Here is a 41,113-nt window from a genome sequence, read left to right as displayed (position 1 = left end):
CTGTCCTTCTTTGAAGAAACACTGTGTGACCCGCAATGGACAGGCAACGTGTTGAACCGCCAACTGTCCCGCGAGCACGGTATGTGCCGCCAACAACAAGGGGTCTCACATACCCGCGAATGAATCGCGCTGTGAACTGATGGCAGCCCGGCTCTGCAAAGTGCTGCTCACGGAGTCAGCGTCAACGCCAAGTCCGTCTTGGTGACCTCAACGGCCGGGGGCAGGAGGACGTCCACCAAGTGAAAACGGTCTACAACCACCAGGTATGGCCAAGGCCCGGATCAACGGACAGCTTTGTGGCGTGGTGACCAAGTACCTACCGTATTGTCTGGCACGGGTACGCATTTAGGCGTGGGGGGTATAAGCGGCATCAAGCTCGACCACCTTTATCATCCCAGGGTTCGCCCACCCGTTCATCACCCCATAACGCAACCAGCACCACGGCCTTTCAAGTGCTGCCGGCCGGCAGCGAGCAAGCCCTGCACTTCGTCGTGTGGCGAGGAAATCACCTGCAACCCGTCCCCTCAGCATGACCTGGAAACGGCCAGGATGCGTCCGCGTGCCTCACGCAATCGAGTTGACATCAACGAACTTGAACTTCTCCAGACCGTCTTCCCTAGAAAAACGGGCACGGTAGAGGGCAAGCAGCATCAAGTTCGTTGGTGCCGTCTCAATAATGGAGCGTTCGGCCGAAGACCGAAATCACACCAAAGCCCAGATCGTTTGCAGCTAAAACTAAGTGCTGCGAAGCGCACGCAATGAGGAGGGCCACCTGCAGACCAATACCACCGCACTGCACTAGGCGGCAACCTTGGTTGCTTCGATCAACAAAAGATTTGTGCTTTGCATGGATGCAAATTAATCCGCAACATCGTCAAGACTTTAAAAACATTCGAGGGACGGTGGCGACGTACGTGTTAATCGGTTCAATATCTTCCATGCTGGAAGTCAGAAGCTCGATGAATGACTGAACTTTTTTCGCCCTCTGACGTTGCCGCTGATAGACACAAAAAATTCGCTTTCGTTCTGGCTTCCATTCCGGCAATACAGACACTAGGGTGCCAAGTTTCACCTCTGGCTTGGCGAAGAAATCGGGCAGCAAGGCGATTCCCAGTCCATCGACGCAGAACGTCTTCATCACCCAGTAGTCGTTGGTCGCGACAACCGACCGAGACACGAATGGATGCGACGACCGATCAGAATGCAGCATTGTCACACCTGAAAATTCAGGCTTTCGTAGCACTATGGAGGTATGAGCAGTTAGCGACTTTGGCCGTACCGGCGCACTGTTCCTTGCGATATATGAAGGGCTCGCATACAGGCCGTAGGTCAATTTCCCAACCAGCTTCGCTACAACGTCTGGCGCATCTGGCGGTTCCGAACAGACATAGCAGTCTACATCTTCAATGCGAGGTGAATCTTCTCGCCCAGCGGCGTCGAGCTCACAGTGAATATTCGGATACCTCTCTAGAAACAGCCTTGAGACATGGCATACGAACGTTGTCGTGAAGTGGTTCTCAGCTAAAATCCGCAGCCGTCCTTTGCTGCCATTGGCCATCTCTTGGACCTCATGACGCGCGGCCTCCCACCGACCCGTGACGTCAGACAACAACGCCTCACAATGGGCATGGAGCGCCAAGCCTGCCTCGGTAGGCGTTATTTTTCGGGAGGACCGAGCCAGCAACTGCACGCCCAGCTCTTCTTCAAGCTTGCCAAGTAAGCGACTCAACGTTGCTTTGGAAACGCCAGTCTGCGCTTCTGCTTTAGTAAGGCTGCCGGCACGCATGATCAGTGCGAATGCTTCAATCAGCTTAAGCTCAGTCTGCATAGGTCTTTTTTCCCAAACGCTGTTTCAAAAATGAAACGCAACGTCTCGGAGTCTACCTTTTCGACTTGCCCCGTGGCGTTTAAATTCAACACAACTGAAGAACTTTTCTCGTCTGCTGAAAGTTGCGCCACGCAAACGGAGTGTGAAGGAACTTGCCCTTACGCTGCTCCACTTGCTTCAGCCCCTTGCTGCCGGCGTTAGGAGCGGCTAGACAACCAGTCCGAGTTGGTTTTCCTGCTTTCGGCCGGAAAGCTCTGGCGACTAAAACCACGGGCACGACTTTGGGCAAGAGGGGCTCGAAAGAAATCCGGAAGATGAAATGTTCGGGAATCGCGTTCGGTGACTCTCAAATCCGCGGTACGCGCAGCCCTTGAAGAGCTGTGGTGACCGTCATCTCAGAAGCCGATTCCTAAATCTGCTTGTTAAGTGGAGGAAAGGGTTGACACAATGATGCACTACTCGAACGTACAAGCCGGCGTGCTGCTGCAGACAGGTGAAGCATCGCCACCGTCTTTCCCGCCTCGACGTGCATAGATGCGTAAGAGACAAGGCGCAACTTGTCCGGTCACGTCCATGATTACAGCAACCACTATTCCAAGGATAACGAACAATTCTCTGGAGTTCCTTGACGTAAAAAAAGGCGTTTAGCAAGGCCTCGTCGCGACTGCGCCATTTTTCATCCTGAATCAGGAGATGCAAGTTGCGTCATTAACCCATAGGCCAGCTCACCAAGACATTCACGGGCCCATTCTTGCGATGTGAATAAACCAGGTGCGCATCGGCACAAGCAGGCACGGGCGATAGCTGCGCAACGATGTGAAGGAGAACTGCCTCAGCGTTTACAGAAGACATACCACTGTCGCTTATCAGAGCGCTTCTGACATTACTCACCTATCGAAGAATTTCTGCCAATCATGGCAGATAGCAAGGACCACCAATGACGCCGTTGTTCAATGTTTTTTGTCGCAACATAGACAGACAATTCGACTTTTATCAGGGCATTCTAGGTTGGACTGAGATCAAGGAAGCCTCTTCACCCATCTACCGAGTCATTACAGGCGAAGGTATCCAGCTTGGGCTTAACGGATGGAAAGCGTATGACCTGCTGGACTTGGGGAACAGGAAAAGAGCAGATGAGGAAAATTTCGGAATTTCAACCATGTTGAGCTTTGTAGTAGAACAACCCAGCTTAGTTGACGAAATAGCAGGACGAGTGGGTTCTCTGGGCGGACGTATCGTCAAGGCTCCGTTTGCTACGTACTATGGGCACTGGCAGGTGGTGTTTTGCGACCCCGAAGGCAATGTAGGTCGGATCACATCACCCAGGTTACCTCATGGAATCGAACCGGCTCAGGTTGACATCTGACCTGACCGGAATCCAACTACGGTGAGCGGCGATTCGAAAATGCGTGAATTCATATCAAAGGAGTTGCGCTTTTTCTTATTCAATGCTGTGCTCTGAATTTCTTCCTGCAGCGCGGGTGAACGACGCAAGTGCTGCCGCGCCGGGATTGCGATCCCGGCGCAGCTTCGCCTCCAATGTCGACGAAAGGAACTCCAGCACTACCAGAGCCACTTGCATTGGCTTCCTCGCTCACGAATTTGGTGAACGCATCCTGCTGCTTGGATGCGTCCCAGAGCGGCGATGCAGGATGACAGGTTCAGGACGTACCAACGCTGCGGTCATTTCCTGCATATCGAAACCATTTCAATACATCCCCTAGGACGCGGATAAAGAATTGGCCGAGACTAAAGAATAGTGCAGGCGATAGATAAAACTCGCACCTGTCACCTGAACAACTGTGGATTATTTAGTCGGGCCTGCGAAATTCGTTTTGGTGCAGTAGTGCAATAGTTCGGCACCAGGGCGGACGATGCTCACGAGCCCGACCAGGTCGGCGCCACAGCGGCAGACGGTTTGGGGTCGGTGGCGCGCCGTCCAGCGAATATGGCGGCCAGGAATTGCAGGGAAAAAAACTGCTGCGATACCTAGACGAGCGATGGCGCGCAGCAGCCAGCGCAGGTTGTAGCCCGCGGCGCACAGCACCGTGTGTAGCGCATCCCCCTCGGCGCCCTTGAGCCAGCAGCGCTGCAATCCGTAGTCGTGCTTGGCGTGGCCGATGGCCGGCTCGATGGCTTGGCGCCGGCGCAGCCAGCGCCGCTGCAGTTTGGTCAGGCGCTTGATCTTGCCGCGGTGGATGAGCTGCACGGGGGGGCCACGGCGGCGTCCACGCCGCGGTAGCCCAGGTGTTGGCGGCGGTCTAAAAACGCGGTTTTCTGGCGGTCACGGCGTGCTTTTTGATCGCCATCGACACCGGCTGGCCAACGCATGGCGGTGCACGCCAGCACGTGGTCAGCGAGGTAGACGTCTCCAACGGCCGGCGTCTGGGCTCAGGAAGGGCGATCGCGGCCTCGTGGACGGCGCAGGAATCCCAGGCGCACGTAGGGCGTGAGCGGCTGCCGGCAGCAGCTGCAACGCCACCGGAGGGGCGTCGCAACGGCCGGCACCGCCGTGGCGGAGGCTGGCCCGTCAACCTGGGCTGCCAAGCCACCCTGGTGCGTCACGGCGCCGGCGTCTTCGTCCAGGACGGCTTCGGTGATGGGCGACGCCGTAGCCTGCTGGCGCGCGCGCCAGCGCCGCGAGCGCTCGGCGTGAAGCTGCCGTCCGCGCGGGCTGCCCTGGTATCGCTGGGCCGCCTCGCGGCGGCGGTCGCGTCGAGCTTGACCGGAGCACTCGCGGCCGCAGTACTGCTGCCCACGGTCGCACTGCCGGCACACCAGAACCTGCGCTTGGCAGCGGGCGCAGAGGAAGAACCGGGCGGAGTCGGACGTGGGCGGCATGGCAGCGTTCGTAGCGGGCCGCAGGTCTCGCGCGCTGTCAACGCCCACGGGCTGCACGACCCCAGCTTGAACGCCTGGTTCCGCCACCCATGCCGCCCTGCAGGGCGGCAAGGGTGGCGGGCTACTTCAAAGGTCGTCGCCGAAAAGCGCGCCCTCACCGCCAGAAAACCGCGCTTTTAGACCGCCATCAACAACTGCTCCACGCCGGCCTCGCCCAGCACGCGGCGGAAGCGCCCGATCTGCGTGGCGTCGCACGGCAGCCGCGGCTCGTAGTACTGCATGCCGCTGAAGAATTGCCAGACGACGTTCTCGCTCCAGCGCTCCACGATCGATTCGTCGCTCTCGTTGTAGGTGCGCTTGAGGTACAGCAGCGGGACCATGAGCCGGATGGGCAACCGCGGCCGCCCGGCATGGCTCACGCCCGCGCCGGCCACGGCCAGCGTCGGGCCGAAAAGGTCTGCGCCTTCGATGCTGTGGCCCGCGCGGTCCTTGTGCGCGAGCACCGGCGCCAACGCAGCTTCGATCTCCTTCCACGGCATGCGCGTGGCCAGCACGGCCAGCGGGTGCCGCATGTCGATCATGGTCTCCAACCGGGCACGGAAGAAGTCGTCGGTGCTCATCAAGCGGCCTCCAAAAACTCCCAAGAATCGAATACCGATAAGACGAATTCTGGCAGCTCCAATTACTGCCGCACACCCTAAAAATTCAATGGCAGCACGAACTTACAGCGTTTTGCAGGCACAACTATTTATCCTTTAGGATGTTGGAAAAAGAAGGTCAGGCTTTTTGATAGCCCTTCAATAGCAACAGCCCGCTCGGTGTGTGCAGTCCAGACCACTACTTATGCCGCACCAACTTCCGCCAAGCGGCCTCCAGCTCCAGATTCAAGGTGCCACTATGCAGACATCCCACCATCCCTGCTCAGCACAAAGTCGGATCACTGGATTCCATGGCCATTTTCAAGCGGCCTACTCAACGCCATTGATTCACCACACAGAGGATAACTGTTGATCCACGCGATCAGAGCCGCATCCAGATTGTCGGCATGCTCCGGAAACCACGCAAAGAGGCAAGAGGCAAATTCGTGCACCAAATCCACACCAACTTGCCCACTCGTGATCTGTCTGCGCAGCTGCTGCACAGAACTCAGCACAGCCGTGTGTTCCTCGATATGGTGCTTTTGATGTGGGAAGCCCGTGTCGAGCATCCAGCCATTTTCCCGCTCAAATTTCTTACGAGCATACGTGTCAAAGGCGTCTAGTGCCACCAGCATATCATACCCATTGCAGGTCAACAGCGTGAAGGCCACGGCGTAGAACTCTTCAAAACTCTCTTCCATAGGTTCAGCGTCCTTGAGACGTATTCGACTACATCAGCGCAACTGCGTCGACCGAGCGTTGGTGGATTGCTCCTAGGAAAAATCGGTATCACAGTGCCAGAACAATTTATTCCACACCGGCCTGCACAGATGAAGAGCACACTTTAGTGCGTTCGATGCCGCGAAGATTCAATGTGAGACACATCGCCTTTGTCGCGCGCCCCCGCAAACTACACTTTTCAACCTTAAAACTGTGGCTGGCACATTTAGAAGTACCAACCATGAATGAGATCTTCACTCTGCCGGGATGAAGTATTGAAGGGGCCTTTCAACTCCACAATTAAAAACAGGCGCTCGAAATAAATACAATCACCCACTCGACGGAGTCAACAGCTCATTAATGCCGCATCCGCATTAAAACAAAGCAAACTTTCTTGCAGCCTGACAACCTCTGGTTTTGAATTAACTTTCTTCCGGCGCAACACCAAATGACGCCGGCTTGCAACATCATCAATATTCTGTAAAAGTCGCCATATATCGATTGGCTTGACCCAATAGTCATCGAAGCCGCTATCCAACGCTTGCTTGATATGGTCCGGCATGGCATCACCGGAAAACACGATGCAGGGCAGACCTTGCGTGGCAGGATCGGCTCTCAGCGCCTGCAAGATATCGTAGGCGACCATGTCAGGCAGATGCATTTCAGTCACAACCAAATCAGGACTCACCTGCCGGCAAAGCTCCAGACCGCTACTTCCGTCTTTTGCACGATGCAATATGTAGTCAGCTCTGGAATCCAGCAGATATTTCATCAGCAACGCATTGGTGCGATCCGGCTCAATGTAGACTACTGTTGTACAGCCTCGTACAGAAACATCTTTATGCATGACTCATCCAGTTTGATGAAACACTTCCGCCTCCACTTGGAGCCAAAGGCACACATCAATCAATTTGCCTTGATAAGATTGCGCATTGTTCCGCGGTTGCCAACTGAGCAACGCATAAGGATTGGTATCGCAATCTATTGCAAACTCAGTCAGTAGGTGCGCCACTTGGACACCGGCTCGACGCCTTTGCCTAAACACCTACTTCAATAATTGATTCCACATGTCGCCAGTGCCATAAAAATCTGGTCTGAACCATACAGCCAGAATGCCTGCGATTGAAGGACTTGCCTAAAACGCATAGTTTCAGAACTGAAACGAGCAGCGCGTAGATATCCATTGTGAAGGCAGAGGGTTGCGTTTTTGCTCCTGCGGCAGTTCGGGTACGGATTCGTACTGCGCATCGAGCCGATATCGCTCCACCCTCAAGCTACACGCGTATGCGAGCGCTTTCAAAAGAAGCTCGATGTTCCCCGCACTGGTGTGAGTGGCGATCAGGAAGCGCACTTTTATGGCCGTGACGACGCGCTTTTTGCGGCCGTGGACGTCAAGCTGCCGCATGGCGCTGTATGCCGGCACACGGTCAACGAGCCGCAATTCCCACCATCGAGGCTTGGATCAGGGAAAGCCGTCGAGGCCCAGTGCGCGGCACAGGAACTACGGCGCACGCAAGGGCGTACGCGGCTGCCGGCAACAACTGTATCGCCACGGGCAGGGCCGCGTAGGCGTCAGAGCTACCGTGACGGTAGCCGCAGGCACCGGAGCGTCAATCAGGGCCGAAGATCAACCCTGGTGCGTCACGGTGCCGACGTCGTCGATCAAGACGCTTCGGTGATGGATGCCGCTGTGGCCGGCCGACGCACGCGCCAACGCCGCGAGCGCTCGGCATGGACCTGCCGTCCTCGCGGGCTGCACTGGTAACGCTGGGTCGCCTCGCGGCGACGCTCACGTCAAGCGTGACCGAAGCACTCACGGCCGCAGTACTGCTGTGCAGCGGTCGTACTGCCTGCACACCAAGCCGTGCACGCAGCAACGGGACTGCACGAAGACTCGAGCGGCTGCATGCGTGGGCGGCATGGCGGCAGCTGCTGGGTCCTCGCGCCAAGCACAGCCGGCCTCAGGTGGCGCACGTTGTCAACGCCTGGAAGGCTGCGCAATCCACCGCTTGAATGGCCAGTTCCGCAACCTCTGGCGTTCTGCAGAGCGCCAGGGGTTGCGGTCTCTTCCAAAGCTCGCGCCCGAAAAGCGCCTCGTCACCGCCGATAAACCGCGCTTTCTGACCGCTACCGACAAAGCGAGGCTTCAAGGCAGCGGCTCCCGTGGCCGTCCGTTATGTCGCCGCCCGCAATGTTGACGGGATAGCTCAAGGCGAGGCACCGAACGACTCAACATCATCGCCGGAAAGCAACGGATTCTGGCTGGTATCCTCGTTCGGTTTCCATCACCGCATGCGGACCTCGGCAGCTACCCCAACTGCACCTACCGAGATATAGCTGCCACCGCACTCTTTTAATGCAAATCTGTTGCATGGGAGACTTGTCGTTTTATGCGATTTGACACTACAGTCGTCCAGCAGCAACACGACATTCGTGGCTGGTGGTGCAGCGTTTGGATCAGATCAACTCCAATCGTCCATGTCATGTTTGACAGAGTGCCGTTTGGCTATCAACTCTTCAACGCTGGGCTGGTTCAACAGCGCACGTTTGATGGCGAGCTTGGTAGCCTCATAGTTGGTTCGGTACATGTCTTTCTTGTCTAACCGCGGATCAGCGGCACACCGTGGATCAATCCACACCAAGCTGATGATGCACAGGTGGTTCGCTTCGGATTGAGGAATGATGCCCTCGATCAGGCAGTCGACTACGGCATCGGCCGTGGCACTCTGAACCACACCGCCGAACAACTCGATATTGGTGCTGTCCTTGAGCGTTACCTTGGGGACCAGCATCGTGACCGGCCGCACCATCTGGTTGCAGGCGCGAATGGCAAACATGGCTGTGTGCCCCTTGGTCTGCGCCATCATGTTGGCAAAGGCCAGCCCCACCGGACCATCGGTACAGCCAATGAGGATCTCCGGCATGGCATCGGTGAACTGCCCTTCGCGGGCAAGAACAGTCGCCTCGCCGGCGCGAAAATAGTAGTCTTGAATCGTCATGGTGGTGATCGGAGCGCTCACGAGCGCCCGGAGTTGGAAAACGTGTGGGTTGTCCTCAGTCCACAGGCATCAGCAATTCACCCTGCCCGCTGAAACCAAATTCGTCAACGAAGCGCTTGACTAGGCGCTGAAGCAACGACGCAATGCAGTTTCCAGTGTAGCCAGGCCCGCGCGGTGAACTTCCAGGCCATGCCGGTCCCACTCGCAGACGCAGTGAATGTGGATGCTGATGCAAGCCCAATTCCTACTGTCATCAGGGTGCCGCGCGCTTGGTCCATGCCTGTATGAGGGGAAAAGTGCCTGGAACACAGCGTTCGGCCCGGTTGCTATCCGCAGGCCGCACAAGCCATCCTCGCTGATAAACACAGTCACGCTGCCACACCGCAGTCTGTCTCCAAAGCGCGTTGCTGCGTCGCTGTTGACAATGAGCCTTGCACTGAGAACTGACGTTCAGACATGCCGGCAGCTGCCCTGTCGCCCACGTCGCCGTGCACCACTGCGCGGTTGGGGCGGATCCCGAACCGGGTGTCGTCATACTACTGCGGTTCATTGCTGTCGATCTTCAATGCGTCGCCGTCATGCCTTCCACCTTGGACGAAATATCCCAAGGCGACCCACTCGATGCCATGCGAAAAAGACGATTGCTGCAGATTGATTTTTAGCATGGCACCTATTGCCTTGGGGTGCAGGCGACGAAGATCAGCACGCAACGACCGTAGCTGACGCGGCTTGGATTTTTCACTAGAGTACAGAGATTTTGGTCCACAGGTACTTGAGCGGCGAGTCGCAAGTTTCAAGAAAGTCAGTGCGACGCCGACTCCGCCGGGACGCCCCAAGTGCGGTGAGTTGATTTGACAATTATTGGTGCAGATGAACGAGCAGGTGTGAGGTACATCGTCTGCGTCGACCCTCATCGCCTGCATGACGTGTCAGCTGCTTGCAGCCGTCAAGCTGCCCACATTGCTGAGGCCGCACATAACAGCGTTCACCAAGGCGCCTGCATCAGCAAAGGCTGCTTGAGCGCCAATGTGCCCCTTGCGCTCAGCTTCGTTGCGATACAGGGATCTGGAGCTTGTGCAGCTTTCGGTACAACGTGTTTCTGCTGACTCCCAGTGCTTTTGCCACATTGCTGACGTTCCACCGGCTTTGCTCCAGTAGGCCCCACAGAGTCTGACGTTCAGCCGCCTGGATCAGGTTGAGCCCGCTGGGCGTGGCGCTGGAGGTCGAGGCCAAGGCCAGTTCAGCCTCGCTCGATGTCGAAGCTGATTGTGGATTCCCGGTCGGCTCTGGCAGCGATGCATCTGATTGATCGCATGCAATGGACGGCAGGTGCCGGCGCCCGACGGTTTGCCCATCGGAAAGGGCGACTGCAGTACGCAATACGTGTCGAAGCTGCCTGACGTTACCGGGCCAGGCATACCGCATCAGCAAATGCTCGGCCTCGGCGTCCAATGTAGACGCTCCGTCGCTCTCCTCCTGCAATATCTTTGCGATGAGCTCCGTCCGATCCGACCGCTCGCGCAAAGGCGGCAAACGAAGCTCAATGCCGTTGAGGCGATAATAGAGGTCTTCGCGGAAACGGCCTTCTGCAATCAAGCTCGGCAGATTTCGGTGGCTGGCGCTCATCAACTGGAATTCGACCGAGTGCGCTTCTTCGCTGCCCAGCGGGGTAACCTGCCGCTCATCGAGCACGCGCAGCAACCGGGCTTGTAAATCCAGCGGCATATCACCGATTTCATCGAGAAAGAGCGTGCCGCCGTTGGCCTGCAGGACCTTGCCCCGCCGGCCTGTGCGTTGTGCCCCCGTGAAGGCACCGGCACGGTATCCGAAGAGCTCGGCCTCGATCAGGTGCTCGGGGAGACTGGCACAGTTCACGGCGACAAAGGGTCCATCAGCATGCCTACTGCTTTCATGCACGGCACGGGCGAAAACCTCCTTGCCAGAGCCTGTTTCGCCACGAAGCAGGATCGGCGTTTTGCGCGCGATAACGCGGCGCGCGATGCCAAGGTGCTCGGTGAGGGTGCTATCACTGCCTACTGACGTATGACTTGTGATCCTGAGCGCACGGGGCTCGGGTGGACGGCGTTTATGAGTCGGGACCTCATCGCCTGCAGGAAGGCGCGCCACCGCAAAAAATCGATGCGCGCCGCTCACGCGGTATGTGGCCACCGGACGGAAGGACGATGCAACACTGCGTTGCACGATGTCATCCAACGAGGTTTCGAAGATGAGGTCAAGGCGACGCTCATCGAGATCGGCAAGTGATTTGATACCCAACTGAAACAGCGCGCTTCGGTTCGCAGCCAGCACGACCCCGTCTGGCGCCACGGCAAGTCTGCCCTCATGAAGAGTGCTCACGAACTCCGGACGACTGTGGAAATGAACCAGGCAAGTATTGTGGAATACCCGCTCCAGCAGCCGGTTCTCGATCATGCGAGCGGTCATGTCAAGCAGCACCAATACATGTTGCTGCATCAGGTTCGAACGACTCGTGACGTCAAGTACGGCTGTCATCCGGTTTGATGAGTCAAGAACCGGAACTGCAGAGCAGGTGAGCGAGGTCAGCTCGGTGAAAAAATGCTCGTCCTGCCTGACCGAGACTGGTCGTGCCGCAGCCAGGCAGGTACCCATGCCATTTGTTCCAACCTCGGACTCGCTCCAGACTGCGCCCACGTGGAAACCGACCGGCCTGAGCTCGCGCTCGAACTCGTCCGAGGACACCATGTGCAGGATCACACCGCTGGTGTCCGTCAATACGACCGAGGAGTATGGATCAGCGAGTTGCTGGAACAGCGTCGACATCTCGTGACGCGCACACTCAATGACATCAGCCATTCGCGCACGGCGTGCCGCCAGCTCACTACCCCTGTACACCGAAGGGCGCGGCGTACGCGTGGGGTCCAATCCGTGATCTTTGATGCAACGCATCCACGAGTTTGCAACCAGTTCAGTGACGCCGGCGATCCCGTTTCCGCTCTGTACAGCACTCCTTATCCGTTGAACATGCAAGTCTCCAGGAACGGGCATTAAAGTAGACATCACAACTTCTCAATGACAACACAAGCGTCTTTGGCGTTGGCTGGACTTTTAAAGCAGTTGCTTCACTGGTTTGGCACCCGGCTCCAACCTTCGCGGTGCCTGCCTGTCGCTTTCAACCTGCTTCTCCTCATCCTGCGAGATTTCGACCTCACCCTCGAGTTTTTCGTCAAGTTCCAAGCTTGCTCGTGATCTGGGCCCGGCAAACACCTCGCGTTTCATGGAGTCGGCAACACTCAACGCGCCAACGAGCGCCTCCGCCAACAGCGCTGCAAGCCCAGTGAAACTTCATCGAGTTCGTCAACGGTATGCCCTTCAGACTTACCCGCGTCCGCCATGAGCCGCCATGGCGACACGCTGGACACCCTGTCTGGACCGGTGAGACAGGAACTCGACGCTAGCAGTCATGAAAGTTCAAGCCCACGCTGTCACAAGGCCTCGCTGCATGCCTTTGTCGACGGTCTTGAGCAATCAAACATGCACCTTATCAGGTGCGATGCACCGTTGACGTTCCATAAATGAATCACTGGTTTTCATCTATGGATCAGCAGGCGAAGATTCATGTGAGTAGCGCAACGCAAGCACGGCTGTCACGTAAGTACTGACGTTGCTTCGTCCTGTCAGTAGCCTCTTTTTTGCATATAAGTTGCTAAATCATCTATCTATCGCGAACGCCGCCCTCGTTGAAATGCGTACGAAACACTGCGTCGAGTACAGCATGTACTCTCAAAGAGCATACGTTTTTGCTTATGTTTGCTATACGCTTGCTGGTATGTCAAAAGCGATGAAGGTCGGTTAGCTTTCAACCACCTACGGCAACACTTCCACCATGAATACACGGCCTATTCGGTTTTTCCATTTCGATCGTGGCGAGACGGTCAACGTCAATGACATGCCGACCACACAGACGGTTCTGCAGTGGCTTCGCGACGATGTGCACTGCACTGGAACCAAGGAAGGTTGTGCAGAGGGCGACTGCGGTGCCTGCACGGTCCTCGTGGCCGAGCTGGCTGGTACGGCAGGCACAACGGACACGGCGGATTCCACCGGTGGTACACGGGTAGGCGACCTGGTGATTCGGCCGGTAAACGCTTGCATCCAGTTTCTGCCCACGCTTGATGGCAAGGCACTGCTGACGGTGGAGGGTCTGCGTAGCATTGCTGGCGGTGCGCTGCACCCGGTGCAGCAGGCGTTGGTGGAATGCCACGGTTCGCAATGCGGTTTTTGTACGCCGGGCATCGCGGTGACGCTGACGTCGACCTACGAGCGCCACTGCGAGGCTGGCACACGGCCCACGCGCCAGCAACTGGCTGACGACCTCGCTGGCAACCTATGCCGCTGCACCGGCTACCGGCCAATCCTTGATGCCGGGCAGCGGATGTTCCAGTTTTTGCCGGCACGCCTAGAGACCAAGCCCATCGAGGCGGCGTTGCGCGACCTGCAGTCCCGCTCCGATGCGCACGGACCGGCCTTTGCCTACGAGGCGCCTGGGCGCAGCGTCGACATCAACGGCCAGACGCGGCGGGACCGTTATTGGGCACCACGCGATGTAGCCACGTTGGCGGCACTGCGTGAGAAGTACCCAGATGCACGCCTGCTGGCCGGCAGCACCGACATCGGCTTATGGGTCAACAAGCAGTTGCGTGACATTGGTGATTTGATCCACGTCGGACAAGTGGCCGAGCTACGCCGCATCGAGCGCGTGACCGACGACGCGGGGAGGCCGCTCATGCGCATTGGAGCGGCGGTGACGTTGGAAGACGCGTGGTCTGCTTTGGCGTCGGCCGTGCCCAACTTGGAGCAGCTGTGGATGCGGTTTGCTTCGCCGCCGGTGCGACATGCCGGCACGCTCGGTGGCAACCTGGCCAACGGCTCACCCATTGGAGATGGGGCCCCAGCCTTGATGGCGCTGGATACACGGCTCGTGTTGCGCAAGGGCGAGCGCCGTCGCGGGATGCTGCTGGAAGAGTTCTACCTCGACTACATGAAGAATGCGCTGGAGATCGGCGAATTTGTTGAGACGATCGACGTGCCACTGCCACTGCCCGATGTGCAGTACCGGTGCTACAAACTGTCCAAGCGCTTTGACTCTGATATCTCTGCAGTGTGCGCGGGATTGTCGGTAAGGCTGCACGAGGGTCGGGTTGAGCAGGTGCGCTTCGCTTTTGGCGGCATGGCCGCCACCGTGCGCCGCGCCGCTTGCGCTGAGGCATCGGTGCTCGGACGGCCATGGTCTGACGCGAACCTGCGTGAAGCAATGCAGGCGTTGACGCAGGACTTCCAGCCACTGACTGACATGCGCGCCAGCGCCGCGTACCGCATGCGCAGTGCGCAGAACCTGCTGTGGCGCTTCTGGCTGGAGACCCGGTGCGATCAGCCCCTGTCTTCGAAGGAAACCACCGTGTGGAGTGTGATGTCACACCAGCGCGTGGCACGACCGATGTCCGAGGATGCCCAAAGGAGCCCGCTGTGAACCGCGTGATTGACCTGCCCGCCGAAATCTGCGACGCGCCGCCTATAGCTGCCGGGGTGGTGCACTGGAGCATTCCACACGAATCGGCGCACCTGCATGTCAGCGGCACAGCGCCATACACCGATGACCTGCCGGAGGTGGCCGGCACGCTGCATGCGGCCCTGGGCTTGTCGCCGGTGGCGCACGGCCGTCTGCTTGACATCGACGTGGCTGTGTTGCGCTCTCAGCCGAATGTGGTGGCAGTGATCACCGCAGCCGATATTCCCGGCGAAAACAACTGCGGTCCGGTGGTGCATGACGATCCGATACTGGCCGATGGTGTGCTGCACTCGCTGGGCCAGCCGGTGTTTGCTGTAGTGGCGACAGACCGCGAGTCGGCTCGCCGGGCCGCGGCCCTGGCCAAGCAGGTGGTGCGGGTTGAGGAACTGCCGCCGCTGCTGACGCCGGAAGCCGCGCACGCTGCCGGCCAGTATGTGATGCCTCCCAAGCACCTCCTGCGAGGTGACGCCACCCAGGGCTTGGCTCAGGCGCCCCACCGGCTCCAGGGCACGGCTCGATTAGGCGGCCAGGAGCAGTTCTACTTGGAAGGGCAAATCTCCTATGCCCTCCCGACTGAGGACGGCGGGTTCAAGGTGTATTGCTCGACCCAGCATCCCAGCGAAATGCAGTTGCTGGTAGCGCATGCACTGGACCTGCAGGCGCACCACGTGCAGGTAGAGTGCCGACGCATGGGCGGAGCCTTTGGCGGCAAGGAATCGCAGTCGGCGATCTTTGCATGCATTGCAGCCGTGTGCGCTCGCAAACTGCGCCGCCCAGTGAAGTTGCGCCCTGACCGCGACGACGATTTCATGGTCACAGGCCGGCGTCACTGCTTCGTGTACGACTACGAAGTGGGCTTCGACGACGACGGCCGAATCCTGGGTGCACGCATTGACATGGTTTCACGCGCAGGTTACTCGGCCGACCTGTCGGCCGCGGTGATGACGCGGGCACTGTGCCATTTCGACAACGCCTACTGGTTGCCGAACGTGGAGATGCATGGCTACAGCGCACGCACCAATACGCAGAGCAACACTGCATTCCGTGGCTTCGGCGGTCCGCAAGGGGCATTTGCAATCGAGTACATCATGGACTCGGTTGCCCGCCATCTGGGCAAGGACCCACTGGCCGTGCGGCGCGCCAACTTCTATGGACAGGGCGATCGCAACGTCACGCCTTACGGCCAGACGGTACGCGATAACGTGATCCACCGCTTGGTCGACGAACTGGTTCAGCGCAGTGACTACGCCAAGCGCCGCGCCGACATCGACGCATTCAACTTGACCAGCCCGGTGCTCAAACGTGGCTTGGCACTGACGCCAGTGAAATTCGGCATCTCCTTTAACGTGGTGCACCTGAACCAAGCCGGCGCGCTGGTGCATGTTTACCAAGACGGCTCCGTGTTGGTAAACCACGGCGGCACTGAAATGGGCCAGGGACTCAACACCAAGGTAGCGCAGGTGGTGGCACACGAACTGGGCGTGCGCCTGGAGCGAGTGCGTGTGAGCGCTACCGACACGTCCAAGATCGCCAATACCTCTGCCACCGCGGCATCCACCGGAAGCGACCTCAACGGTAAAGCGGCTCAGAATGCGGCGCGCAAGATTCGCCAGCGCTTGGCCGAGCACGCGGCGGCGTTGCACGGCACCGCGGCCGACCAAGTGCGCTTTGCCGACGACGAGGTACTGGTGGCCGACCAGCGCCTTCCCTTCGCCACACTGGTGAAAGGTGCGTACATGGCGCGCTTGCAGCTGTGGTCTGACGGCTTCTACGCCACCCCGGGTCTGAACTGGAATCCGGATACGATGCAAGGGAACCCCTTCTTCTACTATGCGTATGGCGCGGCACTGAGTGAAGTGGTGGTGGACTCGCTGACAGGCGAGTCCAAGCTACTGCGTGCCGACGTGCTTCACGACGTTGGCCGCTCGCTGAACCCAGCACTGGACATTGGGCAGGTCGAGGGTGCCTTCATCCAGGGAATGGGCTGGCTGACCACGGAGGAACTGGTGTGGCATCCAAATACCGGCCGGTTGATGACGCACGCACCCAGCACTTACAAGATTCCAACGGCGAACGACTGTCCGCCGGTGCTCAACGTGCAACTGTTCGACAACCACAACACTTCCGATAGTATTCACCGCTCCAAGGCGGTGGGCGAGCCGCCGCTACTACTGCCGTTCTCGGTGTTCTTGGCCATCCGGGACGCCGTGTCTGCTGTGGGGAACCATCGGGTTGATCCGCCACTGCGCGCACCGGCAACGGCCGAAGCGGTGCTGGATGCAATTGATGCCGTGCAAGCAGCGGTTGCAAGGCTGGCATGAACGCGGCGTTTCACACCCGGCCCGCCGGGGGACTGTACGGCGCGTGTCAACGATGGCGGCAGAGGCTGAGCACACGCGCTGCTCGGTGCCGCACGAGGTCGACCGTGCCGGCAGGCTCCCATCACGCGAAACTCAAGGCAATCCAAACCACCCGGCAGCGACTGGTACGTGATTGGCCAGCATAGGCCACTGAGCGAAATTATTTGCTTGGGTCAGTGCCGCGGTGGTTATACGAGGCTTTGCCTTGCTCCGATGGACGCAGCCGCATTTCCAGGGCGGAGCCCATCGGACCCACTGTGCTTCATCCTGCGGGTGTACGAGACTGATTCTGTCGATCAAGCTATCGTGGCACCGATGGTTGACAGCGCTTGCCGGTTGTCTCTGACCGGACTAGGGCGAGCAGAAGATATCGGACACACCGATGCCTGAACAAGTCGAGCCGGGGTTCAGGACCTGCCGGAGGCGCTACGATGATCCGGTACTGACGCACACCCTTGATTTGACGTCCACGTCGCTGAGCGGGCGCAACGCCAAGCCGCTCCGGGTTTTGCGGTGCCGCTCAGCGCGAAGACCAAGTGCAAGCCCACCAAGCAGATATTCGGAGAACGCGACATCGCCCTTCCCTGCTCGCGCGCATTAATTCCCCCAACGACGAGCCGGACATCGAGGACAACGAAATCACGGCCCTTATAACGTTCATGTTCTACTGCTGGAGCACACCAATCTGCCGTAAATTGATATCATCATGATGAGCTCTAAACGCAATGCCGACTGATGCATACGCGTATGCTTGCTGTGCCGGATTTAAATCTGGACACACCACTGGCAACCGTTTCTCGTTCCATGGCATGTGCTTGACTTCCTCGTATTCAAGTCGAATTTTTCTACTCGTCAACAAATTCAAGTTTAACAACAGTTCGGCAGCAATATCGTCGCAAACACGGTCATTCTTCATCGCCCACAGCCGAAATCGGCGCTCAATCAAACTTCAGCAGTCGAGTATTGTGGATGCGCTTGCAATCACGACAGGCTGTGCGCCGTATTCGCCCCGATTAACTCTGATCAAGCTCAAGGTCGCTGTCCGTGCGTGCTTCAGCTTCGTGAGTGCTTAACGCGCAGATGACACCCTCGTGGGCTGCGATCATGGGGCTGGGTGAACCTGACAGACAACGGGGCCAGGTCTTTGTTCAAGCCTTGATTCGATGTGAGATGTTAACCGGCAAAAAGGCACTGAGCCAACTTACGCCTGCAGTCTCAAAGACGATCGCGTCAAGGCCAGACGGCCTAAAAACATGTCAGATCGACGTCGAATATTTAATTGCCTATGCAACCATATCGCATGCGTGACCAAGACATCGCGGCTGCCGGCCTAATTGTTGTGATCTGGGGAACAAGCTTTGTGGTGATGAAGCTTGTTTTGCAGAACTTCACTCCTTTTCAGTTGGGTGCAGCGCGTTATCTGTTTGGCATGATCCCCTTAATTCTTGTTGTTCGTCCGCCTCGGCTTCACTGGAAGTGGGTGGTCCTTTTCGGACTATTTCAGGGACTGTTCCAGTTTGGATGCGTGTTCTTTTCACTACGCTTCGGCATGACGGCCGCGCTAACATCAGTGCTATTGCAGAGTCAAGTATTTTTTACTGCGCTTTTCAGCGCGGTCTTTTTAAATGAACGGCCTAGCAGGCGCCTTTGGAGCGGCATGGTGTTCGCCGCACTTGCGCTAGGGTGCTTTGTCTTCAACTATGCGGTGCCTCAGGCGGACTTGGCCGCGACAGGCACTGTGATAGGCTTTTCTCTGTGCTTGGGAGCTGCCGCCATGTGGGCAATATCCAATATCATCGTTAAAATGGCACAAAAGGAGTCTCCGGATTTCGATTCTCTGTCATTTATTGTATGGTGCAGCACAGTACCTATCGTGCCGTTCGTATTGTTGAGCTTGTTGCTAGACCCCCCCGCGATGCGCTGGCGATGGCTTGAAGCACCTTGGCAGGCATGGGCTGCCGCGGCGTATCTTGGATGGTCGGGGATGGTGGTTGGGAACAACTTGTGGACAGCGCTGGTCAAGCGATACGGAGCCAACAGAATTGCGCCATTCAGTTTGGGAATCCCGGTCGTTGGTTTGATGTCAGGAATGCTGTTGCTGGATGAGGGAGTCACCTACTGGCAATGGGCCGGCATAGGCATGATCGTGATCGCGCTGCTTTGCGTGCTATGGCCCACGCAGCACGCACGATCCTGAGTAACGTATTTCCCTGCGGCCATCGCCTACGTTTCGTTTACATCACGCCGACTGTAATCACCCCCCTCCGCAACACTCACAACAACGGCGCGCTGCAGGCAGCATCTGCTCCAAGGGTACCGTTTGCTTCGCCACGCACGGGCCCGTGTTGGCTCTTCTGAGCCCAGCCAATCGCTTGTGGCCTTTCTACACGCAGGTGCCCGCGCAGCTTCCGTTCGCTGGAGAGCCGAATCAATGGTGATTGAAAACTGCATCGTTTTCGCTCAACTAGCGCCTGCTCAGACTTCACCCGCCCCCGATCAGCCCCGCATGAATACTCAGGTGAGACAGGGCTTTTTCGGTTGTGGAGGCCACCGCTAGCGGATAATTGCCTTCTGTCTTTTGATTTTTCACGCACCATGTCCCACCTTCATGCCCGCGACGGCGAAGCGCCGCGCCGTCACAGTGACAATAGTTTGGTTTGGTCTGATGCACGCCTGCTCGGCTTCAAGCCAATGGATGACACGCATGAGGAGTTCTATGCTGTCGCGTTTCGGCTGCTGACTTGCGATGAGGCGCACGCGCTGGAAGCGCTCGAGGCGTTCGAAGCTCACGCGGTATCGCACTTTGAACAGGAGGAGACGTGGATGCTGAGCACCGATTTTCCGCCGCGTGACTGTCACATTGAGGAACACGCTGCGGTGCTTAAGTCGGTGCGTGAAGTCCGTGCCGGCTACGCTGAAGGCCGGATCAAGCTGGACGTGGTGCAGGACCTTGCGATGGAGCTGTTCAACTGGTTTCCGGGCCATGCCGACTACCTCGATTCAGCGTTAGCGGCCTGGATAACCAAGCGCACCTTGGGAGGCAAGCCGGTAGTGCTGCGCCGATCTGTCTGATTCCAAGTTCAAGTTGAACGTGAAAGATCACCGTTCGCTCCGAGCGCTCCAACAGGCAAGCCCGAACGGTTTTCTTTCACTTCCAACGAAGAACTGGAATGACGCGATGGCGGTGCCCACCAGGGTTGTGGCTGAGTTCCATGGGAATACCGCCTATGGCATATCAATCCGATGCACGCTGCAAATGTGTGAGCATCGCCGCCGTTCATAGCGAGCTGTGTCAACTTGGAAGCGTGCGTTGTTGGGTGACCGTACTGTTTGCTGGCAATAATCTCTCAAGGTTTCAGATGCCAGCTCGATAACCCAGCGTGTTACCCCGTCGGATGTGGCCACAGGCATGAGCTGGCGTTTTGGAGAGCACGGTTTATATCTATCAGACCGGCGATGTCCAGGACGGGTCTGGCCACCTGCGCTTGCCAACAGACAGGCCACTGTCTTTTATGCATGATCTGCCGCGTTGATATGCTTGATAGTGAATCTCACATCTGCGTTCCAGAGAAGGGCTAGCCCTGGACAGGGTTCTGTCAACGTTGATGTAGCGGTACAGCACTGCGTGGTCAGGTATCTTGGGCTACACACTTGGTACTGAATGCCGCAGTTGATCTTCGTGAACGCAGATGGACCGCTTGCAAGCGCAGGAGAGCTGATTCGCCATTCCCCTGGACTTCATTGACTCGGGGCGCCGGCCTGGAACCACTGTCCGAGGAGTGCGCGTTCGCCATCCGTCATCTTGGTGGCGTTGTTCATCGGCATGGCACGATTGATCACGGCTTGCTGATAGATCGATGACGCGTGCTGCTTGATCGCTTCAGGAGAGTCGAGCCGGATATTCTTCATCTGCAGTTGAGCACCATGGCATTGGCCGCAGCGCTGATCCAACACTTGGCGTACTGCACTGAAGCTAACCTGCTGCTGCATGCTTGGTGGTGAGGCGGCAGCATGGTTCTCTGCGGTCGCCGCCGACACGACCCAAGTGGCCACCGCGAAAATGGTCAGCGATCCGATCAACGCGTACGGGAGCGGGTTCCGGTTGCGGCCGAGTTGCCAGCCATGCCGCGCGACGAAGAACTGCCGAATGGCCGCCCCGCCGAACATCATCAGCACCAAGACCAACCAGTTTTGCGGATGGTTCCACAGGAAACTGTAATGATTGGACAGCATGGCAAACAGCACCGGGAGCGTGAAGTATGTGTTGTGCACGCTGCGTTGTTTGCCGCGTTTGCCATGAACGGGATCAACAGGCTTCCCTTCCCGAATGGCCGCCACCACCTTCTTCTGCCCTGGAATGATCCAGAAAAACACGTTGGCACTCATAGCCGTTGCCAGCATTGCACCTACGAGCAAGAAGGCGGCACGACCTGCGAACCAGTGGCAGGCAAGCCAAGAGGCGATCACGACGAGGATAGCCACAAGCCCCCCGACCACCGCGTCTCCATGCTTTCGCTCGCCGAACAGTCGACAGATCGTGTTGTAGAGGACCCAGAACACCACCAGAAATGACAGGGCACCCAGGATCGCCCCATTGGGAGACCAATCCATCAACGACTTGTCAATGAGGTACGTTCCCGCATGCCAAAGGTAGGACACGGTGAACAGGGCGAAGCCCGTTAACCAAGTGGAATAGCTTTCCCAGAAGAACCAGTGCAGGCGGGACGGCAACCGGGGAGGAGATACCGCATATTTCACAGGGTGGTAGAAACCACCGCCGTGAACGGCCCACAGTTCACCAGTGACGCCTTCACTCATTAATCGGACATCGGCCGGCCTGGTAAGGCTGGAATCGAGAAAAACAAAATAAAATGAGGAACCGACCCATGCAATTGCGGTGATCACGTGGGACCAGCGCAGCAGCAGGTTGACCCAGTCGAGGGCAAGATTTTCCATGTCAATTGAAACTGAAGCCTACTCACCACCGCGGGCGCTCTGAGCAGTTGAAAGCCGCGTTTCAAAACCGAGGGGCAAACCTTGGTCCGCAACCGCTGCGGCTGGTCTTTAGGATATCGTGTAGCGGCCTAGATGGAAGATTCTTTCGCCGCAGGGAAGAAAGGCAATGGATGCGCCCGGCTCTCGTTTGCAGTCGTCCAACATTTACCAAGACGATGCAGATGACGGCAGAGCCTCTCAGCGAACGCCGGCGCGGCCCTTGAGTGCGCCCTTTGTACTCTCGTACTTGGGCACATCCATTGCACGGCGCTCTCTTTCTAGTCGGCGCGCAATTGCTTCGCGTGGAAGTTCAAATGATCGCCAATGAAGCTTTGGATAAAGAAATAACCGTGGTCATATCCTTCCTGCCAGCGCATCTGGATGGGCTGACCGACAGCCTCGCACGCAGCCACGAGCGCATTCGGGTGCAGTTGCGCCTGCAAGAACTCGTCGTCCGTGCCTTGATCGACCAAGATGCCTGCTGGGTAGGGAACCTTGGCCTGGCGGTGCATCAGTTCGCTGGCGTCGTGCTCACTCCACACCGCTCGGTCGCTGCCAAGATAGCCGCTGAATGCCTTTTCGCCCCAGGCACACTGGGTGGGATTCGCAATGGGAGCGAACGCCGAGAGACTGCGGAAGACACCAGGGTGGCGTAGGGCCAGGACGAGCGCACCGTGCCCACCCATTGAATGACCGCTGATACCGATGCGCTTGCTGTCCACTGGTAACGACGCCGTGGCCACCTGCAGCAGTTCCAGGATCCAGCTCTCCATCCGGTAGTGGCGAGACCAGGGCACTTGCTGCGCATCGACATAGAACCCTGCGCCAATGCCGAAGTCCCAGTGATCGGCTTCTCCCGGCACAGCGGCATTGCGTGGGCTGGTGTCGGGCGCAATGAGCGCCAAGCCCAGCTCTGCGGCAAGGCGCTGGGCCCCGGCCTTGATCATGAACGTGGTCTCGTTGCAGGTGAGACCCGCCAGGAAAAGGACGGCCGGCACGTTGGCGTACTCGGCGGCAGGAGGCAAGTAAACCGAGAAGCGCATCGGCAGGCCGATCGCGCTTGACTCATGCTGGTAGTAGATCTGCCTGCCGCCGAAACACCGGTGCTGGCTCAGGACTTCCGGCTGCTTCATCAGTACTCCACGACGGCGCGGATGGACTCTCCGCGCTTCATGAGGTCGAAGCCCTCGTTGATGCGCTCCAGCGGCAGCTTGTGGGTGATGAGGCTGTCGATGTCGATCTTGCCTTCCATGTACCAGTCCACGATCTTGGGCACGTCGGTGCGGCCGCGCGCGCCGCCGAAGGCCGAGCCTTCCCACTTGCGCCCCGTGACCAACTGGAAGGGCCGCGTGGAGATCTCCGCCCCGGCCTCGGCCACGCCGATGATGATGCTGCGGCCCCAGCCCTTGTGCGTGCACTCCAGCGCCTGGCGCATGACCTTGGTGTTACCGATGCACTCGAAGCTGTAGTCGGCGCCCCCGTCGGTGAGCTGCACGATCGCATCGACGATGTTGTCGTGGTCCTTGGGGTTGACGAAGTGCGTCATGCCGAACTGGCGTGCCATGGCTTCGCGAGCCGGGTTGAGGTCCACGCCGATGATCTTGTTGGCGCCCACCATCCTGGCGCCCTGGATCACGTTCAGGCCGATGCCCCCGAGGCCGAAGACAACGACATTGGCACCGGCTTCGACCTGCGCCGTGAAGAGCACCGCCCCCAGCCCGGTGGTCACGCCGCAGCCGATGTAGCACACCTTGTCGAAAGGCGCGTCCTCGCGGATCTTGGCCAGGGCAATCTCCGGCGCGACGGTGTAGTTGCTGAAGGTGGAGGTGCCCATGTAGTGAAAGATCGGCTGGCCTTCCACGGAGAAGCGGCTGCTGCCGTCAGGCATCAGGCCACGGCCCTGGGTGCTGCGGATCTGCTGGCACAGGTTGGTCTTGCGGGACAGGCAGAACTTGCACTGCCGGCACTCCGGCGTGTAGAGCGGGATGACGTGGTCACCCTTCTTGAGGCTCGTCACCCCAGGCCCGACGTCCACGACAATGCCCGCGCCTTCATGCCCCAGGATGGCGGGGAAAATGCCTTCCGGGTCGGCCCCCGACAGGGTGTAGTAGTCGGTGTGGCAGATACCGGTGGCCTTCACCTCCACCAGCACCTCCCCGAAGCGGGGCCCTTCGAGGTCAACCGTCTGGACCGTCAACGGCGAACCCGCCTTCCAGGCCACTGCTGCTTTGGTTTTCATGCGTGAACGCCGATGGGTTCGACTCGTCCTACTTCGCCGACGATGGGAGGTTGCCCTCCACGCCCTTGACGTAAAAGTCAATGCGCTCCAGGAACTGATCGGTCGCCTCGACGTTGGATGCCACCCTTTCCTTGCCGGCCTGGTCGACGATAGGGCCCTTCCAAATGGCGAAGGTACCCTTGCGCAGACCGTCCTTCACCTCTTCCAGCTTTTGCTTCGCAGATGCCGGCACGTCGTCCGGGACCGAAACGAGGTCTATGGAGTTTTGCTTGACGCCCCAAAGACTCGAAGTGTTTTTCCACGTCCCATTGAGCAGGTCTTCGATCGCTTGGGTGTAGTACGGCGTCCAGTTGATGATTGCGGACCCCAGCATGGCCTTCGGCGCATACGATTTCATGTCCGAGTAGACGCCGAAGCCCCGTTTGCCGCGCGCTTCCGCCGCTTGCGGGACGGCGGACGACGCCGTGTTCTGCATCAGAACATCGGCGCCGGCATTGATGAGCGAGTTGGCCGCCTCAGTCTCTTTGGGCGGATTGAACCATTCGTTGATCCACACCACCTTGGTGGTGATCTTCGGATTGACCGACTGAGCCCCCAGCGTGAAGCTGTTGAGGTTGCGGAATACTTCCGGAATGGGCACTGCACCAACGAAGCCCAACACGTTGGTCTTCGTCATGCTCGCGGCAACCACGCCAGCGAGGTAATAGCCCTCATAGATCCGACTGTTGAACGTGCGCATGTTCGGGGAGGTCTTGTACCCGGACACGTGCTCGAACTTCACGTTCTTGAAATCATTGGACAGTTTGAGCATCGGGCCCATGTAGCCGAAGCTCGTGCCGACCACCATGCTGCTGCCTTGGACAATCACGTCCCGCATCACTCGTTCCGAGTCCGCCCCGTCTGCAACGCCCTCGAGGTAGTTGGTCTTGATCTTGTCGCCGAACTTGGCTTGGACCTCACGGCGCGCCTTCTCATGCGCGAAGTTCCAGCCACCATCGCCGATGGGCGCACTGTAGACAAAGGTGATCTTCAGCGGTTCCGCCGCAACGACTGCCATGTTTGCAGCGACCAGCGAGATAGCGACAAGCGCATGTTTGAGCAAAGACATAAGTGGTTCTCCGGTTCGATGCGAAATAGCAGCCGCCGCTCGGAGGCGGCTGCCGGAGATCAAGACCAGCCGAGCTCTCTTGCTAGAGGCAAATGCGAGAGCCCATCCTCGACTTGATAAACGTCGTTAGTCGTAGGTCCGATCGCTTTCGATGACCCGGGTATGCAGAGCCCTCTTGAAAGCCTCCTTGCCCTCGAGTGCTGCGGTTTCCAGTTCCCGCAGCCACTTTCGGTACTGCGTTGAGACCTTGTCGGTCACGACGGAAACTTCGTCGTCCGGGATGTACTGAGGCGACTCGCCTTCGATGACCGGCTGGTCTTCATCGAACACCAGGTTGTTGAAGGCAATGTGCGGCCAATCGGAGTCGTCATGCTTCTCGCGAGCGAAGAGCAGGAAGTTCTTCGTTTCCGTGTCGGACACGGGACAAGAAACGTTGAACAGCACGCTGGTCGTGCCATCGCTGTACTTTTCGGACGACAGGTTGATGGCGAACGGCATGCTGCACGTGTACGAGAACTTGCCGATGACGGAGATCTTGGCGACGTCCATGCCGCGTGGCGTGTCGTACACGAAGCGGAACTGACCGTTCACCCGATCCATTGGCACCAGCGGAGGCTGAGCCGCGTTCGGATCGAACAGCGTCTTCGGGTGCACGAACGCGAAGTGGGAAAAGTCGGTGAAGTTTTCCCACCGGCGTGCGGCGGAAGTTTTCCACCAGTAGGGCTCGTGGACGATGGTCTTGAACTTGGTGTCACCCGCCACGCTGAAATGCGGGATTTCTGTGCAGTCGAACGAGCAGTCGAGGCGGACCCACAGCAAACCGTACTTCTCCTGGCATGCGAACTTCTCGACCTTCGCTTTGCTGGGAATGGGGCCTTCCGGAAGAGCCGGGATGTGCTTGCAAGCGCCGTCGGCGCCATAACGCCATCCGTGGTAAGGACACTGGATCTCGGCCCCGTGCACGCTGCCATCGGACAGCTTGGCCGAGCGGTGCGGGCAGCGATCGCGCATGGCCACGTATTCGCCATTGAGGTTTGCGACCACCAAGTTCTCGTTGAGCAGCCGCACTGCCATCGGCCCCAGGCCGTCAGCGCTGGATTGCTCCAGTTCTTGGACAGTGGCCACCGGGTGCCAGAAGTGCCTGAGGAAGGTATTGTCCTTGATGAGCGGTTTGACTTGCATGTTGGTCTCCTTTGCAACCACGGGTGAACATCAAATAAACATCACTGCGATGTTTATGTGAAATGCGATCTCAATGCACTTTCAAAAGTGAACTTCGAGTTTGAGCATTGGCGTTGAGGTCTTTGTTCCGGGGATGGTCTTTGCATTGCTGAACTTGTTGCGGATGTACTGGTATCCCACCCCTCCGTACAAAACCTTGTCTTTCCCCGCCAGCGACCCCAGGTCCCACAGCAGGGAGGTTTCAATCCAAGTTTCCGGATGTGTGTCATTACCGAAACCGTCGCGCCCCGTGGGACCGGTGTACGTAGCCCACCCCTTGAAGACCGCGGGCAGGCCAAGCGGGACGTCGAAACGCCAGACAGTTGCCAAGCGCCAAGCCAGGTCGTACTTGATGTCGGCGCCCGAAATGGAGTTGTTTCCCCAACTCTGCATGGCCAGCGCGCTAACCGCGAACAGGCCCGGCACGTTGAAGTCGAACCTGGGGCCAGTAAGGAGCTTGAGGACAGCACCGCCAAAGGCATCGTTCTTTGAGCTGAAATCGAAGCCAGCGTCCCATCCGACGTCGCGCACCGGGCCGAAGGCGACCGGCGATTTACGCAGCTTTCCGAAGCTCAGCGTTGTGTTGTAAACTACATAAACCTCTTGTGCGTTTCGCGCACTGTCGTGAGCTTTCTGGTGATCGTCCGACCTCAGCATGTCGACATTGAAGAAATTCGTTCCCAGGCTGTAGCCGCTGACATGCGTGAGGTTGACGATGTCCTTTCGCACCTTTGTGTCGACACCTGGGTCTCTGAAGCCGCTGCCTCTGCTGTATCCGATGAAGGTGTCACTCCACTCTGCTGAATTGGCAGCAGCCGCCGCTGCGAGAAGCACCGTTGTCACTGCGGCGCGGCAGGTAGTACGAAGGTTCATGTCATCCCTTGACAGTTGGTCGTTGAGTGCGCAAAGCGACGCCCTGCCCTGGCCACCGGCCATGGCTGTTGCAAGCCTTACGAAAGGTGGAGCACCCTGGGGTGCTCAGGGGGCTAGACGGTTGGCAGCGACGCGGAGTCAGTCACCGAGGTGTGCAAGGCCTTGACGAAGGCATCCTTGCCCTGGGCTGCGGCGATGGACAGCTCGCGCAGCCACTTGCGGTACTGGTTGGACACCTTGTCGGTAACCAGCGAGACCTCCTCCATCGAGATCTCCGCGGGCCACTGCGACTCGATGATGGGCTGGTCTTCCTGCAGCACGAGCTTCTGGAAGGCGATGTGCTGGTGGTCGGGGTCGTCGTCCTTCTCGGCGCGCGCGATGATCAGGAAGTTGCGGCAGTGCGTCTCGTCGATGGGGCTGGAGGTCGTCCACAGCGTGAACGTGGTGTCGTCGCGGTACAGCCGGATGACGAGGTTGATCGAGTACGGCATCGCGCAGCGGTAGGTGAACGAGCCGATCGGGCAGTTCTGCGGCAGGTTCTCCAGCATCTCCGGCGGCGGCTCGATGGCAAAGCGCATCTCGCCGTCCACGCGGTCCACGGCCGGGATGGGCGGGCGGTCGTACGCGGGGTCGTACAGCGTGCCCGGGTGCACGAACGCGAAGTGCGAGAGGTCGGTGAAGTTCTCCCAGCGCCGCTCCGAGGCGGTGTTCCAGACGTAGGAAGGCACCACCACGTTGCGCATGCCGGGCTGCTCCCACTCGCTGAAGTAGGGAATCTCGGTGCATTGCCAGGAGCTGTCCAGGCGCACCCATACCAGGTCGTAGCGCACCTCGCACTCGTACGCGGTGGCAACGGCCTTGCGCGGGATGGGCTGCTCGGGACAGGCCGGGATGTGCACGGCGCGGCCGCCGGCGTCGTAGCGCCAGCCGTGGTAGTTGCAGCGCAGCTTGTCGCCGTCGACGCTGCCCTTGGACAGCGCGGCGAAGCGGTGCGCGCAGCGGTCCTGCATCGCGACGATCTTGCCGCCCAGGTTGGCCACCACCAGCTTCTCGCCCAGCAGCGTCACTGCCATGGGGCCGCGGCCGGATGGGTGGGCGGCCTCGAGCTCCTGACGGGTGCACACGGGGTGCCAGAAGTGGCGCAGGAAGCTGCGGTCTTCGATCAGCGGTCTGGTCATCGTTGTCTCCGGAGTTCGTGTTGTCACGCGCTTGCCTCGGCGGTGTGCAGGTGCACGGCCATGATTCCCGCCATGCCGATGAAGTCGGGCTGGCTGCGGAAGGACCACAGCCACTGGCGCAGTGCCGGGAAGGCATCCAGCGAGATGCCGCCCTCATTGGCCAGCGCGGCGTAGGGGAAGCAGGCGATGTCGGCGATGGTGGGTGCCGCCCCCACCAGCCAGGTGTGGCCCAGGGCCTGGCGCTGGGCGAGGTGGTCGTCGAGCACGCGCAGCGCCGCGCGCGCGCCGGCACGGCACGCCTGGATGTCGAACTGCGTGTAGCCCAGCGCGTCGTGCAGCCGTGCGGCCGAGGCGGTGCGGGTGAGCTCGTCGGCCATGGCCAGCCAGATCTGGATCTCGCCGCGCGCGCGCGCGTCCTGCGGGTACCACTGGCCCGAGCTGTCGTAGCGGCTGGCCAGGTACACCAGGATCGCCTGTGCGTCGCGCAGCAGCTGTCCGTCGTCCTCGAGCACGGGCAGCTGGCCCAGCGGGTTCACCTCGTTGAGGAACCACTCGGACTTGTGCTGCCTGCCGGGGTGGAAATCCACCGCCACCTTGTCGCAGGGCACGCGCAGCAGGTGCAGCAGCAGTCTGACCTTGTAGCAGTTGCCGGAGAGTTCGTAGTCGTAAAGCTTCATGGGTAGCGGGCTGCTAGAGGTCCAGGACGAGCACGGGGGAGAGCGAGCGCGAGACGCAGGGCAGGATCTGCGTGTTGCTTTGCCGCTCCGCCTTGCTCAGGTAGGCGTCGCGGTGGTCGGGCGTGCCTTCGAGCACTCGGGTGAGGCAGGTGCCGCACACGCCCTGCTCGCACGAGGTGTCGACCTCGCAGCCGACGTGGGCCAGCGCGCTGACGATGCTCTGGCCCGGCTCGACCTGGCACTGGGTGCCGCGCTTGTGCAGCACCACCGTGAAGGCCTGCTCGGGCTGCGCCGTCAGGCGGGTGTCGGCCTGGAAGCGCTCGAAGTGCACCTGCTGTGCAGGCCACTGCGCGGCGGTGATCTCCTCGACGGTGTCCATGAAGACGCCGGGGCCGCAGCAGTAGGCGTGCGCACCGGCAGCGGGCTGGTCCAGCAGCTCCTGGAGCACCTTGCGCGTCTGCGCGGGGTCCAGCCCGGCGTGGATGTGCACCAGGCCCTGCTGGCGTGCGGCCTCCAGCCGATCCTTGAACGCCACATGCTCGCTCCCGCGCACGAAGTAGTGCAGCTCGTAGCGCCTGCCCTGCGCGCCGAGCGCCTGCATCATCGACAGCATCGGCGTGATGCCGATGCCCCCGGCCAGCAGCAGGTGCGACTGCGCGTCGGCGGCCAGCGGGAAGTGGTTGCGCGTGGCTCCCAGCACGAGGCGGCTGCCCTCGTTCAGCGAATGCAGGTGCAACGAGCCGCCACGCGACGAGGGCTCCTTCTTGATGCCGAAGACATACGCATCGCGCTCGCCCGGAGCGTTGCAAAGCGAGTATTGGCGCACCAGCGGCGGCAGGCCCGGGCGCTCCAGGATGAACTCGACATGGGCGCCGGGCTCGATGTCGCCCAGCGGCGATCCATCCTCGGGCACCAGCTCCAGGCCACAGATGCCTTCAGCGGTCTCCCACTTGCGGCGTACGACGAAAGGTCTGCGTTCCATGTTCGCGACTCACTCAAACGATGGCGCCGTAGGTCACGCCCTTGGCCATGAGCCAGCGGCGGTAGGCCACGGAGGTGGCGTCGCAGCGGGTGGGGATCTCGATGCCGGGCTTGAGCGGCATGCGCTTGGGCCGCTGGTTCTCCAGGATCGGCTTGTCCTGCCCGAAGATCGTGTGCTGGAACGCGATCATGTCGACTTCCGGCGTGGCGTCATCGAAGAACGCCAGCATGCAGTAGGCGATGACGGATTCCTCGCTCACGGGCTGCACGAACAGCCCGATGGCGTCCATGTGGCCGGGATAGGTGAACGCCGTCTTGTACAGGATCGCGCTCATGGGCTGCATGACCCGGTAGCGGTACTGCACTTCCATGCCAGTGGTGGCGGACTTGGAGGTGCGCGGCTGGAAGAAGCGGCACTCGGTGGCCCAGATCTCGTCGGCCACCTCGTCGATGCTGACCTCGTAGGGCGCGACCTCCGTCTGCGGCACCTCGCCCAGGTAGCTGGCGTGCACGTAGGGAAAGTGCCCCATGTCGAGGAAGTTCTCGACCATGCGCAGGCCCGAGACGGCCACGCCAATGCCATCGCAGTCCACCAGGCGCCGCCCCGGCTCGGCGTACTCCGGGAACGAGAACAGCGGCTTGGCCGGACGCGTGCTGGGGCACACCCACAGGTAGCCATAAGCGGCCTGCAACGGCAGCAGCTTGCCCGCGGCCATGGCCACGGGGTTGCCGCCGGCATCGCTCCAGGCCAGCACGTCGGCGCCCAGCAGCTTCGTGCGATAGGGGCTCGCCTGGCTGGCGTCCTTGAGCCGACTCGCCGGCCCGATGGTGAGCCAGGAATCGAGCATGTTGGGATCGGTGGTATGGAAGCTCACGATGCGTTCCCCGCGAGTTGAGGTTGTTCGGCGCGCTCACGCAGCCTGGCCAGCGTCGCCATCACCGCAAGGAGCTGCGGGGCCTGCGGCCTGTGCGTCAGCCACACGTGCGCGAAGGTCAGCGCATCGCTGGCTGCATTGAGGAACACCGTGCAATGTTGCGACGCAAGCTCCCCCGTCCACGTCCGGGGCGCCACCTGCTTGAACCGCAACTCCATGAGCTGCTCCGTGACGCGTGCCTCGGTGGCACACACGCTCAGCGTGCGGCAGAAGTGGCCGGCCTCCTCGAATGCCGGGGCCGCTGCCTCGCCGCCGTCGGCCGCGCGCTTGCGCACCCAGACCATGCCCGCCGCCTCGAGGACCGGGTACGTGGTCACGTTGAGGTTCTTGGGCGCCGGGGTGGAAGGGTGCGCCGGTATCGACGTGCAGCGCCCCCCGTTGGCGGTGAACTCCCAGCCGTGGTAGGCGCATGACAGCCGACCGTCGAGGATGCGGCCCAGCGTCAGCCGCGTGCCGCGGTGCGGGCAGCGGTTCTCCCATGCCTGCGCCGTGCCGTCGGCGGCACGCCACAAGGCGAGCTCCTCGCCATCAACGAACCCGGCCACGATGTTGTCTGCCGCGCGAAGATGGTGCGATGGCGCGACAGGTTGCCAGCTCGACTGCTTTTGCATGGCTATGTCTCCTTATGTCCGCTCATCGCAGACCGCTCTTTAATTCGGCGCCATCGAGTGTGATGGCGCCGGTTGACTTGGCGGTCAGAATATCGACGCCCACATGCGATTGAAAGGCCACCGGCTAGACGGAGCGTTTCATTCTTGGAACGGGTTTCGTGCTCAAACTGAGCACATGGACATGAAGCTTGTCGAGGCCTTTGCGCTGATCGTGCGAATGGGAAGCCTTACGAAGGCTGAGGCTCATTCAGGGACATCAAAGGCAACTCTGAGCCGCCACCTACAGCAGTTGGAAGCGCAACTTGGAGTCCAACTTCTCGTGCGCACGTCACGTAAAGTAGTACCCACAGAAGCCGGTCTGGCTTTTCATGCACATTGCGATGCCTTGCTCTCAGCTGTCAATGCCAGGCTGCAGGCGGCAAGCAAGGAAGTTCTTGAAATGAACAGCGGTAGCCGTGGGCAACTGTGCGTCCTTGCTGATAACCAGTTCACGACGACATTTGTCTCTCACGTGATGCGGGTATTCCTGGATAGGTATCCGAACGTCGAATGTGAGCTTCACGTCGGAGGCCGTGAGGATTCGCCAGATGTGGAGGAAGTCGACTGCTATGTCTGCGCGGAGGCACCTGACCGGCCCAATCTTGTCGGCAAGTTGGTCGGACGGCTAAGCTACGGGCTCTACGCGAGCCCTCAATACATTTGCAAGGAGGGAACACCAAACGTCCCCAAAGATCTTGCAGATCATGCCTCCATCAAGCTACGGGACACCCAACTGGCGTCGCACATTCTGTATTCGGATCGATCCTCGCACCCATACAGCACACGCTCCAGCATTCATACGAATGACTATTGGGTCATGAAAACGCTCTGCCTCGACGGCATGGGCATTGCCATGCTTCCAGACTTCTTTGTTCGCCCTGAAGTCAGGGTAGGCAGCTTGGTTCCTGTGCTTCCGCAATGGAAGCCGGATAGGCGCAGAGTGTTTTGTGCATACCAGCGACAGAAATTCATGAGCACCAAAATTCGTGCGTTCATTGATCTGGTTGCAAAAAGCATCGAAGACATCGATACATTCAACAACTACGTTTCTTCGTCATCGATTCAGCGACCATAGTTTCTTCATCTACTACAACATCCCCGAAAGGGCATTACGCAAAGGTTTCAGGTGTGGCGCAAGCAGGGTGGTAACGATTTCGACAGTTGACCTCATATCGGCTGCTGGAGCCGACAATGGCTCCCAGCAACCGGCGTGACTGTGAAGCGCCGCCGTGTACTTGGGGGGCAGCCTCGGTCAAGCGCGCCACGGTTTCGACGGTGTTGTCACCGTGCATCCGGATCAGCAGATGCTTGCCGTAGGGACGCACGTGAGCGGCAGTGTGGCCGTTGAGATCGGCAAGGTGGCGCTGCAGCTCAGCGGCGGCGCCTTGGAGCGGGGGTACGGACATAGCGGGAGAATTTGCTGGATTCGCCAGTCTTCAGTTCGAGCCGGCAAATGTCCATTCGAACGGTTTCGGTGAGACGTTGCCCCGTGCAATGAAGGTCTCGGTGCATTGGCGCAAATGATCGGTGGCGTGACTGAGATGGCACAGCACGCGGCACACGTAGCTGCCAAACAGCGACTCGATCTGGTTGACCCAACTGGCATGCAGCGGCCTGAAGTGAAAGACGAATCGTCCGCCTTACCGGGCGTTGAAGTCGGCCCATACTGCCTTCGCGCGGTGCGTGCTCAGGTTGTCCCAGACGACATGAACGGTGCCCGACGGATGCGTACGCGCGCGCCACCTCTTCCGTGAACGCGACCAAGTCGGCCTGTGTTCGTCGATCGCTGCAGCGACCGAGCAGCCGGCCAGAGCTCGGCGACCGAAGCCTGCTTGCGGTGGCGAACATACTTGAACTCCCGGCGGCGTACACGATCGGGCTGTAGCGCGCGGTCGGCACGCTTGCGCTTGATGGCCTGGATGCCGGTTTTCTCGTCAAAGCTCCGCACCACCGAGTCCTTGGGCGCTTGGCAGTAGAGTTCACAGATGGAATGACCTTGTCGCGAAACTTCGGGTCAGGACTGTGCAGCCCCTGCTGCACCCGGTGTAGTCGGATATCGCCGGCATACAAGCTGCGCTGCAGGTAACTGCGGCTGATGTGCTTCACCACACCTTGCTGCACCGCACGCCCGCACAATTCGTCCAGCGTCGGTGTCCTGCGGCGTCCCTGCAGCCAGTTCGCACGCCAGGGCCAGGGGCAGCTGCTGCCGCGACGCCTCAAAGATTCGTCGTGGTCGCCAGGACCGCGGGACCTCACAGAAGCGGGCCCAGTTAAGCGGCTCTCCGCGTACAGATCTCCCATCAAAGCTGTCTGCATGACGCGGCCAAACCCGCTCGCCGTTGTAGGCAGTAGGTGTAGGCGGCGGTCAGAAAGCGCGCAATTCCGGTGGTGACGGGCGCGCTTTTCAGGTGGCGAGTTTGAAGGAGCCCGCCACCGTTGCCGCCGTGCAGGACTTGTACCCAATGTATGCATAGTTGGTGAGTGACCGCCATTTCCGAGACGCCCTACAACGACTTGGACGACACTGATTGAGGACGAAGCCATACATCGGACCGCATAGTCCGCCTACAAGCGCGACGCGCTCGTGGGCGGCTTGCAAAACCAACGGCACATTGCACATCCGGCCAGGGTATGGCTTCGACTTGCCCGGAGGCTGAACGGCACGGCAACATCGCCACAGAAGGGCCAGGAGGCTCGCTCCCAGACCAACTATGTATGCCGGTCTCGGGGGGATAACTGCAGGGCGGCAACGGTGGCGGAACGGGACGCTCGACCTGTGGTCCGTGCAGTTACTTGGGCGTTAACAGCGCGCGCTACCTGAGGCCCGTTGTGCCCGCGTGATTACCAGCCCGTGCTGCCATGCCGCCCGCGAACGGATCTGCCCGTCTTTTCCTGCAGTGCCCAGTGCCGCGCGCAGGTCCTGGTGTGCAGGCAGTGCGACCGCTGCACGGCAGTATTGCGGTCATGAGTGCTCCGGCCAGACTGGACGCGAGCGCGGCTGTGAGGCGGCCCAGCGCTATCAGCGCAGCGTGCGCGGACGCCAGCTCCATGCCGAGCGCTCGCGGCGTTGGCGCGCGCGTCAGGGCGCGGTGTTGCCCTTCATCGGAGCTGGCCAGAGCGAGGCCACCGGCACCGTGACGCACCAAAGTTGCTCGGCGGGCCAGCTCGACGGACCAGCGTCCACTGCCACGGTCGTGGCTCCTGAAGCGCCACCAAGGCGCCTGCAATGGCATTGCAGCTGCTGTCGGCGGCCGCTCACGCCCTACGTACGCCGTAGCTTCCTTCGCCGCGCATGGGGCCGGGACGGCATTCCGTGATCCAAGCTGGCGGACGGTGGCAGCTACAGCTCTCCGACAGTGCGCCAGCGCGCAGCGTCATGCGCCAGCATGCCTCCACGGCCGCAGAAAACCGCGTCGTCACCGCCAAGAACCGCGTTTGTAAACCGCCGCTAACATCCGGTGCTGGGTGGTCACGCCAGCGAACGTGGATGACGGAAAGACTCTTCCCAAGGTCTTGGACCAGGGTAATACCGCTGCACGGCTATGGCGCGGCGATCAGGATGAGAGACCTCATCCAGATTGACGCGCGGCAGCACGGCTGTACGCCGACAGTGGCTACGACCAGCAGCCCAACCCGCAGATACTAGCCAAGCATGGTTGGACGGATGGCATTGCGCGTGCAAGGCCAGCCCGGGGCGGGAGCTTAGCAAGGCCCGCGGGAAGGTTACTTCAGCGCTCCCGTGACGTGACGAGCACGTCTTCGCGCAGTTTCACCACGTGGGCGGCAAACTCGTGCGCACGGTCACGATGGTACGCAACGAGGTGACCAACGCGCTCAAGTACGCGGCTGACAACGTCAAGCGTCAGGTGCGGCTGCAAGCCAATCGGTGGCGGGCCGACGGCAAAGGAACGTCTGCATGTGGCTTCCCCGTCCTACTGTCGGCATGGCAGACGGTGGGCCGCCGACAGGCCTGAAAGAATGGAGGCGGGCACCGTCAGGCCTCATGCCAGCGTCAGAACCGGCTTGCAGAAGCTGCTTTTAAAGCAGCAGTCAATACTGTGGTTCGACTAAAAGACCCGCGCTCTGGCGCAAATACTGGATCGTAGAAAAGCACCGTGCGCTACCGCGCCGCAGGCAAACAATTTGCCGGCGTCCTCATAAGCATGATTTGAATGTTTCGAGCGAAGGCCAAAAGATGGATGGAAACGCCTAAATTTTCGATCAATCTTCAATTCTCCATCATGGTTTACCCCAAAATAAGGATTTTGCTATGGACGAAGCGTTTCAAGTGTGAAACAATGGATTAGAGGTAGTTCATGCACATTGACATAAAACTCGTAGAAGCGTTCGCAGTGATAGTGCGATCGGGCAGCCTATCGAAGGCCGAATCTCAATTCGATATATCCAAGGCGACCCTAAGCCGCCAACTTCAACGGCTCGAAGAGCAGCTTGGCGTTCAGCTACTCGTACGGTCATCGCGCAGAGTGATTCCGACTGAAGCGGGGCGAGCTTTTTATAGCCACTGCGAAGCCTTGCTTACCGAGATCACGGCCCGAATAGAGGCCGCAAGCACTGAACTTCAGGAGATGAACACAGGTGGCAGAGGACGGTTATGCATTCTTTCGGACAACCAGTTCACCACCACTTTTGTTTCTCACGTCACACGAATTTTTTTAGAGCTGTTCCCGAATATCGAATGCGAGCTTCACGTGGGCGGACGTGCGGATTCACCCAGCGTGGAAGAAGCGGACTGTTATGTATGTGCAGAAGCCCCAGACTTACCAAATGTGGTGGGAAAGTTGGTGGGCAGGCTGGGCTATGGTCTTTATGCAAGTCCAGCCTACGTACAGCGACATGGTATGCCGGCCTCGCCGACGGACTTGGCGGAACATGCGTCAATCAGGATACGCGAGAATCCGGCACCTGGGACCACGGTTCTCCATTGCGGCGATGAGTCTCATGCTTACTCGGCCCGTCCTGCCCTTCACACTAACGACTACTGGGTGATGAAGACGTTTTGTATCGATGGTCTTGGAATCGCGCTCTTGCCCGATTTTTTTGCGCATCCTGAGGTCAAGCACGGCTCTCTTGTGCCTGTCTTGCCAGGGTGGAAACCTGAACGGCGTCGGGTCTATTGCGCCTACCAGCGGCAACGCTACATGGGGAAGAAGCTTCGCACCTACATCGACCTCATCAGCAAGAGCATCACGGAAATCGACTCCTTCAATACTTACGTTGCGTCTTCAACTGCCGTCCTTCGAAAGCCGTGACCATCGTGACACGGCCAGCGGCTGCCTTGCAAGAAAAGCGCGATGCGCTGTCCAGCGCATCGGCTTCCTGCAAAGCTTAATTTCCAGGGCTTTTCACGCCCCAGGGTGAAACGGCTTGCCCAGAGAAGCGGGCATGTTGATGCGAATCCAAGCAGGGTTGCGCGAGATCATGGCCAAGACGACGATCGTGGCGACGTAAGGAAGCATGTTCAAGAATTCACTTGGAACTTGAACACCGGCGCCCTGCAAATGGAATTGCAGCATCGTGACGCCTCCGAACAAATAGGCGCCCATCAGAATGCGAATCGGACGCCAAGTTCCAAACGTAGTCAGAGCCAAAGCAATCCAGCCTTTACCCGCCACCATGCCCTCGACCCAGAGCGGCGTGTAAATGACAGCGATATAGGCACCTGCCAAACCGCACAGGGCACCCCCAGCCACTACTGCTGCCATGCGAATCCTTCGGACGTTGTAGCCAAGTGCATGAGCAGATTCAGGCGACTCTCCGACCGACCGCAAGACCATGCCTGATCTGGACCGGTAGAGGAACCACATCAAAAAGATCACAAGGCCGATGGCGAAGTAGACCATCGGATGCTGACGGAACAAGGCGCTTCCAATGAATGGAATGTCGCTAAGCACGGGAAACGCAAAGTGGCCCCGTTCAGGCAGCTTCGCCTGCGTATAGCTGATGCCAGCGAACGCTGAGAAACCTGCACCAAACAGCGAAAGGGCAAGGCCCGTAGCATACTGGTTCGTATTGAGCCAGATCACCAACACACCCAAGATGGCGGCGGTCAGTGCCCCTACCCCAATACCGGCCAGAAAGCCCAGCCAATCGTTTCCAGTGTGGACAACTGCGGCAAATCCAGCAATTGCGGAGCACAGCATCATGCCCTCCGCTCCGAGATTTACAACGCCAGCTTTCTCATTGATGAGCAAGCCAAGCGCCGCGATGGCTAGGACCGTACCGGCATTGAGCGAGGCGGCGAAAAGCAGTGCGTACTGTTCCATCATGCTTCCTTCAGAACAGGAGAACCCGGCATGAACCGGACTCGATAGACGATCAACGTGTCACAGGCAAGAAGACTGAACAGCAACAAGCCTTGAAATACGCCGCCCAATGATTTGGGCAGCCCCAAACGAGACTGGGCAAGTTCGCCGCCGATATAGAACATGCCCATCAGGATCGAGGAAAGCACCATGCCTGCCGGATGCAGTCGCCCAACAAAGGCAACGATGATCGCGGCAAAGCCGTAGCCCGCCGGCAAGTGTGGCGTGAGTTGCCCGAGAGGGCCAGCCACTTCCAGTGCTCCCGCAAGGCCTGCTGCACCCCCAGAAATCAACAAGGCAAGCCACAGTGCCTTGCGAGAGGAAAATCCTGCATACCGTGCCGCTGCCGGGGCCATTCCTCCCACCTGCTGTGCAAACCCCAGGCGAGTGCGGAACAAGAATACCCACAAACCAACTGCACTCAGAAGGGTAATCAACAAACCAATATTGAGGCGCGACCCGTCCATGAGCCTCGGAATTTGAGTCGCAGCGGCAAACATCTCTGTCTGCGGGAAGTTGTAGCCCGCTGGGTCCTTCCAGGGGCCAAACACCAAGTAGTTCATGACCATCGTGGCCACATAGACCAGCATCAGCGTAACCAGGATCTCGCTTGCATTGAACTTGTCCCGAAGCAGTGCAGCCAGCGCTGCCCAAACCATGCCTCCCAGCACCCCCGCAAGCAACACGGGAATTACGATCCACCGGCCGGTGTCATTACCGGCCATGAGCGCTACACCGGTGGCGGCAACCGCCCCAATGATGTACTGGCCTTCGGCGCCAATATTCCAAACGTTCGAGCGGTAGCAGACAGCCAGTCCCAGAGCAATCAATAGCAAAGGGGTCGCCTTCACCATGAGTTCACCCAGGCTGTATGCCGAGGACAGCGGTTCCCAGAAAAACACCCGCAGGCCGCTCAAGGGGTCCTTGCCAAGCGCCTTGAACAGCAACATGCCCAGAAGAGCAGTGAAAACCGCCGCAAGAATCGGCGAGCCAAAGCCCCAAAATCGTGATTGTGCGGGCCGAACCTCAAGCTTGAACATAACGTACTCCCTGCTGTGCGTTGCTCACGTCCGGTGCCACCGATGCGTCGACAGTGGCCGCGTGCCCCCCCTGCCCCGTCCACAAACCACTCATCCATTCCCCAATCTGTGTAATGGTTGCTTGCGCGCGATCGATCGATGGGGAGAGTTGCCCCTTGGCGATCACGTGAAGCCTGTCGCAGATTTCGAACAACTCGTCCAGTTCCTCGCTAACCACAAGCACCGCGCAACCCTCGTCGCGCCGCGCCAGGATTTCTCCGCGAATCTGGGCTGCCGCCCCCACGTCCACCCCCCAGGTGGGCTGCGAAATAATGAGCAATTTCGGCTTGGCGTCGATTTCCCGGCCTACGATGAATTTCTGCAGATTGCCACCGGACAGCGACTTGGCTTGAGACGTCGGCCCACCCGCCTTCACGTTGAAACGGGAGATGATGTCGGCCGCCTGGCGGTGCATTGCTTTCACATCGATCCAACCGCCAGTGCGTAGCGCGTCGGTGCGGGTCAACAGGAGGTTCTGTGCCAAACTGAGAGTAGGCACAGCCCCGCGTCCGAGGCGTTCTTCGGGGACGAAGTGCAGGCCGAGGCGGCGTCTTTGCACCGGCCCCAATCGGCCCACGGACTTGCCACTCAAGCGGATCGCATCGGGATCTGACCGGCGGTCTTCGCCCGACAAAGCGTATAGGAACTCTCGCTGCCCATTGCCAGAAACGCCCGCAATGCCAACCACTTCACCCGCTCGGACATCGAGCGCAATGTTGTGCAAGTTGACCCCAAACAGGTCTTCGCGCGGCAGGGACAGTCCTTGAACATTCAACACCACGGCGCCTGGTTGACGGGCATGATGTTCGAGCGCCGGTGGCTCGGAACCGATCATCATCCGAGACAGCGACGCATTGCTCTCCATGCTCGGGTTGCAAGCCCCGGTGACCTTGCCGTTGCGCAATACGGTGCATGCAGTGCAGAGTTCGCGGATCTCGTGCAACTTGTGACTGATATACAGGATGCTGCACCCTTCTGCAGCGAGCTTTCGCAGTACGACGAATAGCCTCTCAACCGCCTGCGGCGTCAACACCGAAGTGGGTTCGTCCAGGATCAGTAGCTTCGGACTCCCAAGCAGCGCCCGAATAATCTCCACCCGCTGCATTTCGCCCACGGACAAGGTGTGCACTGGGCGGGATGGATCAATGTCTAGCCCATATTCCGCGGCCTTGGCCTCAATGCCGCCGGCGACTTCGCTGAGTGTCAGGTGATTGCCAAGGCCCAACCAGACGTTCTCGGCAACGGTCAGAGTGTCAAACAGACTGAAGTGCTGGAAGACCATGCTGATCCCCAGCGCACGTGCCTCCTTCGGATTGGCAATATGTACCGGTGTCCCATCGAACATCACGGTACCTTGGTCGGGCTTGACCGAGCCGTAGATGATTTTCATCAGCGTCGACTTGCCGGCTCCATTCTCACCAAGCACGGCATGAATCTCTCCGGGCTGGACGGTCAGCGATACATCGCTGTTGGCAACAACCGACGGATAGCGCTTTGTAATGTGCGCCAACTGCAATCTAGGAATGCTCATCTGGTGGACTCCTGGTCTCTGATTCCTTGGCTTTGATAGAGGCTGTTGCCCTCCAGCCCACATTCAGCTGCATGGCATGAGCACGACGTACGCCCTGGATGACCAGCACGTATTTAGTAGCTTTTGCAACCATGTGCACCTCGCCGCGCACCGTGTGTTGCCACCGTCGCGTCCTGCAGTGCTTCCCGTACGCTGATTGCCGACATGAAGGGCCGCTTGCCCACCACTTGGCTGCCACCCAAGCATGTATTCCGGGTTGGTGGCAACCTCAGTTCGAGTTTGTTATCAGTCGCGTCAGTACTCCACGACGGCGCGGATGGACTCTCCGCGCTTCATGAGGTCGAAGCCCTCGTTGATGCGCTCCAGCGGCAGCTTGTGGGTGATGAGGC

At 59.4% G+C, this 41,113-nt stretch carries 30 protein-coding genes and 4 pseudogenes; 8 read left to right on the top strand and 26 right to left on the bottom strand.

The window, feature by feature from the left end; all coding sequences use genetic code 11:
* Positions 1–874: 874 nt before the first annotated feature.
* A complete protein-coding gene (locus H537_RS51015) occupies positions 875–1,828 on the bottom strand; it encodes a LysR family transcriptional regulator (RefSeq protein ID WP_084150649.1) in 954 nt (317 codons plus the stop codon).
* Between the two features lie 937 nt (positions 1,829–2,765).
* Here H537_RS51015 and H537_RS51010 point away from each other — a divergent pair.
* Positions 2,766–3,194: a VOC family protein gene (locus tag H537_RS51010; protein WP_084150648.1), complete on the top strand. Its 429-nt coding sequence runs from the start codon at positions 2,766–2,768 to the stop codon at positions 3,192–3,194.
* A gap of 441 nt (positions 3,195–3,635) precedes the next feature.
* Here H537_RS51010 and H537_RS57035 read toward each other — a convergent pair.
* The 7 genes and pseudogenes from H537_RS57035 to H537_RS0113445 all read right to left on the bottom strand — a co-directional run.
* A pseudogene (locus H537_RS57035) lies at positions 3,636–4,075 on the bottom strand (transposase); the annotation flags it as partial.
* Positions 4,076–4,851: 776 nt separating this feature from the next.
* Positions 4,852–5,289 (bottom strand): annotated as a pseudogene (locus H537_RS0113460) (transposase); the annotation flags it as partial.
* A gap of 317 nt (positions 5,290–5,606) precedes the next feature.
* A complete protein-coding gene (locus H537_RS42840; RefSeq protein WP_051242560.1) occupies positions 5,607–6,008 on the bottom strand; it encodes a bacteriohemerythrin in 402 nt (133 codons plus the stop codon).
* Between the two features lie 365 nt (positions 6,009–6,373).
* Positions 6,374–6,874, bottom strand: coding sequence for a response regulator (locus H537_RS51000; RefSeq protein ID WP_084150647.1), 501 nt, complete (start codon positions 6,872–6,874; stop codon positions 6,374–6,376).
* Positions 6,875–7,177: 303 nt separating this feature from the next.
* Complete coding sequence (locus H537_RS52760; protein WP_156901676.1) at positions 7,178–7,432, bottom strand: hypothetical protein; 255 nt, start codon at positions 7,430–7,432, stop codon at positions 7,178–7,180.
* Positions 7,433–8,489: 1,057 nt separating this feature from the next.
* Positions 8,490–9,026 (bottom strand): formaldehyde-activating enzyme, encoded by a 537-nt coding sequence (gene fae / locus H537_RS0113450; RefSeq protein WP_028998339.1) that lies wholly within the window; start codon positions 9,024–9,026, stop codon positions 8,490–8,492.
* 1,041 nt (positions 9,027–10,067) lie between these two features.
* On the bottom strand, positions 10,068–12,065 hold the full coding sequence (locus tag H537_RS0113445) for a sigma-54-dependent Fis family transcriptional regulator (protein WP_028998338.1): 1,998 nt from the start codon (positions 12,063–12,065) through the stop codon (positions 10,068–10,070).
* Positions 12,066–12,891: 826 nt separating this feature from the next.
* On the opposite strand from H537_RS0113445, the gene xdhA reads away from it, so the two are divergent.
* The gene (gene xdhA, locus H537_RS0113435; RefSeq protein WP_028998337.1) at positions 12,892–14,535 is read left to right on the top strand and encodes a xanthine dehydrogenase small subunit; all 1,644 of its coding nucleotides are present in this window, start codon (positions 12,892–12,894) and stop codon (positions 14,533–14,535) included.
* Between the two features lie 26 nt (positions 14,536–14,561).
* Complete coding sequence (xdhB, locus tag H537_RS42835) at positions 14,562–16,895, top strand: xanthine dehydrogenase molybdopterin binding subunit (RefSeq protein ID WP_238446685.1); 2,334 nt, start codon at positions 14,562–14,564, stop codon at positions 16,893–16,895.
* A 703-nt stretch (positions 16,896–17,598) separates the two neighbouring features.
* Here the strand turns inward: xdhB and H537_RS52755 are convergent.
* Positions 17,599–17,850, bottom strand: a complete 252-nt coding sequence (locus H537_RS52755; RefSeq protein ID WP_156901675.1) for a hypothetical protein — start codon at positions 17,848–17,850, stop codon at positions 17,599–17,601.
* A gap of 384 nt (positions 17,851–18,234) precedes the next feature.
* On the opposite strand from H537_RS52755, the gene H537_RS42830 reads away from it, so the two are divergent.
* Positions 18,235–19,131, top strand: a complete 897-nt coding sequence (locus H537_RS42830) for an EamA family transporter (protein WP_156901674.1) — start codon at positions 18,235–18,237, stop codon at positions 19,129–19,131.
* A gap of 398 nt (positions 19,132–19,529) precedes the next feature.
* On the top strand, positions 19,530–20,006 hold the full coding sequence (locus tag H537_RS0113425; RefSeq protein ID WP_028998336.1) for a bacteriohemerythrin: 477 nt from the start codon (positions 19,530–19,532) through the stop codon (positions 20,004–20,006).
* A 666-nt stretch (positions 20,007–20,672) separates the two neighbouring features.
* On the opposite strand, the gene H537_RS0113420 is transcribed toward H537_RS0113425, so the two are convergent.
* From H537_RS0113420 to H537_RS49165, 11 genes are all read right to left on the bottom strand, one after another.
* Entirely contained in the window at positions 20,673–21,890 is a 1,218-nt protein-coding gene (locus H537_RS0113420) for a urate hydroxylase PuuD (RefSeq protein WP_028998335.1), read from the bottom strand.
* A gap of 317 nt (positions 21,891–22,207) precedes the next feature.
* Positions 22,208–23,062 carry an S-formylglutathione hydrolase gene (gene fghA / locus H537_RS0113415; RefSeq protein WP_028998334.1) on the bottom strand — a complete coding sequence of 285 codons (855 nt, stop codon included), beginning with the start codon at positions 23,060–23,062 and terminating at the stop codon, positions 22,208–22,210.
* The gene (locus H537_RS0113410; protein WP_028998333.1) at positions 23,062–24,168 is read right to left on the bottom strand and encodes an S-(hydroxymethyl)glutathione dehydrogenase/class III alcohol dehydrogenase; all 1,107 of its coding nucleotides are present in this window, start codon (positions 24,166–24,168) and stop codon (positions 23,062–23,064) included. The genes fghA and H537_RS0113410 overlap by 1 nt, the downstream gene beginning before the upstream one ends.
* Positions 24,169–24,196: 28 nt before the next feature.
* Entirely contained in the window at positions 24,197–25,276 is a 1,080-nt protein-coding gene (locus H537_RS0113405) for a BMP family ABC transporter substrate-binding protein (RefSeq protein WP_084150646.1), read from the bottom strand.
* A 126-nt stretch (positions 25,277–25,402) separates the two neighbouring features.
* On the bottom strand, positions 25,403–26,458 hold the full coding sequence (locus H537_RS0113400) for a Rieske 2Fe-2S domain-containing protein (protein WP_028998331.1): 1,056 nt from the start codon (positions 26,456–26,458) through the stop codon (positions 25,403–25,405).
* 81 nt (positions 26,459–26,539) lie between these two features.
* Positions 26,540–27,370 carry a hypothetical protein gene (locus H537_RS42825; RefSeq protein WP_064735969.1) on the bottom strand — a complete coding sequence of 277 codons (831 nt, stop codon included), beginning with the start codon at positions 27,368–27,370 and terminating at the stop codon, positions 26,540–26,542.
* 113 nt (positions 27,371–27,483) lie between these two features.
* On the bottom strand, positions 27,484–28,548 hold the full coding sequence (locus H537_RS0113390) for a Rieske 2Fe-2S domain-containing protein (RefSeq protein ID WP_028998330.1): 1,065 nt from the start codon (positions 28,546–28,548) through the stop codon (positions 27,484–27,486).
* A 23-nt stretch (positions 28,549–28,571) separates the two neighbouring features.
* Positions 28,572–29,225, bottom strand: coding sequence for a glutathione S-transferase family protein (locus H537_RS0113385; RefSeq protein WP_028998329.1), 654 nt, complete (start codon positions 29,223–29,225; stop codon positions 28,572–28,574).
* Between the two features lie 13 nt (positions 29,226–29,238).
* On the bottom strand, positions 29,239–30,207 hold the full coding sequence (locus H537_RS0113380; protein WP_028998328.1) for a PDR/VanB family oxidoreductase: 969 nt from the start codon (positions 30,205–30,207) through the stop codon (positions 29,239–29,241).
* A 13-nt stretch (positions 30,208–30,220) separates the two neighbouring features.
* Positions 30,221–31,081, bottom strand: a complete 861-nt coding sequence (locus H537_RS0113375) for an aromatic ring-hydroxylating oxygenase subunit alpha (RefSeq protein ID WP_028998327.1) — start codon at positions 31,079–31,081, stop codon at positions 30,221–30,223.
* A complete protein-coding gene (locus tag H537_RS49165) occupies positions 31,078–31,752 on the bottom strand; it encodes a Rieske 2Fe-2S domain-containing protein (protein ID WP_051242554.1) in 675 nt (224 codons plus the stop codon). Before H537_RS49165 ends, H537_RS0113375 begins: the two co-directional genes overlap by 4 nt.
* Before the next feature lie 181 nt (positions 31,753–31,933).
* Between H537_RS49165 and H537_RS42815 the strand changes: the two genes are divergently transcribed.
* Positions 31,934–32,866, top strand: a complete 933-nt coding sequence (locus H537_RS42815; protein WP_238446682.1) for a LysR family transcriptional regulator — start codon at positions 31,934–31,936, stop codon at positions 32,864–32,866.
* A gap of 34 nt (positions 32,867–32,900) precedes the next feature.
* Here the strand turns inward: H537_RS42815 and H537_RS49160 are convergent, their stop codons facing one another.
* Positions 32,901–33,197 carry a hypothetical protein gene (locus H537_RS49160; RefSeq protein ID WP_238446686.1) on the bottom strand — a complete coding sequence of 99 codons (297 nt, stop codon included), beginning with the start codon at positions 33,195–33,197 and terminating at the stop codon, positions 32,901–32,903.
* Positions 33,163–34,036, bottom strand: a pseudogene (locus tag H537_RS55555) (IS630 family transposase); the annotation flags it as partial. The pseudogene H537_RS55555 and the gene H537_RS49160, both read right to left, overlap by 35 nt.
* A 1,531-nt stretch (positions 34,037–35,567) precedes the next feature.
* On the opposite strand from H537_RS55555, the gene H537_RS52750 reads away from it, so the two are divergent.
* Both H537_RS52750 and H537_RS49155 read left to right on the top strand, forming a co-directional pair.
* A complete protein-coding gene (locus H537_RS52750) occupies positions 35,568–35,765 on the top strand; it encodes a hypothetical protein (protein ID WP_156901673.1) in 198 nt (65 codons plus the stop codon).
* 342 nt (positions 35,766–36,107) lie between these two features.
* Positions 36,108–37,061: a LysR family transcriptional regulator gene (locus H537_RS49155; RefSeq protein WP_051242553.1), complete on the top strand. Its 954-nt coding sequence runs from the start codon at positions 36,108–36,110 to the stop codon at positions 37,059–37,061.
* 93 nt (positions 37,062–37,154) lie between these two features.
* On the opposite strand, the gene H537_RS0113360 is transcribed toward H537_RS49155, so the two are convergent.
* The 4 genes and pseudogenes from H537_RS0113360 to H537_RS55550 all read right to left on the bottom strand — a co-directional run.
* On the bottom strand, positions 37,155–38,075 hold the full coding sequence (locus tag H537_RS0113360; protein WP_028998326.1) for an ABC transporter permease: 921 nt from the start codon (positions 38,073–38,075) through the stop codon (positions 37,155–37,157).
* Complete coding sequence (locus H537_RS0113355; protein WP_028998325.1) at positions 38,075–39,154, bottom strand: ABC transporter permease; 1,080 nt, start codon at positions 39,152–39,154, stop codon at positions 38,075–38,077. Before H537_RS0113355 ends, H537_RS0113360 begins: the two co-directional genes overlap by 1 nt.
* Entirely contained in the window at positions 39,141–40,724 is a 1,584-nt protein-coding gene (locus H537_RS42805) for an ABC transporter ATP-binding protein (RefSeq protein ID WP_043458758.1), read from the bottom strand. Before H537_RS42805 ends, H537_RS0113355 begins: the two co-directional genes overlap by 14 nt.
* A 294-nt stretch (positions 40,725–41,018) precedes the next feature.
* Positions 41,019–41,113: pseudogene (locus tag H537_RS55550) on the bottom strand (zinc-binding dehydrogenase); the annotation flags it as partial.

The sequence above is a fragment of the Azohydromonas australica DSM 1124 genome (genome assembly GCF_000430725.1).
Taxonomy (GTDB): domain Bacteria; phylum Pseudomonadota; class Gammaproteobacteria; order Burkholderiales; family Burkholderiaceae_C; genus Azohydromonas; species Azohydromonas australica.
This window is presented reverse-complemented; position numbering and strand designations above follow the sequence as displayed.

What these genes read in the sequence shown, in the direction of transcription:
- H537_RS51015 (WP_084150649.1), bottom strand. Translation starts at nt 1,828, where the DNA reads ATGCAGACTGAGCTTAAGCTGATTGAAGCATTCGCACTGATCATGCGT.
- H537_RS51010 (WP_084150648.1), top strand. Translation starts at nt 2,766, where the DNA reads ATGACGCCGTTGTTCAATGTTTTTTGTCGCAACATAGACAGACAATTC.
- H537_RS42840 (WP_051242560.1), bottom strand. Translation starts at nt 6,008, where the DNA reads ATGGAAGAGAGTTTTGAAGAGTTCTACGCCGTGGCCTTCACGCTGTTG.
- H537_RS51000 (WP_084150647.1), bottom strand. Translation starts at nt 6,874, where the DNA reads ATGCATAAAGATGTTTCTGTACGAGGCTGTACAACAGTAGTCTACATT.
- H537_RS52760 (WP_156901676.1), bottom strand. Translation starts at nt 7,432, where the DNA reads ATGCGGCAGCTTGACGTCCACGGCCGCAAAAAGCGCGTCGTCACGGCC.
- fae (WP_028998339.1), bottom strand. Translation starts at nt 9,026, where the DNA reads ATGACGATTCAAGACTACTATTTTCGCGCCGGCGAGGCGACTGTTCTT.
- H537_RS0113445 (WP_028998338.1), bottom strand. Translation starts at nt 12,065, where the DNA reads ATGTCTACTTTAATGCCCGTTCCTGGAGACTTGCATGTTCAACGGATA.
- xdhA (WP_028998337.1), top strand. Translation starts at nt 12,892, where the DNA reads ATGAATACACGGCCTATTCGGTTTTTCCATTTCGATCGTGGCGAGACG.
- H537_RS52755 (WP_156901675.1), bottom strand. Translation starts at nt 17,850, where the DNA reads ATGAAGAATGACCGTGTTTGCGACGATATTGCTGCCGAACTGTTGTTA.
- H537_RS42830 (WP_156901674.1), top strand. Translation starts at nt 18,235, where the DNA reads ATGCGTGACCAAGACATCGCGGCTGCCGGCCTAATTGTTGTGATCTGG.
- H537_RS0113425 (WP_028998336.1), top strand. Translation starts at nt 19,530, where the DNA reads ATGTCCCACCTTCATGCCCGCGACGGCGAAGCGCCGCGCCGTCACAGT.
- H537_RS0113420 (WP_028998335.1), bottom strand. Translation starts at nt 21,890, where the DNA reads ATGGAAAATCTTGCCCTCGACTGGGTCAACCTGCTGCTGCGCTGGTCC.
- fghA (WP_028998334.1), bottom strand. Translation starts at nt 23,062, where the DNA reads ATGAAGCAGCCGGAAGTCCTGAGCCAGCACCGGTGTTTCGGCGGCAGG.
- H537_RS0113410 (WP_028998333.1), bottom strand. Translation starts at nt 24,168, where the DNA reads ATGAAAACCAAAGCAGCAGTGGCCTGGAAGGCGGGTTCGCCGTTGACG.
- H537_RS0113405 (WP_084150646.1), bottom strand. Translation starts at nt 25,276, where the DNA reads ATGTCTTTGCTCAAACATGCGCTTGTCGCTATCTCGCTGGTCGCTGCA.
- H537_RS0113400 (WP_028998331.1), bottom strand. Translation starts at nt 26,458, where the DNA reads ATGCAAGTCAAACCGCTCATCAAGGACAATACCTTCCTCAGGCACTTC.
- H537_RS42825 (WP_064735969.1), bottom strand. Translation starts at nt 27,370, where the DNA reads ATGAACCTTCGTACTACCTGCCGCGCCGCAGTGACAACGGTGCTTCTC.
- H537_RS0113390 (WP_028998330.1), bottom strand. Translation starts at nt 28,548, where the DNA reads ATGACCAGACCGCTGATCGAAGACCGCAGCTTCCTGCGCCACTTCTGG.
- H537_RS0113385 (WP_028998329.1), bottom strand. Translation starts at nt 29,225, where the DNA reads ATGAAGCTTTACGACTACGAACTCTCCGGCAACTGCTACAAGGTCAGA.
- H537_RS0113380 (WP_028998328.1), bottom strand. Translation starts at nt 30,207, where the DNA reads ATGGAACGCAGACCTTTCGTCGTACGCCGCAAGTGGGAGACCGCTGAA.
- H537_RS49165 (WP_051242554.1), bottom strand. Translation starts at nt 31,752, where the DNA reads ATGCAAAAGCAGTCGAGCTGGCAACCTGTCGCGCCATCGCACCATCTT.
- H537_RS42815 (WP_238446682.1), top strand. Translation starts at nt 31,934, where the DNA reads ATGAAGCTTGTCGAGGCCTTTGCGCTGATCGTGCGAATGGGAAGCCTT.
- H537_RS49160 (WP_238446686.1), bottom strand. Translation starts at nt 33,197, where the DNA reads ATGTCCGTACCCCCGCTCCAAGGCGCCGCCGCTGAGCTGCAGCGCCAC.
- H537_RS49155 (WP_051242553.1), top strand. Translation starts at nt 36,108, where the DNA reads ATGCACATTGACATAAAACTCGTAGAAGCGTTCGCAGTGATAGTGCGA.
- H537_RS0113360 (WP_028998326.1), bottom strand. Translation starts at nt 38,075, where the DNA reads ATGGAACAGTACGCACTGCTTTTCGCCGCCTCGCTCAATGCCGGTACG.
- H537_RS0113355 (WP_028998325.1), bottom strand. Translation starts at nt 39,154, where the DNA reads ATGTTCAAGCTTGAGGTTCGGCCCGCACAATCACGATTTTGGGGCTTT.
- H537_RS42805 (WP_043458758.1), bottom strand. Translation starts at nt 40,724, where the DNA reads ATGAGCATTCCTAGATTGCAGTTGGCGCACATTACAAAGCGCTATCCG.